This is a genomic window from Arthrobacter psychrolactophilus (genome assembly GCF_003219795.1).
GTDB lineage: Bacteria > Actinomycetota > Actinomycetes > Actinomycetales > Micrococcaceae > Specibacter > Specibacter psychrolactophilus.
In genome coordinates, this window is record NZ_QJVC01000011.1 from 1 (window position 1) to 57,671 (window position 57,671).

51 protein-coding genes, 3 tRNA genes, 2 pseudogenes and 1 riboswitch (1 of these 57 running past the window's edge) are annotated in these 57,671 nt (G+C 61.6%); of the genes and pseudogenes, 12 read left to right on the plus strand and 44 right to left on the minus strand.

The features are described from left to right. The 3 genes and pseudogenes from CVS30_RS11330 to CVS30_RS11340 form a co-directional block, all read left to right on the plus strand. Positions 1-1,029, plus strand: a pseudogene (locus tag CVS30_RS11330) (asparagine synthetase B); the annotation flags it as partial. Between the two features lie 96 nt (positions 1,030-1,125). After that, entirely contained in the window at positions 1,126-3,150 is a 2,025-nt protein-coding gene (locus tag CVS30_RS11335) for a M3 family metallopeptidase (RefSeq protein WP_110485454.1), read from the plus strand. Positions 3,151-3,154: 4 nt separating this feature from the next. After that, positions 3,155-3,832 carry a GNAT family N-acetyltransferase gene (locus tag CVS30_RS11340; RefSeq protein WP_110485455.1) on the plus strand — a complete coding sequence of 226 codons (678 nt, stop codon included), beginning with the start codon at positions 3,155-3,157 and terminating at the stop codon, positions 3,830-3,832. Between the two features lie 73 nt (positions 3,833-3,905). On the opposite strand, the gene CVS30_RS11345 is transcribed toward CVS30_RS11340, so the two are convergent. From CVS30_RS11345 to CVS30_RS11375, 7 genes are all read right to left on the minus strand, one after another. Then, a complete protein-coding gene (locus CVS30_RS11345; RefSeq protein WP_181419781.1) occupies positions 3,906-4,805 on the minus strand; it encodes a dihydrodipicolinate synthase family protein in 900 nt (299 codons plus the stop codon). A gap of 145 nt (positions 4,806-4,950) precedes the next feature. Continuing rightward, entirely contained in the window at positions 4,951-5,853 is a 903-nt protein-coding gene (gene pdxS, locus CVS30_RS11350) for a pyridoxal 5'-phosphate synthase lyase subunit PdxS (protein ID WP_110485457.1), read from the minus strand. 105 nt (positions 5,854-5,958) lie between these two features. Then, positions 5,959-6,585: a phosphatidylinositol phosphate synthase gene (gene pgsA, locus CVS30_RS11355; protein WP_110485458.1), complete on the minus strand. Its 627-nt coding sequence runs from the start codon at positions 6,583-6,585 to the stop codon at positions 5,959-5,961. Positions 6,586-6,592: 7 nt separating this feature from the next. After that, positions 6,593-7,156 (minus strand): HIT family protein, encoded by a 564-nt coding sequence (locus tag CVS30_RS11360; RefSeq protein ID WP_110485459.1) that lies wholly within the window; start codon positions 7,154-7,156, stop codon positions 6,593-6,595. Between the two features lie 32 nt (positions 7,157-7,188). Further along, positions 7,189-9,228 carry a threonine--tRNA ligase gene (gene thrS, locus CVS30_RS11365; protein ID WP_110485460.1) on the minus strand — a complete coding sequence of 680 codons (2,040 nt, stop codon included), beginning with the start codon at positions 9,226-9,228 and terminating at the stop codon, positions 7,189-7,191. Between the two features lie 2 nt (positions 9,229-9,230). After that, entirely contained in the window at positions 9,231-12,764 is a 3,534-nt protein-coding gene (locus tag CVS30_RS11370; RefSeq protein WP_110485461.1) for a DNA polymerase III subunit alpha, read from the minus strand. Beyond that, positions 12,718-13,050, minus strand: coding sequence for a hypothetical protein (locus tag CVS30_RS11375; protein WP_110485462.1), 333 nt, complete (start codon positions 13,048-13,050; stop codon positions 12,718-12,720). The genes CVS30_RS11370 and CVS30_RS11375 overlap by 47 nt, the downstream gene beginning before the upstream one ends. Positions 13,051-13,337: 287 nt before the next feature. Between CVS30_RS11375 and CVS30_RS11380 the strand changes: the two genes are divergently transcribed. Further along, on the plus strand, positions 13,338-13,847 hold the full coding sequence (locus CVS30_RS11380) for a GNAT family N-acetyltransferase (RefSeq protein WP_110485463.1): 510 nt from the start codon (positions 13,338-13,340) through the stop codon (positions 13,845-13,847). 27 nt (positions 13,848-13,874) lie between these two features. Then, positions 13,875-14,312: a VOC family protein gene (locus tag CVS30_RS11385; protein ID WP_110485464.1), complete on the plus strand. Its 438-nt coding sequence runs from the start codon at positions 13,875-13,877 to the stop codon at positions 14,310-14,312. Here the strand turns inward: CVS30_RS11385 and CVS30_RS11390 are convergent. Continuing rightward, positions 14,302-15,027 carry an SOS response-associated peptidase gene (locus tag CVS30_RS11390; protein ID WP_110485465.1) on the minus strand — a complete coding sequence of 242 codons (726 nt, stop codon included), beginning with the start codon at positions 15,025-15,027 and terminating at the stop codon, positions 14,302-14,304. The genes CVS30_RS11385 and CVS30_RS11390 overlap by 11 nt on opposite strands. A gap of 98 nt (positions 15,028-15,125) precedes the next feature. On the opposite strand from CVS30_RS11390, the gene CVS30_RS11395 reads away from it, so the two are divergent. The 3 genes from CVS30_RS11395 (at position 15,126) to CVS30_RS11405 (ending at position 17,192) form a co-directional block, all read left to right on the plus strand. Next, entirely contained in the window at positions 15,126-15,383 is a 258-nt protein-coding gene (locus tag CVS30_RS11395; RefSeq protein WP_110485466.1) for a mycoredoxin, read from the plus strand. Positions 15,384-15,486: 103 nt separating this feature from the next. Continuing rightward, a complete protein-coding gene (locus tag CVS30_RS11400) occupies positions 15,487-16,572 on the plus strand; it encodes an S-(hydroxymethyl)mycothiol dehydrogenase (RefSeq protein ID WP_110485467.1) in 1,086 nt (361 codons plus the stop codon). After that, positions 16,572-17,192 (plus strand): MBL fold metallo-hydrolase, encoded by a 621-nt coding sequence (locus CVS30_RS11405; RefSeq protein WP_110485468.1) that lies wholly within the window; start codon positions 16,572-16,574, stop codon positions 17,190-17,192. The genes CVS30_RS11400 and CVS30_RS11405 overlap by 1 nt, the downstream gene beginning before the upstream one ends. 81 nt (positions 17,193-17,273) lie before the next feature. Here the strand turns inward: CVS30_RS11405 and CVS30_RS11410 are convergent, their stop codons facing one another. From CVS30_RS11410 to CVS30_RS11420, 3 genes are read right to left on the minus strand one after another with little or no spacing between them, the layout of a single operon-like run. Beyond that, the gene (locus CVS30_RS11410; protein WP_110485469.1) at positions 17,274-18,011 is read right to left on the minus strand and encodes a lipoate--protein ligase family protein; all 738 of its coding nucleotides are present in this window, start codon (positions 18,009-18,011) and stop codon (positions 17,274-17,276) included. Further along, positions 18,008-18,847, minus strand: a complete 840-nt coding sequence (locus CVS30_RS11415) for a thioesterase family protein (RefSeq protein WP_110485470.1) — start codon at positions 18,845-18,847, stop codon at positions 18,008-18,010. The genes CVS30_RS11410 and CVS30_RS11415 overlap by 4 nt, the downstream gene beginning before the upstream one ends. 38 nt (positions 18,848-18,885) lie before the next feature. Next, positions 18,886-19,425: a DedA family protein gene (locus CVS30_RS11420; protein ID WP_110485471.1), complete on the minus strand. Its 540-nt coding sequence runs from the start codon at positions 19,423-19,425 to the stop codon at positions 18,886-18,888. Between the two features lie 195 nt (positions 19,426-19,620). Between CVS30_RS11420 and CVS30_RS11425 the strand changes: the two genes are divergently transcribed. Continuing rightward, on the plus strand, positions 19,621-21,252 hold the full coding sequence (locus tag CVS30_RS11425; protein ID WP_110485472.1) for an AMP-binding protein: 1,632 nt from the start codon (positions 19,621-19,623) through the stop codon (positions 21,250-21,252). 109 nt (positions 21,253-21,361) lie between these two features. Here the strand turns inward: CVS30_RS11425 and CVS30_RS11430 are convergent, their stop codons facing one another. The 8 genes from CVS30_RS11430 to CVS30_RS11465 all read right to left on the minus strand — a co-directional run bounded on the left by CVS30_RS11430 (position 21,362) and on the right by CVS30_RS11465 (position 28,452). Further along, positions 21,362-21,922: an NUDIX domain-containing protein gene (locus tag CVS30_RS11430; RefSeq protein WP_110485473.1), complete on the minus strand. Its 561-nt coding sequence runs from the start codon at positions 21,920-21,922 to the stop codon at positions 21,362-21,364. 58 nt (positions 21,923-21,980) lie between these two features. Then, complete coding sequence (yiaA, locus tag CVS30_RS11435; RefSeq protein WP_110485474.1) at positions 21,981-22,439, minus strand: inner membrane protein YiaA; 459 nt, start codon at positions 22,437-22,439, stop codon at positions 21,981-21,983. A 386-nt stretch (positions 22,440-22,825) separates the two neighbouring features. Beyond that, positions 22,826-23,803, minus strand: coding sequence for a class 1b ribonucleoside-diphosphate reductase subunit beta (gene nrdF / locus CVS30_RS11440; RefSeq protein ID WP_110485475.1), 978 nt, complete (start codon positions 23,801-23,803; stop codon positions 22,826-22,828). Between the two features lie 117 nt (positions 23,804-23,920). Further along, positions 23,921-26,041 carry a class 1b ribonucleoside-diphosphate reductase subunit alpha gene (nrdE, locus tag CVS30_RS11445; RefSeq protein WP_110485528.1) on the minus strand — a complete coding sequence of 707 codons (2,121 nt, stop codon included), beginning with the start codon at positions 26,039-26,041 and terminating at the stop codon, positions 23,921-23,923. A 14-nt stretch (positions 26,042-26,055) separates the two neighbouring features. Beyond that, positions 26,056-26,532, minus strand: a complete 477-nt coding sequence (nrdI, locus tag CVS30_RS11450) for a class Ib ribonucleoside-diphosphate reductase assembly flavoprotein NrdI (RefSeq protein WP_110485476.1) — start codon at positions 26,530-26,532, stop codon at positions 26,056-26,058. Positions 26,533-26,661: 129 nt separating this feature from the next. Beyond that, positions 26,662-26,913: a glutaredoxin-like protein NrdH gene (gene nrdH / locus CVS30_RS11455; RefSeq protein ID WP_110485477.1), complete on the minus strand. Its 252-nt coding sequence runs from the start codon at positions 26,911-26,913 to the stop codon at positions 26,662-26,664. A gap of 397 nt (positions 26,914-27,310) precedes the next feature. Further along, entirely contained in the window at positions 27,311-27,868 is a 558-nt protein-coding gene (locus CVS30_RS11460; protein WP_110485478.1) for a TetR/AcrR family transcriptional regulator, read from the minus strand. 2 nt (positions 27,869-27,870) lie between these two features. Then, entirely contained in the window at positions 27,871-28,452 is a 582-nt protein-coding gene (locus CVS30_RS11465; protein WP_110485479.1) for a sugar O-acetyltransferase, read from the minus strand. 144 nt (positions 28,453-28,596) lie between these two features. Here CVS30_RS11465 and CVS30_RS11470 point away from each other — a divergent pair, with 144 nt between their 5' ends. Continuing rightward, a complete protein-coding gene (locus CVS30_RS11470; RefSeq protein WP_110485480.1) occupies positions 28,597-29,529 on the plus strand; it encodes a LysR family transcriptional regulator in 933 nt (310 codons plus the stop codon). Positions 29,530-29,547: 18 nt separating this feature from the next. Here the strand turns inward: CVS30_RS11470 and CVS30_RS11475 are convergent, their stop codons facing one another. Together CVS30_RS11475 and CVS30_RS11480 are read right to left on the minus strand one after the other, a co-directional pair. Further along, on the minus strand, positions 29,548-30,960 hold the full coding sequence (locus CVS30_RS11475) for an aldehyde dehydrogenase family protein (RefSeq protein ID WP_110485481.1): 1,413 nt from the start codon (positions 30,958-30,960) through the stop codon (positions 29,548-29,550). Between the two features lie 164 nt (positions 30,961-31,124). Beyond that, a pseudogene (locus tag CVS30_RS11480) lies at positions 31,125-31,640 on the minus strand (5-methyltetrahydropteroyltriglutamate--homocysteine S-methyltransferase); the annotation flags it as partial. A 297-nt stretch (positions 31,641-31,937) separates the two neighbouring features. On the opposite strand from CVS30_RS11480, the gene CVS30_RS11485 reads away from it, so the two are divergent. Next, on the plus strand, positions 31,938-32,135 hold the full coding sequence (locus CVS30_RS11485; RefSeq protein WP_110485529.1) for a hypothetical protein: 198 nt from the start codon (positions 31,938-31,940) through the stop codon (positions 32,133-32,135). Positions 32,136-32,156: 21 nt separating this feature from the next. On the opposite strand, the gene CVS30_RS11490 is transcribed toward CVS30_RS11485, so the two are convergent. From CVS30_RS11490 to CVS30_RS11580, 19 genes are all read right to left on the minus strand, one after another. Further along, positions 32,157-33,359, minus strand: a complete 1,203-nt coding sequence (locus CVS30_RS11490; protein WP_110485530.1) for an ROK family protein — start codon at positions 33,357-33,359, stop codon at positions 32,157-32,159. 179 nt (positions 33,360-33,538) lie between these two features. Next, positions 33,539-34,711 carry a class I SAM-dependent methyltransferase gene (locus tag CVS30_RS11495; protein ID WP_245934569.1) on the minus strand — a complete coding sequence of 391 codons (1,173 nt, stop codon included), beginning with the start codon at positions 34,709-34,711 and terminating at the stop codon, positions 33,539-33,541. A 78-nt stretch (positions 34,712-34,789) separates the two neighbouring features. Beyond that, positions 34,790-35,191, minus strand: coding sequence for a YchJ family protein (locus CVS30_RS11500; protein ID WP_110485482.1), 402 nt, complete (start codon positions 35,189-35,191; stop codon positions 34,790-34,792). After that, positions 35,188-35,991, minus strand: coding sequence for a FadR/GntR family transcriptional regulator (locus tag CVS30_RS11505; protein WP_245934570.1), 804 nt, complete (start codon positions 35,989-35,991; stop codon positions 35,188-35,190). The genes CVS30_RS11500 and CVS30_RS11505 overlap by 4 nt, the downstream gene beginning before the upstream one ends. Before the next feature lie 120 nt (positions 35,992-36,111). Further along, positions 36,112-36,187: transfer RNA gene (locus CVS30_RS11510), tRNA-Ala, on the minus strand. A 52-nt stretch (positions 36,188-36,239) separates the two neighbouring features. Then, positions 36,240-36,315 (minus strand) — tRNA-Ala (locus tag CVS30_RS11515). 52 nt (positions 36,316-36,367) lie between these two features. Continuing rightward, positions 36,368-36,443: transfer RNA gene (locus CVS30_RS11520), tRNA-Ala, on the minus strand. A gap of 112 nt (positions 36,444-36,555) precedes the next feature. Then, positions 36,556-37,290, minus strand: a complete 735-nt coding sequence (locus CVS30_RS11525; RefSeq protein ID WP_110485483.1) for a histidine phosphatase family protein — start codon at positions 37,288-37,290, stop codon at positions 36,556-36,558. Between the two features lie 39 nt (positions 37,291-37,329). Further along, positions 37,330-37,746 (minus strand): ribosome silencing factor, encoded by a 417-nt coding sequence (gene rsfS, locus CVS30_RS11530; protein WP_110485484.1) that lies wholly within the window; start codon positions 37,744-37,746, stop codon positions 37,330-37,332. Between the two features lie 27 nt (positions 37,747-37,773). Continuing rightward, positions 37,774-39,312, minus strand: a complete 1,539-nt coding sequence (locus CVS30_RS11535) for a hypothetical protein (RefSeq protein ID WP_110485485.1) — start codon at positions 39,310-39,312, stop codon at positions 37,774-37,776. After that, positions 39,312-39,974 (minus strand): nicotinate-nucleotide adenylyltransferase, encoded by a 663-nt coding sequence (nadD, locus tag CVS30_RS11540; RefSeq protein ID WP_281268084.1) that lies wholly within the window; start codon positions 39,972-39,974, stop codon positions 39,312-39,314. The genes CVS30_RS11535 and nadD overlap by 1 nt, the downstream gene beginning before the upstream one ends. Positions 39,975-39,987: 13 nt before the next feature. Next, a complete protein-coding gene (locus CVS30_RS11545) occupies positions 39,988-40,236 on the minus strand; it encodes a hypothetical protein (protein ID WP_110485487.1) in 249 nt (82 codons plus the stop codon). A 131-nt stretch (positions 40,237-40,367) separates the two neighbouring features. Beyond that, positions 40,368-41,648: a glutamate-5-semialdehyde dehydrogenase gene (locus CVS30_RS11550; protein WP_110485488.1), complete on the minus strand. Its 1,281-nt coding sequence runs from the start codon at positions 41,646-41,648 to the stop codon at positions 40,368-40,370. Positions 41,649-41,686: 38 nt separating this feature from the next. Then, a complete protein-coding gene (proB, locus tag CVS30_RS11555) occupies positions 41,687-42,853 on the minus strand; it encodes a glutamate 5-kinase (RefSeq protein ID WP_110485489.1) in 1,167 nt (388 codons plus the stop codon). Further along, complete coding sequence (gene obgE, locus CVS30_RS11560; protein WP_110485490.1) at positions 42,853-44,463, minus strand: GTPase ObgE; 1,611 nt, start codon at positions 44,461-44,463, stop codon at positions 42,853-42,855. The genes proB and obgE overlap by 1 nt, the downstream gene beginning before the upstream one ends. A gap of 158 nt (positions 44,464-44,621) precedes the next feature. Next, positions 44,622-44,879, minus strand: coding sequence for a 50S ribosomal protein L27 (gene rpmA / locus CVS30_RS11565; protein ID WP_044573643.1), 258 nt, complete (start codon positions 44,877-44,879; stop codon positions 44,622-44,624). A gap of 58 nt (positions 44,880-44,937) precedes the next feature. Continuing rightward, entirely contained in the window at positions 44,938-45,246 is a 309-nt protein-coding gene (rplU, locus tag CVS30_RS11570; RefSeq protein ID WP_044573640.1) for a 50S ribosomal protein L21, read from the minus strand. A 397-nt stretch (positions 45,247-45,643) separates the two neighbouring features. Continuing rightward, positions 45,644-47,191: a bifunctional hydroxymethylpyrimidine kinase/phosphomethylpyrimidine kinase gene (locus CVS30_RS11575; protein ID WP_245934571.1), complete on the minus strand. Its 1,548-nt coding sequence runs from the start codon at positions 47,189-47,191 to the stop codon at positions 45,644-45,646. Next, positions 47,182-47,280, minus strand: a riboswitch (TPP riboswitch). (Overlaps the previous gene by 10 nt.) Positions 47,281-47,404: 124 nt before the next feature. Further along, positions 47,405-50,890, minus strand: coding sequence for an Rne/Rng family ribonuclease (locus CVS30_RS11580; protein ID WP_110485491.1), 3,486 nt, complete (start codon positions 50,888-50,890; stop codon positions 47,405-47,407). A 375-nt stretch (positions 50,891-51,265) separates the two neighbouring features. Here CVS30_RS11580 and CVS30_RS11585 point away from each other — a divergent pair, with 375 nt between their 5' ends. Then, positions 51,266-51,901, plus strand: a complete 636-nt coding sequence (locus CVS30_RS11585) for a vitamin K epoxide reductase family protein (protein ID WP_110485492.1) — start codon at positions 51,266-51,268, stop codon at positions 51,899-51,901. 233 nt (positions 51,902-52,134) lie between these two features. Here CVS30_RS11585 and ndk read toward each other — a convergent pair whose 3' ends face one another. The 4 genes in view from ndk to ileS are tightly spaced (at most 41 nt apart) and all read right to left on the minus strand, a layout consistent with a single transcriptional unit that may run on beyond the window. After that, positions 52,135-52,551 (minus strand): nucleoside-diphosphate kinase, encoded by a 417-nt coding sequence (ndk, locus tag CVS30_RS11590; RefSeq protein ID WP_110485493.1) that lies wholly within the window; start codon positions 52,549-52,551, stop codon positions 52,135-52,137. Between the two features lie 41 nt (positions 52,552-52,592). Further along, complete coding sequence (locus tag CVS30_RS11595) at positions 52,593-53,039, minus strand: DUF4233 domain-containing protein (RefSeq protein WP_110485494.1); 447 nt, start codon at positions 53,037-53,039, stop codon at positions 52,593-52,595. A gap of 2 nt (positions 53,040-53,041) precedes the next feature. Beyond that, on the minus strand, positions 53,042-54,424 hold the full coding sequence (locus CVS30_RS11600; RefSeq protein WP_110485495.1) for a bifunctional folylpolyglutamate synthase/dihydrofolate synthase: 1,383 nt from the start codon (positions 54,422-54,424) through the stop codon (positions 53,042-53,044). Further along, a protein-coding gene (ileS, locus tag CVS30_RS11605) for an isoleucine--tRNA ligase (RefSeq protein WP_110485534.1) crosses the window boundary here: on the minus strand, positions 54,424-57,671 show its 3' portion. The gene runs 25 nt beyond the window's last position; 3,248 of the gene's 3,273 nt are visible here — the last part of the coding sequence; its start codon lies beyond the right edge, outside the window; the stop codon is at positions 54,424-54,426. The genes CVS30_RS11600 and ileS overlap by 1 nt, the downstream gene beginning before the upstream one ends.

Consider the following 57,671-nt stretch of genomic DNA (forward strand, 5'->3'; position numbering starts at 1 on the left):
AAAATCGGCTTCACCACCCCCGAAGCCGAGTGGTTCGGACACATGAAGGAAAAGATCTACGAGATCTTCCTCTCCTCCTCCTTCGGCTCCCGCCCGTACTGGAACCAAGACGCCGTGATCTACGCGTTCGAGGAACACCTCAGCGGCAAGTCCTCCGGATCCACCATGGTCTTCTGGCGCCTGATCAACACCGAACTCTGGCTACGCGAATTCTTCGACGAGCCCGAAGTTAAGGCCGGCATCGAGGGCAAGAGCGACTACATCCCCAACGCCGACAAGCAGCTCGATATCACGGTGCCGGACAACGCCGGAACCTTCCGTCGTTACCCGCTGCGCACCGAGGTTTTCTACAAGGAAACCGATTTCGACCCCACCGTCATGACCTACGTCAAGCGTTTCTTTGACGGACTGCCTGCCGCTGGCACGGAGCACGCTACGGCAACCACGGATGCCCCGTGGTACCTCTTCGTCTCGGAGAAGATTGTTGCCATGACTCAAGGCCGGTCCATCCCGGTCTGGGACATCAAGGTCAGCAATGCGGCGCGCATTTTCTCCAAGTTCGTCACCCGTAACCCGGGCGGCATCGGCTTGGCCAGCCCCTGGTCCATGCAGCTCGCCATCGACGAGGTAGGCCTGCCCAAGATCATGTACGCCTCGGCACGCTCTGTCATCGGCAAGCTCCAGGGCAAGTCCGGCGTGTTCTACGAGGTGGTGGGCCACAACATCAACGCGATCGACGGCGCTGCCGGCTACCAGGTGGGAACCTCCACCCACTCGGTCAAGTACGCACCGATTGACCCCGACGGCGTAGCTGCTCGCCTCAGTGCCTTGGTCCGCGCAACTGTTCCGGCCGAATACGCCGCTACCTTCGCCGGCACGGCCATCATGGACGCCAACGACCTCGGCGTTGTGGCTCTGGGACACGACACCGGCTTGTCCAAGACGGTCCTGCAGGACATCTTCCGCGACAACCCGCAGGGTCAGACCACCGAGACAACCCCCATGTCTCTCGTGTTTACCCAAAAGTAACCACCAGCACCGTAACCCAAGCGGCGCATACCAAGGACGACGGCGAAACTCTCGTTTCGCCGTCGTCCTTGTGTTAAGCCATGAGAGAGTCAAAGCATGACCGAGGAAAATTCAGCCAACCCGTTCTTCACGGCCAGCACACTGCCGTGCCAGCTGCCCGACTTTGCCGCCACCGAGGTGGCACACTATGTGCCTGCCTTTGAGCACGGCTTCGCGCAACAGCTAGCGGAGATTGCCACCATCACCGGACAGCCCGCGGCGGCGACGTTCGAGAACACCGTGGTGGCCATGGAGCGTAGCGGCGCCGTGCTAACGCGTGTGGCCAATGTGTTTTTCAATATCGCCAGCGCCGATGGCACCGCCGAAATTTTGGCCATCGAAGAGGCGATCGCGCCGCGGTTGGCCACACACAGCGACTCCGTGTTGCTCAACGCGGCACTGTACCAGCGCATGCTGGCCGTGCCCGAGGACGGCCTAGACGCCGAATCCCTGCGGCTGCTACAGGAGTACCGCACGTCCTTCACCCGGGCCGGTGTGGACCTTGATCCCGCCGGTCAGGAGCGGCTTCGCGAGCTCAATGCGCAGTTGTCCGCGCTCGGCACGCAGTTCTCGCATAAGGTCACGCAGGCTGGCAATGACGCCGCCGTCTACGTTGTGGATCCGGCCGAACTCGACGGGCTCAGCCCCGATGATCTCGCGACGGCGGCTGCCGCGGCTCGCACCGCCGGGCATGCCGAGGGCTACCTCCTGACCCTGATCCTGCCCACGGCGCAGCCTGCCCTCGAGGTACTCTCAAACCGTGAAACGCGCAAGAAACTGCACCTAGCGTCGGTCAACCGTGGCAGTGCCTCGGGGGACGCTCCCGAGTTGGCCTTGGCTGCGACCATGGCGTCGCTGCGGGCCGAGAAGGCTGCCTTGCTGGGCTTCGCCTCGGATGCCGAACGGGCGATCGAACCGCAAACAGCACCGTCCTTGGCCGCCGTACACACCATGCTCTCTCCTATCGCCGAGGCAGCCGTGCGCAATGCCCGCGCCGAAGAGCAGAAGCTTGCCACTGCTGCCGGACATGCTATTGAAGCGTGGGACTGGGCGTACTACTCCGAGCAGATCCGCAGGGATGAGTACGGGGTTGACCTGGCCGCACTGCGACCCTGGTTTGAACTCAACTCCGTGCTGGAACACGGCGTCTTTTATGCCGCCACGCAACTCTACGGTGTGACGTTTACCGAACGTCAGGATTTGCTGGGCTACCACCCCGACGTCCGCATCTGGGAAGTCAATAACGCCGATGGCTCGACCCTCGGTCTCTTTGTGGGCGACTACTTCACCCGCAGCACCAAACGCGGCGGTGCGTGGATGAACTCCTTTGTGGAGCAGTCGGCACTCGAGGGGACTCACGCCGTCGTGGTTAATAACCTCAACATCCCCCAGCCTCCCGAGGGTGAGCCAACCCTGCTGACTTTCGACGAGGTAGTCACCTGCTTCCACGAGTTTGGACACGCGCTCCATGGACTGTTCTCGTCCGTCAGCTACCCGAAATTCTCCGGTACCAACGTTCCCCGGGACTTTGTGGAATACCCCTCGCAGGTCAACGAGATGTGGATTTTGTGGCCCGAGGTGCTGGCTAACTATGCCAAGCATTACCGCACGGGCGAGGCCCTACCCGAGGGCACCGTCGATAAATTGCATGCCGCCTCCCTCTGGGGTCAGGGCTTTGCCACGACCGAGTACCTCGGCGCTGCCTTGCTGGATCTGGCCTGGCATGAGCTGGCCCCGGGCGAGCCGGTCAAGGACCCTCTGGCGTTCGAGGCCGCGGCTCTTACCGCCGCGGGCGTTGATCTCCCGGCCGTGCCGCCACGTTACCGCACCGGCTACTTCAACCACATCTTTGCCGGCGGCTACGCGGCGGGGTACTACTCCTATCTGTGGAGTGAGGTGCTCGACGCCGACACCGTCGCCTGGTTCAAGGCCCACGGCGGGCTGTCCCGAGAGAACGGCGAGCACTTCCGCAGGACACTGTTGAGCCGTGGTTTCGCGATCGACCCGCTTCAGGCGTTCCGTGACTTTGCGGGCCGCGATGCCGATCCGGCACCACTTTTGACCCGACGGGGGTTGGTTTAGTTTCATGGTGACACTTGCAGATTGCCAGCGCACCCAACACGCCTGGTTCCGTGCTCTTGCGGAGGCCACGGGCGGGCGCTCATTCTCGACACATCGCATGGACTGGGTCTGGCTGCCCGAGACGCGGCAGATGTTGTGTATGTTCCCCACCGAGGTCACCGACGCAGGGCTTCAGCCGGCCTTGGCTGAAGCCGAACGCCGCGGCGCTACCTCGGTAGGTATCTGGATGAATGCCGCCATGCGGGAGGGTATCTTGCCGGCATACCGTTTTGTGCGTGGTTGGCAGCCTTGGTGGATGACGCGCCCACTCGATGTCGAGACCGTCGTGGCCGGCAGCGAAGAGCAGGACGCCCGCGTCTCTCTGACATCTCTGGTGCCGCATCAGGTCTGGCTGGCCACGGGACGCAGCGACGATGAGTGGGCGGGTCGTTGCTACGCCTATCTCCCGCCCGATCAGGGCGCGAAGCACCTGGCCGGGATCTTTGATCTTGAGGTGGCGCCGGAACAACGTCGCACTGGGCTAGGCACGGCACTGCTCAATACCTTGTCCGAGGCCGCGTTTAACGCCGGAGCCGAGCACCTGCTGCTCAATGCCACCCCCGACGGGCAGCGGCTCTTCCGGCAACGCGGCTTTGAGCTGATCGGCAAAGGCCAGACCTGGTGGTTCCACCCTCCCCAGTAACTCCTCCCAACGCCGCACCACTTTCCGGCCGTTTTTGAGTGACGCCGCACCACTTTATGGTGTTTTCCTGACCTCAGACAGCGGCGCTGATCTTCCAGGTTTCTTCCATGGTGGCCGCGGCAAAGGGTCCCCGGGGCGGAGCCGTTTGAACCCCGATGATGTTGGAGAGGGCGTGGAGTGCGCCGATGGGGTGAGGCGTCGCCGCCAGTGCGTGTGCGATGCCTTGCAGCCTTGTCAGGCTGTCGCCCTGTAGCTCTCCTGCCTGGGCGAGCCGCCACACCTTGATGTATTCGCCCGGCAGCAGGCCAGCTAGGCCGGTGTGCCAGGCATCAACGTCAGGGAGCTGGGCCAGCAACTGGACGTCGGCGCTGAGCCCGATAGAAAAGTCCGGCCCCACGGCGTCCCTGAGCTCGCCGACGCGGCCTGCAACATTCTCGCGCCGCATGGTGTCCTTGACGGCGCGTACGTGGGTATGCGCGGCCAAATAGGCCAGGGTTGCCGGGCTGACATCATAGTGAGTCTGCGCGGGTTTGTTGTAGAAGCAGATCGGCAGCGCCGTGGCTTCGGAGACTGTCAGGAATAGCGCCCGGACTTCCTTATCGGACAGCGGCAAATACGAAAACGGGGCCAGCAGTACACCGGCGGCTCCTGCTCGCTCGGCATCCTGCGCTAGGCGCACCACTTCGCGTGTAGAGGGAGCGCTCACCGCCGCATAGACCGGCATGGCGGATTCCCGCAAGCCTTCCGAGGTACCCACCAGGACTGCCGACTCCACAGCAGTTTGCACCACGGCCTGCCGTTCACCCCGGTCGAAAGTCACCCCAGCACCGGAGGTGGCCAGCACGGTCACCCCGGATACGCCCGCGAAAGACACGTTGCGCACGAGGTGAGCGAGCGACGCTAAGTCGAGTTCGTCGTCGTTCACTAAAGGCGTGATGGGGTAGGCCAGGAGGCCGGTGAAGGGCTGCGTCATGGTGTCAATCTTGGTTGGGAGGTGCCGGGAACGCAGACGGTTGAGGGAGAAATGAATCTCCCTCAACCATTTGGCACACCAGCGGCGCCGTAAAATGATGCGGCGTCGCGAAAAACCCGCCGTAAAATGATGCGGCGTTGGGGTGTTACCAGCCGCGCTCGGCCAGGCGGTGCGGCTCGGGGATGTCGGCGACGTTGATGCCGACCATGGCCTCACCAAGTCCGCGCGAGACCTCGGCGATGACGGAGGGATCATCGAAGAACGTGGTGGCCTTCACGACGGCGGCCGCACGCTGGGCCGGGTTGCCGGACTTGAAGATGCCCGAGCCAACAAACACGCCGTCGGCGCCAAGCTGCATCATCATGGCAGCGTCGGCGGGGGTGGCGATACCGCCAGCGGTGAACAGCACCACGGGAAGCTTGCCAGCCTCGGCGACCTCCTTGACGAGTTCGTACGGGGCCTGGAGCTCCTTCGCGGCAACGTACAGCTCGTCCTTGGGCAGGGCAGCGAGCTGGGCGATCTGCGTGCGGATCTTACGCATGTGGCCCGTGGCGTTGGAGACATCGCCGGTGCCAGCCTCACCCTTGGAGCGAATCATGGCAGCACCTTCGTTGATGCGGCGCAGGGCTTCACCCAAGTTGGTGGCGCCACAGACGAAGGGAACCTTGAAGTTCCACTTGTCGATGTGGTGCTCGTAATCGGCCGGGGTCAGGACCTCAGACTCGTCCACGTAGTCAACGCCGAGGTGCTCCAAGACCTGTGCCTCGACGAAGTGGCCAATGCGGGCCTTGGCCATGACGGGGATGGAGACGGCGGCGATGATGGCGTCGATCATGTCCGGATCGCTGGCGCGGGAGACCCCGCCCTGGGCACGAATATCGGCGGGAACGCGCTCGAGGGCCATGACGGCTACGGCGCCGGCATCTTCGGCAATCTTGGCCTGCTCAACGTTGACAACGTCCATGATGACGCCGCCCTTGAGCATATCGGCCATGCCGCGCTTGACTCGGCTGCTGCCGGTTACCGGTGTTACATCGGGTGTAGACACAAAAAACCCCTCTGGGAAGGAACATTATTCTCAAACCCGACAATGTGATTCATCGCACGGGTAACGAAAGTCTATTCCTGGCCCAGTAGGGGATAAAAATGAGTGTTACTCCTCCACCTCGGCTAGGGCGGCGAGAGCCTGACGCCGCACCGTTGCGATCCTTTGGAAGACGGTGACGAGGCTGGCGATCGCGAGCAAAACAAGCACGACGGCGAGCACCACTTCCGGTAAACCGAGGCCTACCAGCCCGGTCGCCACGAGGACGACGACGAGCCGGTCTGAGCGTTCGGCGATGCCGACATTAGCGGTCATGCCCAGACCCTCGGCGCGAGCCTTGGCGTAGGAGACGATTGAACCCAACACGAGGCAGGTCAGCGCCATGGCAGCAATGAAGTGATTGTTTCCGCCCGTGTAGAACCAGATGACAATGCCGGCGAAGACCGCCCCATCGCCGACGCGGTCAAGAGTGGAATCCAGGAAGGCACCCCAGTTGCCCTTACGACCAATCATGCGAGCCATGAGCCCGTCCAGGATGTCGGAAAAGACAAAGACCGTGATGACCACGGTGCCCCAGAACAGTTCACCTAGGGGGTAGCCAATGAGCGCGCCGGCGGCGACACCGAGCGTGCCAATGATCGTGACCGCATCCGGGGAAACCTTCAAGCGCACCAGAAGCGCGGCGACGGGGGTGAAGATGGCTGCAAAAAGCGCACGGGCATACTTATTCAGCATGAAGACTCTATTCGACTGAGTCCCAAGCATTGGCTACTTGCTCGCGCACGTCGCCCAACGTCTGGGTTATGGCTTTAGTGCCGGCAATAATAGGCAGGAAATTTACATCGCCACCCCATCGCGGCACGATGTGTTGATGCAGGTGCGCGGCGATGCCCGCGCCTCCCGTGACGCCCTGGTTCATACCCAGGTTAAATCCTGAGGGGTTGGAGACGGCTCGCACAACACGCATGGCGCGCTGCGTCAAGGCGGCAAACTCCGCGGTTTCTTCCACGGTGAGATCCGTGTAATCAGGGATGTGCCGGTACGGGCACACGAGAAGGTGCCCCGGGTTGTACGGGAAGAGGTTCAAGATGACATAAGCCAGCTTGCCTCGGTGGACGATCAGCGATTCTTCGTCGCTGCGTCCGGGTGCGGCACAGAAGGGGCAGTCGTGCACGCCCTCAACCGGCTCACTTTTTTTGACGTAAGCGAGCCGGTGCGGAGTCCAGAGCCGCTGAAAAGCATCAGGAACTCCGGGGAGTTCAAAGTCATCCTCAACGGCGTTGCCCACCGCACCATGCTCACTCACGTTGTACTTCCTTGTTGCGCTGCTAGAAGGGCTTATGCTGTCCGGTTACGAACGGCTTCAACGATCCTGCGCACGGCCTCGTCCACGGCCACACCGTTGTCCTGGCTGCCATCACGGAAGCGGAAGGATACGGCGTTAGCATCAGCGTCGTCACCGCCGGCGATCAGCACGAACGGGATCTTGTCCTTGCTGGCCGTGCGGATCTTCTTCGGGAAGCGATCGCTGGAGATATCAACCTCGGCGCGAATGCCCTCCTTCTTCAGCTGGGCGACGACGTCGAACATGTAGTCATTGAAGGCCTCGGCGACCGGAATCGCCACAACCTGCACGGGGGCAAGCCAGGCCGGGAAGGCGCCGGCGTAGTGCTCGGTCAGCACGCCCATGAAGCGTTCCACCGAGCCGAAGAGGGCCCGGTGAATCATGACGGGGCGCTGGCGGGTGCCGTCGGCAGCCTGGTATTCCAGCTCGAAACGCTCGGGCAGGTTGAAGTCCAACTGGATCGTGGACATCTGCCAGGTGCGACCCAGCGCATCCTTAGCCTGCACGGAGATCTTGGGGCCGTAGAACGCGGCTCCACCGGGATCGGCAACGAGCTCAAGGCCAGATTCCTTGGCAACTTCGGCGAGCGTCTGGGTAGCTTCTTCCCAGATGTCATCCGAGCCGACAAACTTTTCCGGATCCTTGGTGGACAGTTCCAGGTAGAAGTCCTCCAAGCCGTAGTCCTTCAGGAGCGAGAGGACAAAGTTCAGGGTTTCGGTGAGCTCATCCTTCATCTGATCCTTGGTGCAGTAGATGTGAGCATCATCCTGTGTCATACCGCGCACGCGCGTCAGGCCGTGAATAACACCGGACTTCTCGTAGCGGTACACCGAACCAAATTCAAACAGACGCAGGGGCAATTCGCGGTAGGAGCGGCCGCGTGAACGGAAGATCAAGTTGTGCATGGGGCAGTTCATGGGCTTGAGGAAGTAATCCTGGCCAGGCTTGCGCACCGTGCCGTCTTCGTTCAGCTCAGCATCAACGTGCATGGGAGGGAACATGCCATCGCGGTACCAATCAAGGTGGCCGGAGACCTCGTAGAGGTGACCCTTGGTGATGTGCGGGGTGTAGACAAACTCGTAGCCAGCCTCAACATGACGCTTGCGTGAATAGTCTTCCATCTCCTTACGGATAATGCCGCCCTTGGGGTGGAACACGGGCAGACCCGAGCCCAACTCGTCGGGGAAGGAGAAGAGATCAAGTTCAACACCGAGCTTGCGGTGATCGCGACGCTCAGCCTCGGCAATGCGCTCCTGATAAGCCTTCAGGGCTTCCTTGGTGGGCCAAGCCGTGCCGTAGATGCGCTGCAGCTGCTGGTTGTTCTGGTTACCCAACCAGTAAGCAGCAGAGGTGCGGGTCAGTGCGAAGGCGTTGGAGATCAGCTTCGTATTGGGCAGGTGCGGGCCGCGGCACAAATCGCACCAAACGGTTTCGCCGCTCTTGCGGTCGATGTTGGAGTAGATCGTGATGTCGCCAGCGCCGACCTCGACGTTGACGCCTTCTGCGGAGTCGCCGTCGTTCTTCTTGCCCAAGAGTTCCAGCTTGTAGGGCTCGTTGGCCATGGCCACGCGAGCCTCGTCTTCGGAGACGACACTGCGGGCAAACTTTTGGTTCTGGTTGACGATCTTGAGCATCATCTTCTCAAGCTTCTTGAGATCTTCAGGAGTGAAGGGCTCGGCCACATCGAAGTCGAAGTAGAAACCGTCGGTGATGTACGGGCCGATGCCAAGCTTGGCGTCGGGGCGCAGCTGCTGCACGGCCTGAGCCATGACGTGGGCCGTTGAGTGGCGCAGGACGTCAAGGCCCTCGGGGGAATCGATCGTGACGGCTTCAACGGAAGAGTCTGCTGCCAGCTCTGTGGAAAGGTCCTTGAGGACTCCGTCTACGTGCATAACAACAACGTCGCGGCGTTCGAAGAACAATTCCGCGCCGGTGGTGCCTGTGGCCACCGTCGTCGTCTCGCCATCGACTGTGAGGGTGATCTGTGAATCCACTGGCACTGGTAACTCCTTGTTTGTTATGTATGGCTCCATGTTTAAGCAACATACGGTGGTTGCTGTGAGCCTCTTTGATGGTATCCGTTTGTCGCGGCGCCTTCCAACACGGCACCGCGTGGCAGAGAAGCGGTGTCGTGCAGATCCCAGGCCTGCAACGCCTGCACCGTGATCCCCCGCGGACCCGTGCGCCGAGTCAATCCCTTGATCAAGAGCATGCGGGTACCAAAGAGCAGCGGGCCCGACTTTTCTTGTGCCTCGCTAAAGAAGGACGCGTCAACGCATCCGGTACCATCGTCAATGCTGATGAAAACCACCCGTTTCCCGCCGCGCATTGGCGGGGTTTGCGTGGCAATCCGGACCCCTGCCACGAACACCTCGCTGTGGTTTCGTAGTCCTAAAAGCTCCTCAGCGTAGCTCACACCAAGGGTCTTCAGTAGTGGCGCGTAGCTGTCCATGAGGTGAGCGCTGACATCCAGCGACAATAAATCCAATTCGGTACGCACGGTTTCGGCCGGGCTGAGGTCAACATGGTGGGCGGCCAATGTGCCCAATTCCACATCCCCGAGGGGCAAGGCCAGTTGCCCCTCGAGCGGGGCAGTGCGCCGACCCGGCCGGTGCGCCGGGAGGCTGTTGACATGTGCCACCAGATCGGAACGGTTAGCCGTATTGCCGGTGAGGTGCTGGGCCTGGCGATGCAGCGAGTCCAGGGCCCCCAGTTGGGCCAGCCGTTTCAAGGTGGGGCGGCTGAGCTTGGCCCTGTCGCGCAGATCGGCCAAGGAGTCATAAGGCTGACCGGCGAGAATACGTTTAAGCTCCGTCCCTGAGAGCCCGTACACTCCCGCCAGGCTCAGGCGAATACCGGTCACGGCCTGCGGCGCGGTGCCACCTTCCATGCTTAAGGTCCGCTCGGCCCGATACTCCCCCGTGCTGAGATTGATGTCCAAGGGCAGAATCGGGATGCCCAAGCGCCTGGCCTCGGCCACCAAGAGCCGGCGTGGATACATGCCGGGGTCGTGTTCCCACAGACCTGCCAAAAACTCGGCCGGGTGATGGGCCTTCAGCCACGCCGATTGGTAGGTGGGCACAGCAAAGGCCGCCCCGTGTGCCTTGCAAAAGCCAAAGCTGCCAAAGGCCTTCACGGTCTCCCAGACCTCCTCAATCACGGCGGCCGAATAGCCCTTGACCGCGGCGTGCTCACGAAAATACTGCTCCACGGCAGGCTCCACCGCCGGGTCGCCGAGCCCTCGCCGGAACTCGTCCGCCCGGGACAGGGTGCATCCCGTCAAGGTGCTGAAGGTGTGCAATATTTGCTCATGAAAAACCGTCACCCCATGGGTTTCTTCCAAGACCGGAACCAGATCCGGATGGGCATAGTGCGGGCGCGCAAATCCCGCCCGACTCTCCAGATACGGCGTGACCATATTCGATTGCATGGGCCCGGGCCGGAACAAGGAGATATCCACGACCAGATCGCTGAACTCTGTGGGCGCCATCTTGCCCACGAGTTCTCGTTGTCCCGGTGATTCAATCTGGAAGCAGCCCAGCGTGTGGGTGCTGCGGATCAACTCAAAGGTGGGTTCGTCGTCGAGCGGGACGGCGTCAAGGTCGATCCCGCCCGCGTCATTAATATAAGGGGCGTTTTCCGCATGCCCCCCCTGGGCAATCACCTCCTGCTTTGATGGATGCAGCCGAATCACCTCGCGCACCGCATACGCCATGGCGCTTTGCATCCGCACACCCAGGACATCGAGCTTGAGCATGCCCATGGCGTCCATATCGTGTTTGTCGAATTGACTCATGGGCAACCCCATCCCGCTCGGCTGCACAGGGGTGCGGTTCAGAAGGGACGAATCCCCCAGGATCACCCCACAAGGGTGCATGGAAATATGCCGCGGCAGACTATCGAGCCGTTCGGTCAGATCCACGAGCAAGTCCAATTGCTGGCCTTCCCGCCCCTCGTGCGCTCCTTCTCCCCTTTCCTGGGCCAGCCGGGAGTGCTGAAGCTGGGCGGCAAGGTCTCGTAACTCCGGCTTTTCTGCCAGCGCCTCTCTAAAGGACGACGCCGAGAAGCGCCACAGCTGTTTGGCGATCTGATCGATCTCTCCCTTATCCATCCCCAGCGCCAGCCCCGCATCCCTGACGGCGCCTCTGGCCCGATACGAGTTCTGCATGCTCATCAAGGTCACGCGCTGGTCCCCGAACCGTTCAAAGATGCGCCGATACACCGCATGGCGTTGTGCGCTTTCCACGTCCAGGTCAATATCGGGCAGGGTCGATCGGTTATCGGAGAGGAAGCGTTCAAAGAGCAGGCCGTTGGCGATGGGGTCCACTGCGCTGATGCCCAGTAAATAATTAACCAACGACGACGCCCCGGAACCTCGTGCGGCTCGGCGCACCCCCATGGTGCGGATCATTTCGGAGACTTCGGCCACCGTCAAAAAGTACGATTCAAAACCCAGCTTGCCAATCGTGGCCAGCTCAGTCTCTAACCGGGTACGTATATCGCGTAGTTTTCCGTGGGAAACCCCAGCATATCGGCGGATCAGCCCGGCCTCGGTGCGCTGGCGTAATTCCAGCTGCGCGGGCTGCGTCAACCCCAAAACAGCAGCTTCAGGGGTTGAGGCTTTTTTCCAGCCCAGGTCGGCGACGGGGTCAAGGCGGCATTTATCGGCGAGCCTGGCCGTGTTGGCCCAGAGCTGCTTCACCTCGGCATCCCCGTCCCCGGCATAGAAAACAATTTCCTGCGCCAGAGCATGCATGGCGGACGCACCTTTAATCCACGCCTGCGCCGAGGTCTGCAGCTCCTCAATCTTGCCCAGCGAGGCAATATTGCGTGCCGCATCTAAAACGTCGGCCGTGGGCGCGTTACCTTCCTTGGCATACCGCGCGGCATTGCTCAAGATTGCCGGAACCTCAAACTCTTGGGCCAGCTTGAGTAGCCGCACCGCATAGGGCATGCTCATGGCTGTCCCCTGGGAACTCTGATGATTGACCAGTTCCACCACAAGAGATCCCGCCGGCATGGCCCGATGCCAGGTACGAAACTTCCGTCTCGGCAGAAGGTACTGCTGATTCCCACCCATGGCCCTACCGACCGGAGACATGGGTCCCAGCAGCACGGTCAAGGCCGGTGTTCCGCTGATCGGATCCAGGACTCCGGCCGCCATTTGCTCCAGCGTTACCCCCACCGTTGCGCTCCCTGCATGAGCGAGCGAGATCAAACGACATAGCGCCGCGTACCCTGTTCCAGGGGCCACGGCGGCTCCGCCATGGGCCAACACCACCACCCGTCCGCTCGCATAGAGTCCGTGGGGGCCTTCCTCGAGCACGGCCAAATCGACCCCAATGATGGGATCGATCCCGGCCGCCCTGCAGGCCTTGACGTGCTTAACCGCCCCATACAGCCCGTCGCGGTCGGTAATGGCCAGCGCATCACCATCCACGGAGGCCGCAGCGGCAAGATCCTCCGGCCACGACACGCCGAAGTGGGCGCTATAGGCCGAAGAACTATGCAAATGGACAAAGTTACGCACCGCCCAGCACCTCTTTAAAAATGTCCTCGACGGCTTCATGAATCTTTATGACGCGCCACCGATCGGCCGGCCGATACCTTGCCACATCCAGAGTTAATCCATCAGGAATACCCTCTCGATGCAGCTGAAAACGCCACATCTGAGTGTCCACAACGCCCACGCCCTCCCCCGGCGGGACGCGCGTTTCAAGCTCCCACCAGCGACGCCGCTCATACCAGCACAAGGGATGCGGGGCAATGGAATAGCTCACGCCACGCCATATCAACCGCACCAGCTCCCCCGAGGGCGAACGCTCCACCTCAACGGCTTCGCTGAAGATGCCCATACGCATCCTCCATCTCAGATCGGCGCCACAAACAAATAGCTATCTTCGGATATGTCTTTTGTATTAGTACATATATTCTAATAGATTTAAGTGTACGCTCAATCCCACACGGCAGCTACCTGTCCATCCGTGAATCACTTCTGCGGGCATTCGCCCGCTTTGATGGCTATCGGCGCGCACTGAGCGCACCAAGGGATAGCCGACAATGCAACTGACGTCTACCATGGCTTTAAGGCCTTTGCTTCAGCCGCGCTACTAGAGCTACAACAACTTTTAAGGAGCGTTCCATGACTGACCTGGTCACCCTCATCGCTAAAACCACCCCGTTGGAACGCGATCTCACTTTCCCTTACCGAACCGTAGAAGCTGCCGATGCAGCACGTCTCGGTGAGCTGTACTTCACCGCTTATGACACCAGCGTGGTGGGTGATTCCCTAGACGCCGCCCTGGCCGATATGAAGGAATCATTGGCCGGTAAATACGGTGCCCTGCTTCCCGCCGCCTCACATGTTGCCCTCGATGAGGCCGGCAAGATCATTGCCGCCGTCCTCGTGGTGGATCACGCCGTTGGCGACGACACCCCCGATACACCGTTCATCATCGAATTGATCACCGACCGCCAGCACCGTCGCCGCGGTCTGGCCGAAGACCTCGTGTTGGCCACCATGGACACCTTGTTCAACGAGGGAAAGAGCGATGTCGCCCTCCGCGTGGAAGCTGGCAACTCCGCTGCTCTGGCTCTCTACCTATCGCTTGACTTCCGCCGCTGGTCCCCTGAAGAAACCGACGACGTCTAAAAACTCCACACCGCGAAGGACAACATCATGGATCAACGGCTGAATTTTATTTCGCTGGGGGTCCGTGATGTTTCGCGTTCCCGCGACTTTTACCTCACCGGTCTAGGGTGGCAGGCCCACCACGAGGTGCCCGGAGAAGTCATCTTCCTCCAGGTCAATCACGGCCTCATCCTCTCCCTCTGGAACCGGGACGCCATGGCCGCAGAACTCGGGGTGGACGTTGGACAGCTGCAGTCACCCAGCGGGGTTCCGCCCATGACGCTGAGCCACAATGTTGGCAGTGCCGAGGAGGTTGACGCGGTGGTGCGGGACGCGCAAAAGGCCGGTGCCGTCGTCGTACATCCACCCAAGAAACAATCTTGGGGCGGGTACAGCGGTTACTTTGCCGATCCAGATGGCTTCCGCTGGGAGGTCGCCCATAATCCCACGTGGCTCGTGGACGACGCCGGACACGTCACGGTGTGATCGGAGCGATCAGTTCGGGCGTGTCGTTACGAACGTTACCGACAGCGGCCGAGACCGCATCCAACTCCCAGGTTCCCGCGAGCTCCCAGGCCTGAGCCAACGCCGCCTCTAGGAGCGTTCGGGTGTCTTTGTTCTCCGGGTTGAGCCAGTCGGTCAGGGCCTCCGGGCTCAGGGGAACGGGCAGGCGATCATGCAAGGTGGCCAGCTCACCCTCGGGCGGGGATGGCATGGTCAAAATGGTGCAGGACAAGAGCCACTGCTCCGGCGAACCGTCCGCCTGGGCCGGATCCTTCCACCACTCATACAGGCCGGCGAAGGTGATCAGGGCACCATCCGAGGAGTGCACAAAGTAAGGCTGCTTGCTCTTGCCGTCGGGCGACTTTTTCCATTCGTAGTAGCCCTGCACGGGGACGCCACACCGCCGCGACTTGAAGGCCGCGCGGAAGGTGGGCTTTTCCTGCACCGTCTCGCTGCGGGCGTTGAAGGCGCGGACACCGACAGCCGGGTCCTTGGCCCAGCCCGGAACCAGGCCCCAGGTGGCCACGTGGATCTGGCGGTGCGGGACGCCCTCGATGATCCGCTCCAGCACAATGGGCACATCCGTGGTGGGGGCAACGTTGTAGGAGGCACGCAATTCCAGAGAAGCCTCGGCCTCTGCTTCCAGCTCCGCGACTAGATCTCCAACGGCCCGGGCCATGACGTAACGTCCGCACATGCCATCCATCGTGGCACACAATGCGGAATATCTCAGCTACCAGATAGCGTTGTCACCAGTAGTACCAACAAATTTCTTTTCTCCTAAGGAGCACTTTCGTGGACTTTACCCCTGACGCTGGCACCATCACCATGTTCTCAACCACCTGGTGCGGTTACTGCAAGCGCCTCAAGAAGCAGCTGGACGCTTCGGGAATTGGCTACACCGAGATCAACATTGAGGATGTCGCCGGCACAGCCGAACTCGTCGAAAGCCTCAACGGTGGCAACCAGACCGTGCCCACCGTGCTCTTCCCTGACGGCTCCGCAGCAACCAACCCGTCACTGAATGATGTGAAGGTCAAGCTGGGCGTTTAGCGGCCCAGCAGGGCCTGCCCCACCTCTTTAGCGAAGCCGTGTAACCTGTCAGCAACCCCATTTGTTGTTCCGGACAGGGACACGGCTGCTAAGGAGCATTTTCATGGTTTACAAGGTCAAAGGCGTCGTCGCGCTGAGCAAGGGCGCGCCCGTCACACTCGAAACCATTCTGGTTCCAGATCCAGGACCGGGCGAGGCCCTCGTTGACATTCTCACGAGCGGCGTCTGCCACACGGATCTGCATTACAAGCTCGGCGGCATCAACGACGACTTCCCGTTCCTCCTGGGCCACGAGGCCACCGGCGTCGTCAGCGCCGTCGGCGAGGGCGTCACCAACGTGGTCCCCGGCGATCGCGTGATCTTAAACTGGCGTGCCGTCTGCGGCAACTGCCGCGCCTGCAACAAGGGCCAGGCACAGTACTGCTTTAACACTGCCAACGCCACCTCCAAAATGACGTTGGAAGATGGCACCGTCCTCTCCCCGGCACTGGGCATTGGTGCGTTCATCGAAAAGACCGTGGTGGCGGCCGGGCAGTGCACCAAGGTTGATCCCGACGTCGACCCCGCCGCCGTTGGCCTGTTGGGTTGTGGCGTCATGGCTGGCATCGGTGCGGCCATCAACACCGGCGGCGTGAAGCGCGGCGACACCGTGGCCGTCATCGGTTGTGGCGGCGTGGGTGCCGCTGCGATTGCCGGCGCAGCCCTGGCCGGCGCCACCACCGTGATCGCCGTTGACCGCGACCCCAAGAAGTTTGCCGCGGCGCTTGCCCTGGGTGCCACCCACACGGTGGACTCCTCCGTTGAGGACGCTGTCGTCGCTATCCAGAACCTCACGGGAGGTTTCGGAGCAGATGTGGTGATTGACGCCGTCGGACGTCCCGAGACATACAAGCAAGCCTTTTACGCGCGCGATCTGGCCGGAACCGTGGTTCTGGTGGGCGTGCCCACGCCGGAGATGACCCTGGATCTGCCGCTGCTGGATGTCTTTGGCCGCGGCGGCTCACTGAAGTCGTCCTGGTATGGCGATTGCCTGCCCTCGCGCGACTTCCCCATGCTCGTGGAGCTGTACAAGCAGGGCAAGCTGGATCTGGACGCCTTTGTCAGCGAACGCATCACGATCAACGACATCGAAGCCGCCTTCACCAAGATGGGCGAGGGCTCCGTGCTGCGTTCGGTGGTGGAATTCTGATGGGCGCCCGTATTGAACGCCTGATCACCTCGGGGACATTTTCGCTCGACGGCGGCACCTGGGATGTGGACAACAACGTCTGGATCATTGGTGACGACGCGCAGGTGTATGTGATCGATCCGGCCCACGACCCGGCGGCCATCAAGGTGGCTGTGGGCGAACGCACCGTTAAGGCGGTCCTGCTGACGCACGGCCATGACGACCACATCCGCTTTGCCCGGGCCTTCGCGGGCCTGGTGGGGGCTCCCGTGGCCATGAACCCGGCAGACCAGATGCTGTGGGAAAACATTTTCCCGGGCACCTCCCCGGATGCCCCCATCGCCGACGGAGACACCTTTGAGGTGGCCGGCACCGTGCTGACGGCCCTGCATACTCCCGGGCACTCCCCCGGTTCAGTGTGCTTCTATGCCGAATCCCTGGACACTGTTTTCACCGGGGACACGCTGTTCAAGGGCGGGCCCGGGGCAACAGGGCGTTCGTACAGCGATTTCCCGACCATCGTGAAGTCGATTTCGGAGCGGCTCATGACGTTGCCCGCCGAAACCGTGGTCAACACCGGTCACGGCGATTCCACGACCGTTGCGGCCGAGGCGCCCGGAATCGCGGCGGCTCAGCTCTAAGCGCCGCCTCTTCCCCGTTGACCCGCCACGTAATGCCCCTATTCCTGCTTTATACGGGCATTACATGGCGGGTCAACGAGGTTATGAGCGGATCAGCTCCGCGTGCGTGGCGTAAACGGCCAGAACTGCCTCTTCCACGGCGTCCACGGTGATGCCAGGGACAAGATCCTCCACCGCTCCAGCCGTGACCGGGTCCCAGTCCAGCCCGAGGGCACTGTAGGTATCCGTGAGAACCTGCCGGATGGGTGCGGAGTTCTCCACGACAATGACCGAACTAAAGAGCCAGGCCCCGGCCACGACGCGCTGCGCCGTTCCGATCAGTTTGATGCGTGCCCCAGCCGGCAAAGCCGGGCCATCTTGAGTATTACGGCCAAACACACTGAACTCTCCGGGGCAGTACTCCCCCGGGATTTCCCCCACACCGGCGTCGACCCCGAGTGATCTCAGGGCCTGCGTGAACAGCTCACCAAAGAATCCAAAGCGTTCCTTGGCACCGACGATGGCATCCTCGGCCGGTTGAATATGATCCACCACCAAGGTGCCCTGATGATAGGCCGCGGCTCGGCCACCGGCACGCCGAACCGCCGGAACAAATCCGTTCTCCCGCGATGCTTGTTCTGCCGCGGCGAAGCCGGTTAGCCGGGTGTCACGCTGCCCAAAAGCAACCGTTGGCTCGGGGCGATAAAAGCGCAACATGGCGTCCCGCTCCCCAGCTTTGACCTGGTTGAGGAGCTCGAGGGCGTGGTTGAGATCGGCCTCGGCTCCCTGATTGACAAGCTGCCGATCCACTCTCAGGCGTGGGGCCAACACAACACTCATGAGGCGCTCGGGAAGGGGCGGACCGTCAAGATCTGCTCGGAACGAGCGAAGGGACCCTTACGGTCATTGAGTACCGCCGAGGTCAGTCCAATGCCGTCCCCCGCCATGGTCACGTGCGTGTCCAGGCCCAGCCATTCGCCCTCGGGCTCCCGGTATATATGGAGTGAGAGGTCAACGTTGGGGAACATCCAACCGCCGCTCGAGGGGTCCATGCGCGCAGAGACACCATTGGCGCTATCGGCCAACCCGAGGAGCCGAACCAGGGCCGAGGAGGGGGCTCCGCCGTCGAGCATGGGAAAAGGGGTACGGAGCCAGACCCGGCCGCGACCGGCGCGGTGACCGGCGTTGACGCGAGCCTCGATGCTGCGGATGAAGCCGCCGGGCCACGTGTTCATGCCGTCCCAGGAATTGGCGCTCTCGAGGCTGGCCATGGGCTCGTCTTCGTAGGCCTGGACGGAGGAGGTGTCGCCCTTTTGCAGGCGCCAGGCGGTGGCTCGGACGGCGACGCGCCCGTTCGCGATCAGCTCCGCCTGCAGCAGTTCAATGGTTTTTCCGGGGCGCAGCATCATGGTTTCGATGGTGAACTCGCCGGCCGGAATGAGACCCAAAATATCAAAACTCAACCGGGCTAGGCGCATGTCCGCGCGCGGCTGATATTGCTCCAGCGCGTGCGTCATGATGCCCGTCACGGGAGCCATGTGCTGCTCGTGCGTGTTCCAGGCGCCCTGGCTATGGATCGTGGATTCGTAGCGATTCTCGCCGAGGTGGCGGTAGTACGAACGAGCATTTTCGGCAGCGACGGCGTCGGCGGCTGCGCATGAAGTTGTTTCCGGCATGCCTACGACCTTACCGGCCGCGGAGCCCCGGGCCGAGCTCAGAGCTGGGGCTGAGTGTTTCCGGCCGGCTCATGACCCATGACGGGGCAGGACTCCAGTGCCTCGCGGTCAAGCTTACGACGGCGCGAAACCTTCAGCAGGTGCACCCCAAGAGCAGCGGCCGCGACCATAAGAATCACGATCATCAGGGCCAGAGGTGAACCTGCTGCAGCGGCCAGGGCGGCCTCAAAAGCCGCCAGCCCGATGGTGGCATAAATGAAAGCCCAGGCGATGGCACCCACCACCGTGGCCGGAATGTAGCGCCGCAATGGCATCCGTCCTAGTCCAGCGGCTAGGTTGACGGCGGTCTGCACACCAATAGTCAAGAAGCTCACGCTGACGGCCGGCGCTCCCCACCGCGCAATGAAGATCTCGGCCCGAGCAAAGGAGGGTGACGTCAGGTATTTCTGGAGTTTACTTTTGCGCCCACCGGCGGAAATTCCACGCCCGGCCCAATATGTGGCATTGGAGCGCAGCATCACGATGACAAACAAACTCAGAAAAGCCCAAGCGAACGGGAGCGAGGTAACGGCATCCATTAGGGTCGTGCGACCTCCCGGCTCGAAAATAATTTGACAACTTTTGTTTGCCTTATTTACTTCCTCATACTAACCAATAAGGTATGGATACCCTAATTTGAGCAAGATCCCCCAGCCACAACCCAAAGGCGACGCATCAGAAATTTATACTGTGAGTTAGTTCACGCTAACTGTTGTGCGGGTTAGCATCGAAGCATGACCACTGATGTTCATACTTCCTACGCGTCCGGCACCTCCACGACCCCTCTTCTGGAGAGCACCATCGGCGCCAACTTCGCGCACACCGCCGCCCAATATCCGGACCATGAGGCGCTCATCGACAAGCCCTCCGGAAGGCGCTGGAACTATTCAGAGCTCAACCACGACGTCGACAACTTAGCGCGAGGGCTCCTCGCCGCCGGAATCGCCCAGGGCACGCGCGTGGGCATTTGGGCTCCTAATGTGCCCGAGTGGGTGCTGCTGCAGTTCGCCACGGCCAAGATCGGCGCCATCTTAGTCAACATCAATCCGTCCTACCGGATTCACGAGCTCAGGTACGCCATGCAGCAATCGGGGATGTCCTTGATCGTGGCCATGCCGAACTTCAAGGGCACCGATTATGCCGACATGATCGCTCAGGCCACCCCAGATTGCCCCGAGCTCCAGACGGCGGCCTTCATTGGCACCCCCTCTTGGGATGCACTCGTGGCGGGTGGCACGAAGCTGCCGGCAGACGCCGTCGAACATGCTCTGGCGCAGTTGCACCCCGAGGACCCCATCAACATCCAATACACCTCGGGCACCACGGGATATCCCAAGGGCGCCACACTCAGCCATCGCAACATCCTCAACAATGGCTACTTTGTGACCGAAACCATCGGCCTCACCGAGCGGGACAAGCTCTGCATTCCCGTGCCGTTCTACCACTGCTTCGGCATGGTCATGGGCACCCTGGGCGCCACAACCCACGGCGCGGCCATCGTCATTCCGGCCGCCAGCTTCGATCCCGCCGCCACCCTACGCGCCGTCCAGGAGGAGCGCTGCACCGCACTCTACGGCGTACCCACCATGTTCATCGCCGAGCAAAATCTCCCCGATTTCGCCAGTTACAACCTCAGCAGCCTGCGCACCGGAATCATGGCCGGCTCGCCCTGCCCCATCGAGGTCATGAAGCGCTGCATGAGCGAGATGCATATGGCGGGCGTGTCGATTGCCTATGGCATGACGGAAACCTCGCCCGTGTCGATGCAGACTTTAATGGACGACGACGTGACCCACCGGACCGAAACAGTAGGCCAGGTGCACCCTCACCTTGAGGTCAAAATCGTGGATCCCGGCACCGGGGACACCGTCCCACGCGGCGAGCCGGGCGAGTTTTGCACGCGCGGCTACTCGGTCATGCTCGGTTATTGGAATGACCCCGAGAAAACGGCGGCCGCGGTCGACCCCGAGGGCTGGATGCACACGGGCGATCTCGCCGTCATGCTCGAGGACGGCTACGTCAACATTGTGGGCCGCATCAAGGACATGGTGATTCGCGGCGGCGAGAACCTCTACCCCCGCGAGATCGAGGAGTTCCTGTACCGGCACCCGGACATTGCCGACGTGCAGGTCATCGGCGTGCCCGACGAGCGGTACGGCGAGGAATTATGCGCCTGGTTACTCATGAAACCGGGAGCCACACCCCTAGATGCCGCCGCCGTGGCCGCCTATTGCGAGGGGCATTTATCCCGCCACAAGGTGCCTCGTTATGTGCTCGTCGTGAACGAATTCCCCATGACCGTCACAGGCAAGGTGCGCAAGATGGATATGCGAGAACGGACCGTGGAGATCCTGGGACTGGGCTAGGCGTTAGCGGGCCGCATCAATCCCGCGCACCTGTTTCCCCCGCCCCCACATCTGAGTGGCAGTTATTACTGAAAATCCCCACTTTCGGGCCCTTTTTCTGCATCAAGTGCTACTCAGATCTACGCGGGACCAGACGACGACGGAGCTCGGGCCACGCGGCCCCGAAGCCCGGGTGCAAGGAAAGCTCGGCAACGGCGGAGAGCGGCACCCACTCAAGGGCGAGGCTCTCCGGATCGCTGATGACCGCTTCGAAGGATGTGACAGCCTCAACGGCCACGGTGGTGTAGCGCCAATAGCCCACGTCGTAGACGGAGGTGAAGAGCAACTCCACGTTCGCCCGAGGCACTCCTGCTTCTTCCCATGATTCCCGCAGGGCCCCGTCAACGGCGGATTCCCCCTCATGGAGGGCTCCCCCAGGAAGGCCCCACGTGCCGCCATGGTGAGACCAGATGGCCCGATGCTGCAGCAGGACTCCGCGTCCGGCGTCGAACACTAAGAGACCGGCCGAGCCAAACTTGCCCCAAAATTTACCGGACGGACCCTCAACCCAGGCATCGCCTGGATTGCGAGGACCGGCGAAACCTCCGGGCCTGGTCTGGGCGCGCGCGTCGCGGATGAAGGCGGCGGCCGTTGGCGTACCCGGCTGTTCTTGAGCGTTTGCATCATCCATGGACTCCACGGTATCAATTGCACGCCCCGAGCCGGCCGAGTACGACGAACGGTGACCCCTAAAAGTCGGGCTTGTCCAGGAAGTTGGGCCGGACGTGCTGATCAGGGTAGACGGCCCGGTGGGCCGCAAGGTCCCGAATGTTCTTCTGTACTGCAACGACCGCGAACAAGCTCATGGCGAAACCAATGCCATAGAAGCCCTTCTCGGAGAGCAACAGCTCAGCGTTCCAGAGACCGATGGCGAGCAGCAAAAGCGAGGCCAGCAGGGCAAACCAGGCGATCCCCAGATAGATGGGGGTCACGGGGATTTCCTCCGACTTATCGCGCACGGCCTTTTGGAGCGAGACGGCGGCAAAGAGTCCAAACAAGAAGACCGTGAGATAGAAACCCTTTTCATTGAGTTCCATTTTGGCGTTCCAGAGTCCGATGAAATAAACAGCCATACCCAGCCCTAAGGCAATCCAGGATGCCCCGATGAAGGCTCCCGTAGGCTTTCCCAATTGATTTGTCTCACTCATGATGCGTGTTCCCCTCTTGTTATGACCGCTAGAAACTGCCTTTCTGATACATCAGCATAAGTGAAGTATCGTCCTTCGCCGTTAATTTGTCCATCATATGGCCAAATTATTCTCGTGCGGCATCCAACAGGCCCTGTCACGGCCTCAACGGCCGCGCGCAAGCTAGGCATCACCAGGGCTAGGGACACCGTCACGTCTAGGGTCTTCGTACATTCTGGCGACCGTCAGGCTACGAGATTCTTAGTACGCCCGGCAATGGAACGGGCCGTCGCATTGTCTCCCCGGACAAGCCCGCAGGGAACGACACCCCTGGCCGCCATGACCTTAACAAAAAATGCGCGCAGCCCAACCGAATCGGTCAGACTACGCGCATCAAGAACTAGGAGTTAGAAGTCCCAGTCGTCGTCTTCGGTGTTGACTGCCTTACCGATGACGTAGGAGGAACCGGAGCCGGAGAAGAAGTCGTGGTTCTCATCGGCGTTCGGTGACAGCGCGGACAAGATCGCCGGGTTCACGTCGGTCACGGCGGCCGGGAACATGGCCTCGTAGCCCAGGTTCATGAGCGCCTTGTTGGCGTTGTAGTGCAGGAACTTCTTGACGTCCTCGGCCAGGCCAACGGAGTCGTAGAGGTCGTGCGTGTACTGAACTTCGTTTTCGTACAGCTCAAACATGAGCTCGAAGGTGTAGGCCTTCAGCTCTTCCTTGCGCTCATCGGACAGACCTTCCAGGCCCTTCTGGTACTTGTAGCCGATGTAGTAGCCGTGCACAGCCTCATCGCGGATGATCAAACGGATCAAGTCAGCGGTGTTTGTCAGCTTGGCGCGTGAGGACCAGTACATGGGCAGGTAGAAGCCCGAGTAGAACAGGAAGGACTCCAGCAAGGTGGAGGCAATCTTGCGCTTGAGCGGGTCGTCGCCGTAGTAGTAAGACTCAATGATCTGAGCCTTCTTCTGCAGGTTAGGGTTCTCGATCGACCAGCGGAAGGCCTCGTCGATTTCCTTCGTGGAGCACAAGGTGGAGAAGATCGAGGAGTAGCTCTTGGCATGCACCGATTCCATGAACGCAATGTTCGTGTAAACGGCTTCCTCATGCTGGGTAATCGCGTCCGGGATGAGCGAGACGGCGCCAACGGTGCCCTGCAGGGTGTCCAGCAAGGTCAGGCCGGTGAATACGCGCATGGTGAGCAGCTGCTCGTCCGGCGTCAGGGTGGCCCAGGACTGGACGTCGTTGGACAGCGGCACCTTCTCCGGCAGCCAGAAGTTATTGACTAGGCGATTCCAGACTTCTACGTCCTTATCGTCCTCAATACGGTTCCAGTTGATGGCCTTCACGTGGCTCGCCAACTTCAGCTTGTCCGGTGTCATGGGTACTTCTCTCCCTTTATAAAAATCTTTGGTAGCCGCGAAGGGCCAAGTCAATCTTAAAGCCTCAAAGTTCGACGGCGGGACCCGCCCGCCGTCGAACTCGTCAGTTTTGTTGTGCTACAGTGCGCATGAAACGCAACCCTCTACCTCGGTCCCTTCCAGCGCGAGCTGGCGGAGACGGATGTAGTAGATGGTCTTGATGCCCTTGCGCCATGCGTAGATCTGCGCCTTGTTGATGTCACGCGTGGTGGCGGTGTCCTTGAAGAACAACGTCAGGGACAGGCCCTGGTCCACGTGCTGCGTGGCAGCGGCGTAGGTGTCGATGATCTTCTCGAAACCGATCTCGTACGCGTCCTTGTAGTACTCGATGTTGTCGTTCGTCAGGAACGGAGCCGGGTAGTACACGCGGCCCAGCTTGCCTTCCTTACGGATCTCGATCATGGAGGCGATCGGGTGGATCGAGGAGGTCGAGTTGTTGATGTAGCTGATCGAGCCTGTGGGCGGGACAGCCTGCAGGTTCTGGTTGTAGATACCGTGCTCCATAACGGAGGCCTTCAGCGCGGTCCAGTCTTCCTGGGTAGGAATGTGAACGCCCTCGAACAATTCGGCAACCTTGGCGGTCTCCGGAACCCAGACGCCGTCGGTGTACTTATCGAAGAAGGTGCCGCTGGCGTAGGTGGACTTCTCGAAGCCGGCGAAGGTGCTGCCGGTTTCGATGGCCAACAGGTTCGAGGCGCGGATGCAGTGGTAAACAACCGTGTAGAAGTAGATGTTGGTGAAGTCCAGGCCCTCTTCGGAACCGTAGTGGACGCGCTCACGAGCAAGGTAACCGTGCAGGTTCATCTGGCCCAAGCCGATGGCGTGCGACTGGTCGTTACCCTTGGCAATCGAAGGGACGCTGGTGATGTTGGACATGTCGGAAACAGCCGTCAGGGTGCGGATGGCCGTTTCAATCGTGGCACCGAGGTCCGGTGAGTCCATGGCCTTGGCAATGTTCAGCGAGCCAAGGTTGCAGGAGATGTCCTTACCGGTCTCATCGTAAGAGAGGTCGGCGTTGTACGTGGTGGGCTGTGATACCTGCAGGATCTCGGAGCACAGGTTGCTCATGATGATCTTGCCGTCGATCGGGTTGGCGCGGTTCACCGTGTCTTCAAACATGATGTACGGATAGCCGGACTCGAACTGGATCTCGGCGAGGGTCTGGAAGAACTCGCGTGCCTTGATCTTGGTCTTCTTGATGCGGGCGTCGTCCACCATCTCGTAGTACTTCTCGGTGACCGAGATGTCGGAGAACGGCATGCCGTAGACCTTTTCGACGTCGTACGGGGAGAACAGGTACATGTCCTCGTCGCGCTTGGCCAGTTCGAAGGTGATGTCAGGAACCACAACACCCAAGGAGAGGGTCTTGATACGAACCTTCTCATCGGCGTTTTCGCGCTTGGTATCCAGGAAGCGGTTGATGTCGGGGTGGTGAGCGTGCAGGTACACGGCTCCGGCACCCTGACGTGCACCGAGCTGGTTAGCGTAGGAGAAGCTGTCCTCGAGAAGCTTCATCACGGGGATGACGCCGGAGGACTGGTTCTCGATCTGCTTGATGGGCGCGCCCACTTCGCGGATGTTCGTCAACGCAAAGGCCACACCGCCACCGCGCTTGGACAGCTGCAGAGCGGAGTTGATGGAACGGCCAATCGATTCCATGTTGTCTTCGATGCGCAGCAGGAAGCAGGAGACGAGCTCGCCGCGCTGTGCCTTGCCGGCATTCAGGAAGGTGGGGGTTGCAGGCTGGAAACGGCCGTCCATGATTTCATCGACGATGTTCTCGGCCAAGGCCTCGTTGCCACGGGCCAGGTGCAGGGCAACCATGCACACGCGATCTTCGTAGCGTTCCAGGTAACGGTTGCCGTCGAAGGTCTTCAGCGTGTACGACGTGTAGAACTTGAAGGCACCCAGGAAGGACTCGAAACGGAACTTCTTCTTGTACGCGCGCTGGTAGAGCGCACGGATGAAGTTCATCGAATACTGATCGAGTGTTTCGCGCTCGTAGTATTCGTTCTTGACCAGGTACTCCAGCTTTTCTTCCAGGTCATGGAAGAACACCGTGTTGTTATTCACGTGCTGGAGGAAGTACTGACGGGCGGCGGCGCGGTCAGCGTCAAACTGGATCTCACCCTGAGCGTTGTACAGGTTGAGCATGGCGTTGAGCTCGTGGTAACCCAAGCCCTCCCACGCCGCTGGCATGTCCTTGGACGCCTTCACAGCGGCGTCCGTTCCTGAGACAATCGTGTCCAAAATTCTTCCAATCCTTCGCGAACGCGGTCCACATCATCAGATGTGCCCATCAGTTCAAAACGGTATAAATGCTGTACTTTGCACTTCTCGGCGACAATGTCGCCAGCGAGGCAATAGGTGTCGCCAAAATTTGTATTCCCGGCGCCAATGACGCCGCGGATCAGTTGCCGATTCTCGGCCACATTAAGGAACTTAATGACCTGCTTCGGTACCGCCCCTAGCCGGTTTTCCCCGCCATAGGTTGGTAGTACCAACACGAAAGGCTCCTGAGCCAGAAGTGTCTCTTCATAGGTATGCAACGGCATCCGGGCTGTTTCTATGCCCAGTTTCACCATGAATCGGTGAGTGTTATCGGAGGCCGAGGAAAAGTAAATCAATCGGCTGCTGGTATACCGAGAGGCGCCCCGAGCTACAGCGGATTCTGCTGCTACAGCTGACATGACAATCGCTTTCCAACTACTTTACTTGCTGCTGTGGGGCCAACCATATGACTGGTTAGCCCCACTCGTGTGCGCCGAAACGCACGTGAAATTGTGGTGAGCCAGGCGGGCCAGCTGGCCCGCATCTCACTAAGCTACGCTTGCTTCGCTTTCGACGGCGGCAGCCAACTCGGCGATCTTGTCCGGGCGGAAGCCCGACCAGTGATCGGCGTCGGTGATGACAACCGGTGCCTGCTGGTAACCCAGGCTGAGCACATGCTCTAAAGCGGCCGGGTCGGCGGAGATATCTACACTCTTGTAGGTGATGCCCTTTTTATCCAAAGCGCGGTAGGTTGCGTTGCACTGAACGCATGCAGGTTTGGTGTAAACCGTGACGGTCATGATCGAGTTCCCCTCATTTATTACTACGTCTAGCTGCCTTTGTTGGCTAACTCGTTGTCGGTGGGACCAACGGTTCTTGCCACGGTCTCGCCAGCTTCTGAGCTGTTCAAAGCGGTTCTTTGGGATCCGCTCGAATTCTGTATTAGATACTACATGTAGTGCAGGCACTCGATGTTGACCCCTACATGATGTATTACAAGTATGTCATTCTTATGCACCGTTCGTCCACAGCCTAGGAGAATTAAAAGCCCGAGAACTCAAGGTTTAATCCCGACTGTCCACAGGGTGTGGACTATTTCCCCCCACATTTAATGTGTGGCGTGTCGCAGCAACGCGGCGTGTCGAGCCTCGTGTCGACCACTGGGGCAAACACATCATCTAGGGGTCGGCGCAGGAATCAGCCACACCGCACAATGCGCGCCACAGCCTCCTCGACGGTACTGCGCGGCATGGCACTCAAGGACAGCGCCCGATGTATCGCTAGCCCCTCGATCAGGGCATCGAGCATGATGGTGGTCTCCGGATCGAAGAAGTGCCCCAGGGCGGCCCTGCTACGCGCCATCCACGCATCCGTGACACGACGAATCTCCGGGCTACGCGTTGCGAGGGCGTAGAGCTCGTAGGACAGCGCCATGGTGCGCGGGTCACCGAGCAACTCCCCCATGATGAGACGGACGACGGCGGCCCTCGCCTCCTCCTCGTCCCGCGCCTTCCCCATGGCTACCTCAAAGCCATCGGCCGTGGCGTTGGCCAGCTTCGTGAATGCCTCACCCATGACCTCCTCCAGCGAGGCAAAGTGATAACTCACTGAACCCAGCGGCACCCCGGCGGCCTCGGCGATCTTCCGGTAAGTGGTTCCGGCCACCCCGTGCTCGGCAATGACCTCCAGGGTTGACTCGATGATGCGGGAACGCCGCTGTGGATCGTAGCGACGTGTGCGAGGCTGCGGGTCCATGCTCAGAGGTTTTTCGTGATGCGGGCCGGATTACCCACGGCCACCACATTGGCCGGCAGGTCCTTCGTGACGACAGATCCGGAACCCACCACAGTGTTCTCGCCAATGCTGACCCCGGGCAGGACGATGACGCCGCCACCGAGCCAGACGTTATCGCCGATCGTGATGGGCTTGGCCGCCTCCAGCTTGTCCCGGCGTAGCTCAGGCTCGAGCGGATGGGTGGGCGTGAGGAGCTGCACGCCCGGTCCGATCAGGACGTCGGCGCCGATCGTAATGGGCGCTACATCCAGAGCCGTGAAGTTGTAGTTGATGAAGGTGCGCGGGCCAATCGTGAGGTAGCTGCCATAGTCGACATACAGCGGTGGGCGGATCTCAACATCCTCCCCCACATCACCTAAGAGCTCCTCGAGGATCGCCTCCGCGGCGTCCCGATCCTCCGCCCAGAGTTGCCCGTAGCGATGCGCCAGCATGATGGCTCGCTGAGAGGCGCGCGCCAGCTCCACATCGGTGGCCAGGTAGTTCTCGCCGGCCTCCATGCGTTCACGCATGGAGCGCGGGTCGTTGCCGAAACTGGGGTGGGTCATAGTGGCTTCCAATCTTGAGAGAACTCTGCGTTATGTACAAATGTACATAACGTGGCGAGGATCGGCCGATTGAGACCCGATCTGCCACAAGAGCGCTCTATGCTTGCCTAGGAACCAGGTCCGCCCCCAACGAAAGAGCAAGCCGTGATCAACCCCGTGCACCTGCGGACCCTCTTAGAAGTGGTGCGCCGCGGATCCTTCGCCGCCGCCGCCACCCAACTGGGGTACACGGCGTCGGCCGTTTCACAACAAATGTCCGCACTGGAGCGCGATACGGGAGTGGAGCTCTTTCACCGCACTGCCCGCAGCATCGTGCCCAGTGACGCCGCGCTGGTCATGTCCCGGCATGCCGCCAAGGTGCTGACCGATATCGACGCCCTCCTAGCTGCGAGCGCGCGCACGGCGGAGGTAGCTAGTCATGAGCTACGGCTCGGGATTTTCCCCTCGTTGGCCAGCCATGTGTTGCCGCGGCTCTTGCGTAGTCCCCAGTGGCCGGAGTTGGGGATCAAGTTGCATGTCTCGGTTGGCGAACCGCAGCAAACCATTGGGGGCCTGCGTTCCGGCGGCGAGTTGGACGTGGCCTTGGTGTATCAGGTGGGTCAGTCCGGTCTAGCGTGGCCGCACACCTTGAACCGGCAATGGGTCGGCGATGATAATTTCCGTGTGGTGTTGCCGAAGGCGTGGGGTATCCGGCCCGGGTCCATCATGGAGGCCTCGCAGTTATCGGATATGCCGTGGATTATGCATCACCCGGGCACGAGCGATGCGACGGTGATTGAGCGGTTGTTTGCCGGGTGCAATCTGCATCCGCGCGTTGCCGCCTACAGCGATGACTTCAATGCGAGCCTGCAGCTGGTCAGCGTGGGTCTCGGGGCCGCGCTGGTGCCGGAGTTGGCGTTGCAGGCGCGGCCCGAGAACGTGGTGGTGCTGGATGTGCCGGAGATTCGTCTGGCGCGCAACATCTTTGCGCTCCTGATCAACGACACCCGCACGGCCCGTGTTGAGTTGTTTGTGGACAAGCTCGCGGGGATCTTGCAGGAGCTGACGGGCTCCAGTCACGTTGACGCTACCCCTTAGTGGCTGACCCCTGAGCACTTAGCTCTTGCGGAATTTCTTGGCCGGTGCCACGAAGCGCTTGATGAGCTGCTTCTTGACCGAGCCGAAGGGCGGGTAGATTAACGCGAGCGTGTCGGGCGAGAGCGGCTTGTCCAGGATCGCCTTGCGGTGCGAGAACGTCGCGATGGAGTCCTGGCCGTGATAGCGACCCATACCGCTCTGCCCTACCCCACCGAAAGGTAAGCCGGGCACGGAAAGGTGAGCCACCGGAACCCCAAAGGTGAGGGCGCCCGACGTCGTGCCTTCCGTGAAGTCTTTCCGCACGCCTTCGTCATCGCTAAAGACATACAGGGCTAGCGGCTTGTCGCGCTCATTGATGAAGTCGATGGCCTCCTGTGCCGAGGCGACCGTGACAAGGGGCAGGATGGGGCCGAAGATTTCATCCTGCATGAGCGCTGCATGAGCGTCGACGTGAATGACGGTGGGTTCGATGTAGCGGGTGGCGGCGTCCGTGGTCCCGCCACTAACGAGAGCCGATCCGGCGTCGTCCTGCAGGTCCTGCTCGAGGAGCCCCGTGAGCCGGGTAAAGGCCGCATCGTTGATGATGCGCCCATACGCCAGGCTATGAGCGGCGTCGGTTCCATAGAGCTCCTCGATAGCCAGGGGCAGCTCCTTGGCGAGCTTGGCGAGGGCCGCATCGGTGCCCAGGACATAGTCGGGGGCGACGCAGGTCTGCCCCGCATTCATGAACTTACCCCAGACGATCCTGCGGGCCGCCGTGATCATCTCCACGGATTCGTCGATGTAGACCGGGGATTTTCCACCCAGCTCAAGGGTGAGAGGCGTGAGGTGTTTGGCCGCGGCACTCATGACGATGCGGGCCACCTTGCCATTGCCCGTGTAGAAGATGTGGTCAAAGCGCTGTTCGAGCAGTTCGGTGGTTTCGGGGATGCCACCCTCCACGATCGTCACCGCATCGGCGAGGTAGTTCGGCACCAGGCGAGCTAGGAGCGCAGAGCTGGCCGGTGCCATCTCGCTGGGTTTACCCACCACGGTGTTCCCGGCTGCGAGCGCACCGATCATGGGCGCCAGCAGGAGCTGTACGGGATAGTTCCAGGGTGCGATGACGAGGACAACACCGAGCGGTTCTAAGCGCGTCGCGGCCCGGGCGGGCTGGAGGGCAAGAGGAACAGCTACCTTCTGGGGTTTGAGCCACACCGGCAGCTGTTTGATGGTGTGGGCGATCTCCGCTGTGAGAAAGCCGATCTCCGTCAGCCAGGCTTCGGAGGGGTGTTTGCCAAGGTCGGCGGCGAGCGCCTGCGTAAAGTCTTCGCGATGCTCAACCAACATGGCGTTCATCGCCTTGAGCTGCTGCAGCCGCCAGTCCAGGGGTTTTGTGACCCCACTGTTGAAGACTGTCCGCGCCGCCGTCACTGCCTCTTGTACGTTCATGCCTTCAATGTACCGCCAGCATCCCTGCGGAGAAAATACGATTTAGAACATACTTTCGAACCAAATACCATCGAGGACGTAGCTGGTGGACCGATTCCACCGATTTCCGGTGTTTTGATCCAACAACTTCGTCCTCGATGAAGGGAAAGAATCAGTGGTGCGAACTAGACGAGCTGAGCGCGAACTTCCTTCGTGGCGTTGACCAGGTTGCGCAGGGATTCTTCGGTCTCTGCGTAGCCGCGGGTCTTCAGGCCACAGTCCGGGTTGACCCAGAGCTGGCGGGCCGGAACATGCTTGACGGCAGTGCCCAGCAGTTCGGTGACCTCGGCCTGGCCGGGGACGCGAGGGCTGTGGATGTCATAGACACCCGGGCCGACACCGCGACCGAAGCCGTGAGCCTCCAGGTCGTTGACAACGTCCATGCGGGAGCGGGCAGCCTCGATGGAGGTCACGTCCGCATCCAGTCCGTCGATGGCGTCGATGATGACACCAAACTCGGAGTAGCACAGGTGGGTGTGGATCTGGGTGCCGTCAACAGCGCCTGCCGTGGAGAGGCGGAAGGAGTTGACCGACCAGTCCAGGTACGCAGCCTGATCGGCGCGACGCAGCGGGAGGAATTCGCGCAGGGCGGGCTCATCAACCTGAATGATCTTGATGCCGGCGGCTTCCAGATCCGCGATCCACCAGCAAATGTCAGGCCCACATGGGGGCACCCACACCCTCGAATCATTCGAAGGTCGCCGACACACGTTGAAGAAGTAACGTAGTAGCAATACTAGGCTTTTCATCACACAGCACAACGTGAGAATCGAATTATGGCGCTACGTAATGCAATATTTCATCCGATCCGTTCGATCAGAGAGTGGCAAGGTAACGGCTCGTCGAATATTCTACGGCGTTAGGCGTTTTTCGAAGGCAGGAAAATCTTCTGCAGCAACATCTGTTGGATGCTCGCACGCGGGGCTACAGTATGGTTCATGACCCAATTACCAGCCGTGTATTCAGAGTATCTGCAAGGCAAAAGTGAGTCGTTTATTGCAACGCTCATGCCGGTTCTGTTGCAATCGATCGCCGAGAAGACCCATGGCGTGCGTGTTGTGACCAGTACGCACGTTGTTCAGGCGCACACCGATGAGACCATTCCCTTCGGCCAGATCGTGGAAGACGTGGATTAGAAAAATTCCAGCAGGGAGGGTTTAGCCCTTCGAATCCAACAGCAGCCGTGCCGCGTTGGGGCTAAAGGTATTTTCCATGACGAGGCAGGCGGCGCCAAAAGCTTCCTCACCCGAGCTCACCATGGTGCCCACAACGTTGACCGAATGCACGCTCGTGGTGACGCTGTAGTGTTCTATCAATGCTGGAATCGTCGCGAGGTGTGTGGGAGCCAGCGGCGGCCAGAAAGGTCCACCAAAGACGACGCGTTCGACGTCGAGCAGATTTGTCAGCACCGAGGCGGCGCCGGCCAGTCGATGTGCCGATTGTGTCAAAATGTCGAGGGCTGCTGGGTTACCTTCCGCTGCGGCCTGGGCTAGGTCAGCCATGTCCTGCGGCAACGAGGCTTCGTCGGGAGAAGCCTCCGGCAGCACTCCGGCGGCGCGAGCCTGGGCCACCAGCGTTTCAGGCATACAGGTGACCTTGATGCAGCCGCGTCGGCCACAATCGCATTCGGGACCGTCGGGATCGGCGATGATATGTCCAATCTCGCCCACATTGCCCGAGGAGCCCCGGACTACCTCGTCGTTGAGGACCAGCCCGGCACCAATGCCCGTACCAATGTAGACAAAGACAAAGTCCCGAACGCTGCTCGTGGATCCGGCCCAGACCTCAGCCACGGCGGCCGCGGTGACGTCCTTGTCGACGATGACCGGCAGGCCCGTTATCTCGTGCAGGATGTCGCGCAAGGGAACGCGGGCCCAACCGGGCATATGCGGCGGGTTAACCACGGTGCCGCTGGCGGCATCGACGGGGCCGGGGGTGGCGACGCCAACACCAGCGATGCGCTGCTCGTCGACACCAGATTCGTCAATGATGTGCCGCACCTTGGCGCCCATTGCCGCGACAACCTCGAAGGGGTCTCCGGCTAGGTCGGTGGGTTCGTCGAGAGAAAGCAACACCGTGCCCACGGCATCCAGGAGGGCGTAGCTGGTCAGGGCCGGGTCAATGTGAATTCCGACGGCGTACATGCCCTTGGGGTTCAGGCGCAGCATGGTGCGTGGTTTGCCGGGGCCGGAGGCTTCCTTGCCGGCCTCGATGATGAGTCCGGTATCGAGAAGTCGGCGGCAAATATTGGACACCGTTTGCGCGGCAAGTCCGGCTGAGGCCGCTAGTTCCACCCGGCTGAGCCCTTCTTCGGCGCGACGAATGGAATCTAGAATAACCGACTGGTTGTAATCGCCCATCTTCGGCAGATTGGTACCTCGACGGCGCTGCGGTAAACCAGCCTCGGGAACACCCAAAATTTACTCCTTGACAGATGTCATACAAACGGTGGCGGACTCCCCTAATGTCCACCTGCAACATTACCTTTAGCTGCGCTCCTGCGCGTGAACGCCACGGCTCAGAACTCACACAGTGATTGCTACAAAAGGGGCCGCCGTGAAACGCTCACGGTGAACTTGCTATTGCGTCCCACGAGCTCGGTGGGGCCAACAAGTTTTTCTAGGGATCCACGGTACTGCAGGTGACTGTTATAAACACACCATAACTCCCCTCCCGGAGCGAGCACTCGCCCGGCCTCGGCAAAGAGTTTCAGCGCGATCCCCGCATGCACGGTGGCCCCCACATGGAAGGGCGGATTGAGCACGATCAGCCCGGCAGATCCTCCACCTTGGCTGCTCAGAGCGTCATCGCGCACCACCTCCACGCGCTCCCCCACACCATTGGCCGCCGCCGTGGCTCGTGTTGAGGCCACCGCGGCGGCGGATTGATCGCTGGCAATGACGCGCATCTGCCCTCTGGCCTTGGCGAGCGAGACGGCGATGGTGCCATTGCCGCAACCTAGGTCGATCGCGGTGTTGTCCTGGCGCATCTGCGGCACAAACTCGAGTAAGAAACGGGTCCCGACATCAACTTTGGTACCGCCAAAGGTCGCCCCGTGGGCGCACAGCCACAGGTCCAAGTCCGCGTGATATTCCTTTCGCGGGAAGCTCGACGTCGGAGCCTCCTTCCGCGGGCCACTGACCTTCAGCGGGCGAGACTTGCGCCAGGCCCGGCCGGCCGACACGTGGGAAAAGTAGTTTTCGAGGACGGTGTTCATGGCCACGGTCATGTGTTTGACCCGTCCGCCAGCAAAAATCTGAACCTCTGGGCTGGCGTGGGCGGCGATGAGTTCGGCCGTCTCACTGACCTCCTCGAGGCTGCGCGGGAGCTGCCATAGCACCACGGTTGCGCCACTAAACAGTTCGGCGCTCAGCGGCAGGGAGGTGTAGCTCTCCGAGCGGTTGAAATGCTCGGCGTTGTGGCTCAGTGCCAGCTCGCCAGATAGCCCATCTTGCTGGACCCGTAGTCCCGTCAACTCATGGACGGAGGCGGCGGCGAGCGTCAACGCCCCGTACCGCTCGCCCACGATGACCACGTCGCCGCTGCCAGCTAGCTTCAGCGCCTCGGCCGCCTCGTTGAGGAGCAGTTCATCCGTGGCGTCGTGCGCGAAGAGGTTAGCTGCTTCAATGTCGGGAAAGCGGCGCAGCTGCGCAAAGTCGAAGGGGGCTACCTCAGGGGTAGCCAGGTTCTCGCCGCTGCTATTTTGCTCCACTGGGCAACTCTACCGCCGCCCTTTTGTTCGGCAAGCAAGGCCGCCGCCTCAGGTGCGTAATGTCACACCAGGGTGAGGCTAACTGATTTCCAGCGCGTCCAGGTAGAGCCATTGCTTACCGTCACGGACGAAGCTGCTGGTTTCCGTCAGCGAATCTCGACGCTTCCGATTCGTGGCGGAACGGTAGCTGGCCCGGAAGCTGACGACGCCGGAGTCGTCAAAGTAGCCGCCTTGGCTCGTGCTCAGGATTTCTAGCAGGTACCACTGCTGATCAGGGTCCAGCTCCAACGTTGCCGGTCGCGTGTCGGGATGCCACGAGTGCAGCAGATACCGCACATCGCCCAGGGCAAACGCCGTGTACCGGGAACGCATGAGCGCCTCGGCTGTTGGCGGGTAAGCCACAAGGTCCGTGTCAAGACCGTTGAGGTATTTGGCGCAGCATCCCTCGTAGCTCTCTCCGCTGTTACAGGGGCATCTCATGACTGGGGCCTTTCCGGCGTTGACGCTGTGGCGGGAGCTGATTCACTGTGTTGGTGGAACCACTCGATATGGGATTTGAGGGCCGCGGCGGCCGCACCGCCGTCGTTGGCTATGACCGCGGCAACAATGTCTTCATGCTGCTGGCGCAGTGTCGGGACCATCGTCTCCCAGTGGTCATCGCTGGTAATAGCGGCGCCGACATACCCCTGGATGGCCGAGCGCAGGGATTCCATCATTGACGTGACAACGGCGTTGCCGGCGAGGGAGCTCAAGTAGACGTGGAAGGCGGCATCCAAGACGTGAAAAGCCTCGCGGCTCAGTCCCGGGGCCGCCATGGCCGTCAGTGCCCCACGTAGTTTGCTAACTTGTTCGGCACTGCGCGGGCTGGCCGCGGCCTCAACAGCCGCCCAGGTTTCCATCATGACGCGCGTCTGGACGATGTCGGCCACAGGGAAATGATTGGTGGCCATGTGCAGCCGCAGCGTCGAGGCGAGTCCGGCGCTTGGGTTGGCGATCACAACGGTTCCTGACTGCGGTCCGGATCCTACGCCTGTCCGCACGACACCCATGGCGTCGAGAACGCGAATGGCGTCACGGACCGAAGCCCGGGAAATGCCGTGCCGGAGGGCGAGGGCTCTCTCCCCGGGCAGCTGGTCCCCGACCTTGATTTTCCCTTGACGCAAATCAACCTCGATGCTGGCCAGGACGGCGTCATAACTACGGGCACCGTGGGCTGCTGATTCCCAGGGAGCCACGGGTGCGGGTGTGGGCTCTTCTCGAGCAAAATCTGGCGTGGACACTGCACCATTCTTCCATTGTTTGGCTACCGCGCGCGTTACCCTTTGTGACGATAAGGAACGCTACGAAGACGCGGAGACAAAAAGATCCGGCCATCGTAACGATGACCGGATCTTTTGTTTTGGTGGAGCTGAGGGGACTCGAACCCCTGACCCCCTGCATGCCATGCAGGTGCGCTACCAGCTGCGCCACAGCCCCAAAACTTATTTAGTTGTAAACCACCATGAGATCTTGCAATCCATGATGTGTTTGGTGGAGCTGAGGGGACTCGAACCCCTGACCCCCTGCATGCCATGCAGGTGCGCTACCAGCTGCGCCACAGCCCCAAAACTTATTTAGTTGTAAACCACCATGAGATCTTGCAATCCATGATGTGTTTGGTGGAGCTGAGGGGACTCGAACCCCTGACCCCCTGCATGCCATGCAGGTGCGCTACCAGCTGCGCCACAGCCCCAAACACTTACTTCTTGTTGTTCCTTTTCCTTGACCTTTCGGTCTTGGCCGGAGCAACCTGACTATATTAGAACAACTTTTGCCAAACTTACAAATCGGGGTTTCTCAGGCCGTTAATCCTCGACCGGTTCTGCCAGAACTTCAGGTATTTCATAGGGTTCCGGGAGCGTTCCAACGTTATGTTCCAGCAACCGCCAGTGACTGGAATCAGCATCCAGGATGTTTTCCTCAACAACAGACCAGTGGCAATTCGAGAGCCCCGACAAGGTCCGCCACAGTTCTTCGGGCAAACCCAAAAGTTTTGCGAGGGCCACACGCGTTGCCCCTCCATGGGTTGTCACCACTAGGGTCCCACCCTCGGGCAAGGCCCGGACGTGCTCAAGAATGGCGTCCACCATGCGCGTCGCCACGTCGCGGCGGGTTTCTCCCCCACCGGCGCGTACTCCCGGCTCGTCGAGCTGCCAGCGGTGGATCTCCTCCGGGTACCGCTCGATGATCTCCGCGAAGGTCAGCCCCTCCCAGCTTCCACCGAAAGTCTCCCGGAGCCTCGCATCAACCGTGACGTCCAGGGCGGTCAGGGCCGCCAGTGCCTTGGCTGTGGCATAGGCGCGGGAGAGGTCTGAGGAGACCAGCTGCACGGCGTCATCGAGGACCGGGCCCAGCTTGCTTGCCAAGAGTGCCGCGGCACGCCCCGCCTGCGTCTCCCCCACCGCATCCAGTGCGATATCGCTTTGTCCCTGAAAGCGACGTTCCGCATTCCAGGAGGTGCGTCCGTGACGCAAAAAAATAACCCGCCGGCGGGGGCCGGCGGGCTGCAAAACTGAGCGCTCGGGGCCATTGGAAGCCATGAAATGACCTATCTATAGTTCCTGAGCCCGTCTAAGGGGTTAGTTTTCGGTGTCTGCTTCTGCAACGGCCTCAGCAGGCTTCGCCGAAGGATCGGACTCTGCAAGCTGCAGGTCGATGACGGGGCAGTCACCGTAGAGGCGTTCCAGGGCGTAGAAGACGCGGTCTTCTTCATGCTGAATGTGGAAGACGATGTCGGCGTAGTCCAACAAGACCCAACGGCCGCTGGAGCGACCCTCGCGACGTACGGGACGCATGTCGAACTTGTGGAGCTCATCTTCGATGCCGTCTGCAATTGCGTTGACCTGGCGCTCGGTGGCACCTGATGCAATGAAGAAGAGATCCGTGATGGCCAGACGTTCGCTCACGTCGATGGCTGTTACGTTCTGAGCCAGCTTGTCCGAGGCCGCGCGGGCTGCTGCCCGTGCAAGGTTGATGGACTGTTCTGTTGCTGTCACTACTGTTTCCTTTGATTGGTAAAAAATTTAGCGTGCAAGTGCGGTGAAAAACATTATGGCCCCAACAACGATCGCGGCACCACCGGCAACCACGGATCCCCACTGAATCAGCAAGTTTCGCTGTGTTCTGCCCAGTCCTGCTGTCATGGCGTCCAGGGGTTCAAGCCCATGGGCGTAATCGGCAGGAATGGGTGGCATCTGTGAGCGTTGCACGGCCGCCGCTGCCTCAGCCTCGGCGGGGACGGCGGCCTGACTACCGGTAGCCATGGCCTCGGCCTGCTTGAGCGTGTTGCTGCGACCACCGCTGACCGGACGATCCGCGGTGGGGCGGGGCACGGTACGCGCCGTCAGAGCCGCGTCAAAACGGTCGGCGCGGACGTTCGGGACAGTCGCGGTGGTGTCTTGAACTGGCGTCGAAGCCGTGGGGGTCGGTGGAAGTTTCGGGGTTGCCGTCTGCTTCGTTGTTGTTCCGGGCCGTTTTGAGGCGCCCCGGATGGCAGCATTTGCCACGATCGGCACATGCGTCGTGGTGGGTTGACGCAGGATGGGACGATCGGCACCGGGAACCTCGATGAAGTCCAACGGAGTCACCATGGCGAGGTTGTTGGTCGCCGTAGGATCCGAGGCCGGACGTCGATTTTTCGCACTTTCCTGGGCCAGGCGTTCGCGAGCCTGCGCTCGCTCGGCCAAGATGGCGGCGCGTTCTGCCTCGGCACGCTGTGCCGCCAGGATCCGCAGTTCCTCGGTGCTCGGTGCCACAGCGGCCGCTGGCGGACCTGCCGACACGGGATAGTAGCTGCCACCGGCCACAAGGCCGGGCAGTGGCGGATGAGTTGCGGCCGGATCGGCAGCAACTTCCTCGGTAACCGCTGCTACCTCGGGAGCCGCCGGAGCTTCGGCATTCAAGATAGTGGCGGGAGCCTCAGGCTCAGCCGCGGCCGCCTCGTCTGCCGGGGCGAGCACGGCGGGAGCTTCCGCTGCGGGAACCGGAGTGGGTTCCGGCGTCGGGCGCGGGGCAGGTGAGGCGACAGGCTGGCTCGCCGGGAGACCCCGGTTGGCCCGTACTACTGCCGCACGACGACCCACGCGAGTGGGCTGTGCCGCGGCTGGGGCCGGGCTTGCCTCGACGGGCTGTTGGGCCACGACGGGCTCAGCCGCGATAGGAGTTTTGGGGGCCGGAGTCGGCGTCTTGGCCGGGACGACCGGGTTGACGGCGGTGACCGGGGCACGCTCGGCGTCGAGCTGTGACTGGCGAATGGTCCGTCGGGACGGGAGCGGGCTCAATCCCGGAGGGTCTATGAGTTCCTTGTAGGCGCGCAGGGCGGCACGATCGCGGGCCCTGGTCTGCGATTGCCGTTCGGCCCGGTGGGCGTGCGGCTCCGGGCGGGAGGCTGGAACGGGCGGCGCAACGGAGGCTGAGGCGTTCTCGCCCGGGGCAACGGCTTCCGCCGGCGCCTGGGCGGCAGGGCTGAGCGGCACCGGCGGCTTGGCCGCGGCGCTTGCTGCTTGTGCCGACTGTGCGCGCAGTTCCCTGCGGCTACGAATCGGCTCCGTTTCCTTACTCATCACTTACTCATTCGGTTCTCAGTGCTCAGCGACACAAGGCCTGCTCCGGCATCTGTTCCGGGCTGAACATACAGTCCATACTTGGCAATATATTGCACGACGCCGTCCGGAACCAGATACCAGACGGGATTCTGTTCGGCCACGCGCTTACGGCAATCCGTTGAAGAAATCGCCATGGCAGGGACCTCCAACAAACTTACATCGGTACGCCCGCGGTCATCGAGCACGTGACCGGGACGGGTAACACCCACAAAATGGGCTAGATCCCACAGTTCGTCGCTATCTTTCCATGACATGATCTGTGACATGGCGTCGGCGCCTGTGATGAAGAACAAGTCAGCCTCGGGCCGCGTACGATGCAGATCACGCAAGGTGTCGATCGTAAACGTGGGTCCGGGACGATCAATATCCACCCGGCTCACGGTAAAGCGCGGGTTCGCCGCCGTGGCAATGACCGTCATCAGGTACCGGTGCTCGGCGGCACTGACACGACTTTTCGCCTTCTGCCAGGGCTCGCCGGTAGGGACAAAAATAACTTCATCAAGTTCAAAAACACTCGCAACCTCACTGGCTGCGACAAGGTGACCATGGTGGATCGGATCAAACGTGCCACCCATGACTCCAACACGGAGACGGCTCCGGGTGCCCTCAGTCGACGGCACCCGGATGGTGTCCTTAGTGATGAGAGGACGCCGAATCGTTGCCGTGCATGTGCTTATTGGTGTGCTGACGGTGGGGATCTTCAGATTCCTCCACTGCCTCGTGACGGTTGCCCAAGTTCATGAAGGAGACCGTGACCAGCATGAGCAGCAGCAATGCGGCGAGCATGACGCCGCCGATAACCAACGGCGGTGCAATCAACGGTGCAAGTTCTTCATGTTCCTCTGCAGCGGCTAGTACGACGCCGGCAAGCTGGGTCAGCATTATTTCTCCCCTTGGGTGCGTGGCCGGGCAGCAGTATCGCCGCAGCCGGTCCAGTTATTGCGTGAATTCCTTCTAATGGTACGTGTAAACGACGTGCACTGGCACACCGGCACGCTGCATCGGGCCCCTGATCAGCCCCGGACCTGGCCCTCACCCTGTACGATCCACTTCGTGGTGGTGAGTTCTGTCAGGCCCATGGGCCCCCGGGCGTGCAGTTTTTGTGTGGAAATTCCCACTTCCGCACCCAGACCCAGTTCGCCACCATCGGTGAAACGTGTGCTGGCATTCACAATGACGGCCGCCGAATCAATCTCGGCAATAAAGGTCTCCGCATTGCCCAGATCGTTGGTCAGGATGGCCTCGGTGTGTCCCGTGCTCCAGGTGCGGATGTGCTTGATGGCCTCATCCATGGAGTCAACCATCTTCACGGCCAGGTCAAGGTCCATGTATTCGGTGCCCCAATCCTCATCCGTGGCTGCCGTTGCCGTGATCCCGGCGGGCAACATAGCCTGAACCCGCTCGTCAACATGGAGGCGAACGCCGGCCTTGTTCAGTGCGCGCAGCACGGCCGGAAGCACCGTGGCGTCTTTGTGGACCAGGAGTGTTTCCACCGTATTGCAGACGCTGGGGCGCTGCGTCTTGGCGTTCAACAAAATGTCGACGCTCATTTCTTCCTTGGCGCTGCTGTCAATGAAGATGTGGACGTTGCCCTCCCCGGTCTCGATGACGGGGACGGCTGAGTTGTTCACCACAGTTTGGATGAGTTCCCGGCCGCCGCGGGGAATCAGCACGTCGACCTGGCCGCGAGCCTTCATGATGAGGTTCGCGCCTTCGCGTCCGTACTGGTCAACAGATTGCACCGCGTCGGCCGGCAGCCCCACGCGATCAAGGGCATCGCGGAGCAGGCCCAGGAGCGCCTTGTTGGTGTGCGCGGCGGCCGTGCCACCGCGCAAGATCACGGCATTGCCACTCTTGAGTGCCAGCCCAGCGATGTCAACGGTCACGTTGGGGCGCGCCTCGTAAATGGCGGCGACAACACCCATGGGCACATTGATCTGTCGCATGCGCAAGCCATTGGGTAGGGTTTGTCCGCGCACCACATTGCCCACGGGATCGGGCAGGGTTGCCAAGTTTTCCAGGGCGTCAGCCAGTCCCTGCATGCGTGCCTTGGTCAGGGTCAGGCGGTCCAGCATCGAGGCGGAGGTGCCGTTTTCCTTGCCGGCGGCGACGTCTTTAGCGTTAGCGGCCAGCACCATGTCCTGGTTTTCCAGCAAGGATGCGGCCATGGCGCGCAGACCCTTGTCTTTCCAGGCCCGGTTGGCGCGGGCCATGCGACGCGCGGCCCTGCGGGCACGGTCGGTGATAGCGCGAACGTCGGCGGCTACGTTTTGTTCAACAATCTGCTCGGTCATGCCTCAAGTCTAAGGCACAACCCTCGATTGCGCCTGAGCTAAACGTTAAGAAGGACCAAATCGTCGACATGAACAACCACACGCTCAAATTGCCGTCCCAAATCCTTGGCCAGTTCCTTGGTGGAGCGGCCCAGCATCTGCGGCAGATCGGAGTGGCGGTAGTTGACCAGGCCATGGGCGAAGACGTTGCCGTGAGCATCACTGATTTCCACGGCGTCTCCGGCGTCAAAGTCACCGCTGACAGAGGTAATTCCGGCCGGGAGCAGGGACTTATGCCGTTCGCTGACGGCGCGTACGGCACCGTCGTCGAGGACCAGTCGGCCACGGATATCGGCCAGATGGGCCAGCCACAGCATGCGCACGGGACGCTTATTGCCGCTCATGCTGAACCAGGTGCCCACGTCTTCCCCGGCAAGTGCCGCCGCGGCCTGGGCCGTGGAGGTGACCAGCGCCGGGATTCCGGTTTCGGCCGCGATGAGGGCGGCCTGAACCTTGGTGGCCATGCCGCCTGTGCCGACTCCGGCCGCACCCGCTGAGCCGATCACGATGCCTTCGAGGTCCTCGGGTGAGTCCACCTGGCTGATGCGGCTTGCACCTTGCGAGGGCGGACCGTCGTACAGCGAGTCAACATCGGAGAGCAAGATCAAGGCGTCGGCCTTGATCAGGTGGGCCACCAAGGCGGCCAGGCGATCGTTGTCGCCAAAGCGAATCTCGTGCGTGGCCACCGTGTCATTTTCATTCACGATGGGCACCACACCCAGGTGCAAGAGACGTTCCAAGGCCCGGTGGGCGTTGACGTATTGATGCCGGCGCGTCAGGTCCTCAGCCGTCAACAACACCTGCGAGGACGTGACCCCGTGCGAGGCAAACGCCTGATTGTAATGAGCCATCAATAGGCCCTGACCCACACTCGCGGCAGCCTGCTGCGTTGCTAAATCCTTGGGACGCCGGGACAAGCCCAACGGCAAGAGTCCGGCAGAGATGGCGCCGGAGGAGACCAAAATGATCTCCGTACCGGCCAGCCGACGCTGCGCCAAGACATCCACCAGCTTTTTCAGTGCCTCTTCGGAAATACCGCCGGCCACAGAGGTCAAGGAGGAGGAACCCACCTTGACCACAATGCGTGAGGCCGTGGCAATGCCGCTGCGTGATTCAAGGGCGTTGATGAGCGCCGTCTCCTGAAGTCCCAAGGATTCTGCGCTCATTAGTTTGCGGTGGCGCTATCGTCGTCGTCACCTGCAGCAGCCCGATCGGCTTCGATGAACTGAGCCTTCGTGGCTGCACGGTCATGCGTTTCGGTCCAGATGCCGGCCTTACGCTCGGCTTCCATCTCGGCGCGCACGGCTGCCTTGGCGTCGCGACGATCCTGCTGCTCCTGACGCTTCTGTGAACGCGTGGGGCGGTCACCGAGGTCAAGGAGGCGCAAGTCGGTTCCACGCGGTGCGGCGAGGTGCTCGGCGCCACCCATCATGGTGGGCTCCCAGTCGAAGATCATGCCGTTCTCGCCACCGATGACCACGGTATCCCCGGGTGTGGCCCCGATCCTGAAGAGTTCCTTTTCGACGCCAGCCTTCGCCAGGCGGTCTGCCAGGTAGCCGATGGCTTCCTCGTTCTGGAAGTCTGTCTGCTCAACCCAGCGCTCAACCTTTTCGCCGCGAATACGGAACAACGGAGCGAGGTTGCGCTCTTCACGAACAATCGTAAAGACGGATTCGTTGATGGCACGGGGGCGCAAGATCACGGGGGTGGCCTTGGCAGGAGCCTCGGTGATGGCCTTGCGGGCCGCCGTGACGATCTCTGCCATGGCGAAGCCGAGAGCCTTCAGGCCCTCGTGGCTTGCGGCCGAGACTTCGAAGACGCGGTAGCCGCGCTGCTCAAGGTCACCACGGACGAATTCGGCCATGTCACGGCCGTCGGGTGAGTCCACCTTGTTCAAGGCGATCAGGCGGGGGCGGGCGTTCAGCGGAACAACATCGCCGTCGGATCCGGCGAAGCTCATGTCAACGTCGTAACGCTCGAGTTCGCGCTCGATGATGGCGAGGTCGTTGATGGGATCGCGGTCGGTTTCCAACGCTGCACAGTCAAGGACGTGCACGATGGCGGCGCACCGCTCGACGTGGCGCAGGAAGTTGTGCCCCAGGCCCTTGCCTTCGCTGGCACCTTCGATGAGTCCGGGGACATCGGCCATGGTGAAGCGGGTGTCGCCGGCCTGAACCACACCGAGGTTGGGGATCAAGGTGGTGAAGGGGTAGTCGGCAATCTTGGGCCGAGCCGCTGACATGGCGGCGATCAGGCTGGACTTGCCGGCGGACGGGAAGCCCACCAAGGCGATGTCGGCGATGGACTTCAGCTCAAGGACGATGTCCTGTTCTTCACCGGCGATACCCAACAGGGCGAAGCCCGGAGCCTTGCGCTTGAGTGAGGACAGGGCGTTGTTGCCGAGGCCACCCTGGCCACCAGCCGCGGCAACATATTCCGTGCCGATGCCCACCAGGTCGGCGAGGACATTGCCGTCACGGTCCTTAATGACCGTGCCGTCGGGAACGTCAAGGATCAGCGATTCGCCATCTTTGCCGTCTCGCCAGTCACCCATACCGGGCTGGCCATTGCCGCCGCGACGGTGAGGTGCGTGGTGGAAGTCAAGCAAGGTGGTGGTCTGGTCACTGACGCGGAAGGTGACGCTACCGCCGTCGCCGCCCTTACCGCCGTCGGGCCCACCCAAGGGCTTGAACTTTTCACTGTGAACGGAGACGCAGCCATGGCCCCCAGTCCCGCCGGATACGTGCAAAACAACCCGGTCAACAAAGCTGGCCACTGAAATCTCCTTGTATAGAACTTGCTATGCGTACTAATTCTAGTCCGCTACTAAAGCAACGCCCCGTGTCCGGTCGGCATTGCCGTTAAAAAATCATGCTGGTGTTAAAAGCCAGTGGAGCGAGCCATGCGGCCCGCTCCACTGGAAAAGCTTCGGTATTAGACCGTAGCTGCAACGATGTTCACAACGCGACGTCCACGACGCGTGCCGAACTCGACTGCGCCTGCGTCCAATGCGAACAGCGTGTCGTCCTTGCCACGGCCGACGCTAACGCCGGGGTGGAAGTGAGTGCCGCGCTGGCGAACGATGATTTCACCAGCCTTGACAACCTGACCGCCGAAGCGCTTTACGCCCAGGTACTGAGCGTTGGAGTCACGACCGTTGCGAGTGGAACTCGCACCCTTTTTATGTGCCATTTGAAAATGCCTGCCTTTTTACTAAAAGTATCTAAGTGGATCGAACCGTCAGCGCTTATTAAGCGATTGAGGTGATCTTGACCTTGGACAGTTCCTGACGGTGACCCTGGCGCTTCTTGTAGCCGGTCTTGTTCTTGAACTTCTGGATGACGATCTTCGGTCCACGAAGATCCTCCAACTTCTCAGCCGTAACCTTCACATTAGCCAGGTCCTTCGCGGCTGTGGTGAGCTTGTCACCATCAACCAAGAGCAAAGCGGGCAGCTCAAGCGTGCTGCCAACTCCACCGGGGACGCGGTTCATGGTCACGTGGTCTCCTACGGAAACCTTTTCTTGACGGCCGCCTGCGCGGACAATCGCGTACACCACTGGGGAACTCACTTCTCTCGACGTTTATTACAAAGTTTTTATGCTGACTCGGATCATATTTGATCTCTGCCAACCGCATGCTTCCGCAGTTCAAGATTGAACAAAACGGTCTGCACACTATGTGCCTCAACGCCGTGGACCTCAATGGAGTTCTACCATGGAGTGGTTGCCCTAGGTGTTGGCGTAAGCACCGAAGAACAAGAATACGCTAATTCTGGCTTCGGGGGCAAATGAGACTAGTTTCAACGTTCTGCGCTACTTTTCGAGTAAACATGGTTTATCTCGAGAACTTCTGTAGATCGTAGAAACCGTACTCAGCAACTTTAGCGCGCTTAGGGCCGTTTTGTGACATTTAGAGCTCCGACTGAGCAAAATAGTCTCAGATTAGCTGGTGTGGTTAATCACGCCGGGCCCCAAGATCCGCGTCAACACGGCGATGTGGGGCGGCAAAGAAGTCCACCTCATACTGGGCCGAGTGGGCAAAAGCCGCGCGCATCCGTTCGCGTTCTGGCGCGGATCCGTGCCGGGCGGCAGTGTCGGCGATCGCCACGGCCCGCTCGGTGGCTCGGGAAAAGTCTTCGTCGGCGTAACTTTCCAGCCAGGCCCCATAGGGGTGCTTGCCGGAATAGCTGAGGTAATCGCTATGGAGTACCCGCCCCACCTCGGCGTAGAGCCAGTAGCACGGCAGCACCGCGGCCACGACCTCCCCATAGCTGCCACTGCAGGCCACGGCTTGCAGATGGTCAAGGTAGTGCTTTGTGACCGGCCCCATGGGGGATTCCAGCGGGAACTGGCTGAGCCAATCCCGGTGCAGGCTCATTTCCACCTCGATGCAGTTTTGTGCCCCTTGAGCCCAGAACTTTTGTTCCTCTTCCGTGGGCGCCAGGGAGCTGGCCCGGGCCAGAACCCGTGAGTACGTCCCCAAATACAGGGCGTCCTGGGCCAGGTAGTAGGCAAAATGCTTACTCTCGAGGGTTCCTGCCGCCAACTCCTTGATGAAGTCCAGCTCAAAGATGGCTTGGCGCTGTGGGGCGCAGTCGGCCCAGAGCTCGTCGCTGAAGGTACCGGCGGCGGCTGGGGCATTTGCCCACAAGGCATGGAGGTGATTGATGGGGCCCGCGCCAGATCCCACGCCCAGATCATCGGCTGTGACCAGCGCCCCGCTGAGCCATTCCTTGGCCAGACGCACGCTCTCGACCCAGTCGCCGGTCTGAGCCCGCAGCGTCGCCACGGCCGAGGACAGGGAGCAGCCTGTGCCGTGCGTGTTCTTGGTGGCGATCCGGGGCGCGCGGAATTCCTGATGTGTACCGTCGGGCCAGACGAGCGCGTCGGGGCACTCCTCCCCCGGCAGATGCCCGCCCTTGACGAGCACCAGCACCTCATGCGCCGCGGCTAGTTGCTGGCCCTGCTCGAGCGCCTCTGCCCAGCTCCCAGCCTCTGCCTGGTTGAGCAGCACGGCCAGCTCGGGCAGATTGGGCGTCACCAGATGCGTGAACTTCAGCAGCTCCAGAAGCGCCTCGTGAGCCCCCTCCGCGACGAGCAGGTCGCCACTGGTCGCGACCATGACCGGATCGAGAACCACGACGGCGGGACGCGTCACAGCGAGCCAGTCCCCGACTGCTCTCATCACCTGGGCGTCTGCGAGCATGCCGATCTTGACGGCGTCGAGGCTAATATCTGCTGCCACGGCGTCCAGCTGCGAGCTCAAGAAGGCAACGGGTGGAATATGCACTCCTTGCACACCTTGGGTGTTCTGCGCCGTGAGGGCCGTCAGGACGGCCATGGCATATCCCCCATGGGCCGAGATGGATTTGATATCGGCCTGAATTCCGGCACCGCCGGAAGGGTCCGATCCGGCAATGCTCAAAACCCGTGGGTGCTTCACCCTTTGTGGGGCTCGATCCGAGGTGCTGGGAGCAGGGGTTAACAAGGTAGATGTAGTCAACAGGACATCCCTTCGCCGGTGCTAACCGGGCAGGTTCAACGGGTATTGTCTCAGCCGGCCCTTGTGGCCTGGCACCCCGTGTCGCCTTCTACCCTAGTGCGCCAAACGTTAGTTAAAGAAACAACCCGCACAAGATGAAGCGGCAAGGCATCGTGCGATGTCTTGCGCGTCATCCTGCGCGGGTTGTTGAGTCCCTGCGAAGGACCCGAGGCTTTAGAGCTCGGAGGCTGGAACGCCTACGCCGAGAATGATGGGCTCGGAAGCCTTCTTCACTACCGGTGCTGCAACCTTTTCTGCCACGTCACTGCTCTGCACGGTGAAACCCTGAGCGGCCGGAGCCTGCCCCGAGGTCTCTACGGCCGAATCGGTGGAACCCTGAGCGCTGCGTGCGGAGCGGTTACGCCGTCCACGGCGGGAACGGGAGCGGCTATTGCCGTTCGTCTCGCCTTCCTCGTCATGGGAGACCGAGGCTTCCGGAGCCGATGGTGTTCCCGGAGCGACGAGCTGATCCAGTGCCTGCGTCAGATCGGCCAAGGCAGCTGCCCGATCGGCCGTGTTGCTGCCAGCGAAATCGTTGCTTTCGCTGCGGTGGCCACGCGGCAATTCGATAGCCTCCCCACCCAAGGTGAGGGTGGCGGCGTCGTCCGAGGTAGTGGACTGTTCCGGAGCAGTCTCGGCGGCCACGCGTTCCTGATGCGAAGCGGCAGCCGCGGCGGCAATGTTCGCGAGAGCTGCGCGTGCCTCGTGAGCCTTCTGCGCCTTGGCAGCCTCGGAAACCTCGTCCGCGACAACCACGGGGGTCACCTCGGGCGCCGTCTCGGTCTCGGAGGGCTGGTTGCGGTTGCGGTTACGCTTGCGTTCGCTCCGCGTTGAGCGGTTCGCGGTGCGCTCGTTCTCACGCGGTTCCTGCTTGGGAGCCGGAACATGCGTGTGCATCTGGGCAACCTCCACAGCCGGGCTGTGTGAGCGGCGGTGTTCCACGGGGATCTCGTGGGTGACCATGCCGCGGCCGGCGCAGGAGGGGCACAGCTCGCCAAAGACTTCGAGCAAGCCGGTTCCCATGCGCTTACGCGTCATCTGCACCAGACCCAGCGAGGTGACCTCGGCAACCTGGTGCTTGGTCCGGTCACGGCCCAGGCACTCCACGAGGCGGCGCAAGACCAGATCGCGGTTGGATTCCAGCACCATGTCGATGAAGTCGATGACGATGATGCCGCCGATGTCGCGCAAGCGCAGCTGACGCACCACTTCCTCGGCAGCTTCGAGGTTGTTCTTGGTGACGGTCTCTTCCAGGTTGCCACCGGAGCCGGTGAACTTGCCGGTGTTGACGTCAACTACGGTCATGGCTTCGGTGCGGTCGATGACCAAGGAACCACCCGAGGGCAGGAAGACCTTGCGCTCGAGAGCCTTGTTGATCTGTTCGTCGATGCGGTGCGCGGCGAAGATGTCCTCGGACTTGCTCCACTTTTCCAAACGGTCCAGCAGATCCGGGGCCACGTACGTCACGTAAGCCTCGATGGTGTCCCAGGCGTCCTCACCGGAGACGACGAGCTTGGAGAAGTCCTCGTTGAAGACGTCACGAACTACCTTGATGGTCAGATCCGGTTCGCCGTAGAGCATCTCGGGAGCGAGAGTCTTGTGCGAGGTGGCGCGCTCGTTGATGCCGGCCCACTGGGCGCGCAGACGGTTGATATCGTTCGTGAGTTCTTCCTCGCTGGCACCCTCGGCCGCGGTGCGCACAATGACGCCGGCGTTCTCGGGCAGGTGGTCCTTGAGGACGCGCTTGAGGCGGTTACGTTCGACGTCGGGCAGCTTGCGTGAGATGCCTGTCATGGAGCCGCCGGGCACGAACACGAGGTAGCGCCCGGGGAGGGAGATCTGGCTGGTCAGGCGGGCACCCTTGTGACCGACGGGGTCCTTGGAGACCTGCACGAGCACCGAATCGCCGGACTTGAGTGCGTTCTCGATGCGGCGCGGCTGGCCGTTGAGGTTCGCGGCATCCCAGTCGACTTCACCGGCGTACAGCACGGCGTTGCGGCCGCGTCCAATGTCAACGAAGGCCGCTTCCATGCTGGGGAGCACGTTCTGGACCTTGCCCAGGTAGACGTTGCCAATGAGTGAATCCTGCTGCGTCTTGGAGACGAAATGCTCGGCCAGGATGCCGTCCTCGAGGACACCGATCTGGATCCGGTCATCGCTCTGGCGGACCACCATGACGCGGTCAACGGACTCGCGGCGGGCCAGGAACTCGGCCTCGGTGATGACGGTGCGGCGGCGGCCGGAATCGCGTGAGTCACGGCGACGCTGCTTCTTAGCTTCCAAACGAGTGGAGCCACGCAGACTCGTGACGCGGTCCGAGGCTCCCGCGCCGGCCTCTACAGCGGCGGGGGTGCGAGGGGCGCGAACACGGGTCACCGTGTTGGGCGGATCCTCATCGGTGCCACCCGTCAACTCCAGGTCCTGGTCGCCACGGCGACGACGACGGCGGCGACGTGAGGTCACGCCGTCGTCCGTTGCTTCCTCATCATCAAGCTCTGCCTCGGCAGGCTCGACGGCGTCAGCCTGCTCGGTTTCGTTGCGGCGGCGGTTGCGGTTGCGGCCACGACCGCGACGGTCACCGTCGTTGCCGTCCTTGGCGGAATCCTCGGAGGACTCCGTTGCCACGGGAACGGCCAGGCTCAGATCGGGGGCCAGGAACAGCGCGGACATGCCGGCGGCCGGTGAGAGGAACAAGGATTCGGATGCCTGCTCGGCGGCGGGGGCTGCGGCTTCTGCTGCCTGCTCGGCGACGGGCGCGGTGAGTTCCGGTGCCGGGGTGGCCGGTCCGGATGCGGCCGAGGAACGACGACGGTTACGTGTGGATCCGCTGCGGGCCGGGGCGGCCTCGGCGGGAGCTTCCACGGCGGCCGCAACGGCTTCCGGAGCTACAGGCTCAGTCACGGCGATGACGGCGGCCGGGGCGGAGACGGCAGACTGCGCGGGAGCGGCGGCGCGGCGTGAACGGCGGGCCGGACGCTTGGCGGCGGGAGCCTCAACCGTCTCGGTGACGACGGGTGCTTCGGGAGCGCTGGGCTCCTCGACAATAACGACGGCGGGGACTTCGGCAGCCTTTTCAACGGCCGGGGCCGCCGTGCTGGTCACGGGAGCCTTGGCACGACGGGTGCGCTTGGCTGGAGCTTTGATGGGCGCCTCGGCTTCGACCGGAGCAGCCTCGACGGCGGGTGCCTCTTGAGCCGAAAGGCTCAGTTCGCCCTGAACACCTTGATCGGACGCTGCGGCAGACGGTGCCGTGACGGGTGAGGTGGCGCGGCGGCGGGTGGTCCGCTTGGCCGGGGTCTTGGGCTCGGCGATGGCGTCCAGGAGCGAAGGCTCGCTGGTTGCCTCAACGTCGGGGGTGACCTTCTTGGCGCGGCTGCGACGGGTCGGAGCCTTCTTGGGAGCAGCGGCGGGCTCTGCCGCTGCCGTTTCAACCACGGGACTCTCGGTAACGACTGCGGCTGGAGCCGCGGCGGCCTTGGGGCTGCCCGAGGTGCTTGTGACAGCCGAGCTGGCACGGCGTGAACGGGTGGCCTTTACTTTAACCGGTTCGGAGGTGTCCGTTGCAGCCTTCACGGCAGCCGACTTAGTCGTGGCACGCTTAGCCGACGTCTTCGCAGGTGCAGCTTCTGTGCTTACAGTTGTGCGCTTTTCATTTTCCATTATGGGCGTTACTTTCGCGCCGAATTAGCGCCCCCACATCAGGCCCCAAATGCGGCAGATGTGTCAGCACCCGCAGGCGCTGACGGAAGTCGTCTAATGTACCTCTCAGGCGGCACCAACTCCTGGGTGCGCAAGCTCTGACAAGCCAATGGGGTACCTAACACCGGCCGGTGGATGGCTGCACGCGTTGGCAGCGTCGTCACCAGTTAGCCCGTGGGCGTCCCATTGGACTGAAGGGTGCATGTGGATCACCGGTCAGCCGTCACTATTGTCTCATACGCTCCCCCACACCACGCGTTTGTTCGCAGGGCGCGCCAAGAAACTCACGCTACAATCAGGACACCATTGCCCCCGTACCCTGTGAGTAAGGACGACATGCCCAGCCCCAACGTTTCCAGTAGCGCCCCAGCGGACATGAATCTTTCAGCCCTGACGCGCCCAAAGTTCTTTGGTTGGTTCCTAGTCATCGCCGGCAGCATCGCCTGGCTCGCCTCAGCAACCCTAGTTCTGGAACGCCTGCAGCTTTACACAAACCCGGACACCACCCTGAGTTGCGACTTCAACTCCTGGATCTCCTGCGGCGACGTGATGAAGACCCCCGAGGCGGCCATCTTTGGTTTCCCGAATCCCTTCATTGGCGTCGTGGCGTTCGCCGTGATCGTGACGACCGGCGTGGTCTTGTTAGCTGGCGCCCAGATGGCCCGCTGGTTCTGGATCTGCTTGCAGATTGGGATCACCGCGGGTATGGCGCTCGTGGGATGGTTCTGGTTTACCGCTGTTTATACGCTCGCGATCCTGTGCCCGTACTGCATGATCGTGTGGGCCATGATGTTCCCGCTCTTTATTTTCATCACGCTGCGCAACATCAATGACGGCGTCATTCCCACCAAGCCTGCCGTCGCGAGATTCCTCAACGACTGGGCCTGGATCATCGTCGCCCTCATGTACCTGGGCACCCTAGCGTCGATCTTCTTCAAGTTCATGGCCCTGATGATCCCCTCCAACGCCTAAACAACCCCCGGCCTACCTCACCACAATCGACCCCCACAAGCTCCCCCACAATCTAAGTGGCAGTAGATGCGATGGACAACGCTTTCCAAGGGTGTTTTTCGGTAGCAACTGCCACACAGATTTTGGGGATGGGTTTAGGGACGGGTTTGGGCGCTGCTCACGGGACGGCGATATGTACGACGAAGGGCACCTCCCAGCGGGAGGTGCCCTTCGTCGTACGTACTGGATGCTGTTTAGGCGAACCAGATCGCGATCTCGCGCTCGGCGGACTCAACAGAGTCGGAGCCGTGAACCAGGTTCTGCTGAACCTTCAGGCCCCAGTCGCGGCCGAAATCGCCACGGATCGTGCCGGGGGCAGCCGTGGTGGGATCGGTGGTGCCAGCCAATGCGCGGAAGCCTTCGATGACGCGGTGGCCTTCGAAGATCGCGGCAACAACCGGGCCGGAGAGCATGAACTCAACCAACGGCTCGTAGAACGGCTTGCCAAGGTGCTCGGCGTAGTGTGCTTCCAGCTGCTCGCGGGTTGCGGTAACCTTCTTCAGCTCGGCCAAGGTGTAACCCTTAGCCTCGATGCGAGCCAGGACGGCGCCGGACAGGTTGCGGGCCACGCCGTCGGGCTTGACCAGGACAAGAGTGCGCTCAATGCTCACAATAACTCCAATTAAATAGATAAAACAGGATCAGAAGTAGTTTACTTCGTGGACGATTCGGGGTGTTCCTCGGGGTGTTCGGCATCCCACTTGGCCTGCACCTTGGCCCGATTCACATTCTCGCGGTCGATCTTGGCACCGCCGGTGAGTGCGTACCACCAGGCAATGCTGAAGAGCACACCCACGATGAACATGGAGTATTCCCAGAAGCCACAGGCGATGAGCACGAGCTGCAGAATCCAGCCCACCGCGATGCCCCACGTCTTGCGAACGACGGCGCAGGCCAGGATCAACAGCACGGCCAGAACGCCCGCGGCGATGAGGTAGATCGGGTTCTTGCCATTGACGCCAAACAAGGCCAAACCGAGGAACATGGCCACGAAGGCTTCGAGCATGAGCACCACGGAGGCAAACATCATCTTCGTTGAACGCAGCTTTTTGGGCGTATTGGGCTTCCATTCACGCTGCGCTTTGGTCAGTTTTGCCATGGTTAGAGCCCTTCCTTTTCACCCGGGCGACCCAGCAAGATGCGTGCCTCACCGACAAGGGTGATGGATCCGGTGATGAGCACGCCACCGGCCAGGTCGTTGTTGGATTCGGCGCGCTCGACAGCCCACTCGATGGCGTCGTCGAGCTTCTCGGAGATGTGGACATCTTCCTCGGCCCAGCCCAGATCCACGGCCATTTCGGCCAGTTCGGCGGCCGGGATAGCGCGCGGGGAGTTCGACTGCGTCAGCGCGAGCTCCCCGGCCTCGTCGCCATAGGACTCCTTGAGCGTGGTCAAAATTTCCTCGGCGTCCTTCTCCTGCAGAATTCCCAGCACCACCACGAGCTTGCTGAAGGCAAAGGACTCCTGCAAGGCCTTGGCGCTGGCGGCGATACCGGCCGGGTTGTGCGCGGCATCGACCACAATGGTGGGCGAGGTGCGCATCACTTCCAGGCGGCCCGGAGAGGTGACGGCGCCGAAGCCTTCCTGCACGAGCTCCAGGTTCAGTTCCTTTTCCCCGCCACCGAGGAAGGCCTCCAGAGCGGCAAGTGCGACGGCGGCATTTTGGGCCTGGTGTTCACCGTGCAATGGGAGCAAAATCCCCGGGTAACGGCCGGCAAGTCCCTGCAGCTCAAGCAGCTGTCCGCCGACGGCGATGGTGCGTGATTCCACACCAAATTCCACGCCTTCGAATCGGAACTCGGCGTTTTTCTCACGGGCCTTTTCGAGGATGACTTGGGCTGCATCTTGCGGCTGAGCGGCGCTGATGAGGAACGCGCCTTCCTTGATGATGCCGGCCTTTTCCTCGGCGATGAGTCCGGTGGTGTCACCCAACAGCTCGGTGTGATCCAGGGAGATCGGGGTGATGACGGCTACCTGACCGTCGCCCACATTGGTCGCGTCGGTGATGCCGCCGAGGCCAACCTCCATGACGGCCACGTCTACCGGCTCATCGGCGAAGATCGCAAAGGCCAGAATCGTGAGGCACTCGAAGTACGTCAGACGTACCTCTCCGGCGGCGATCAGCTCGGCATCGACGATCTCCAGGTAAGGGTGAATCTCATCCCAGATCCGCACAAACGTCTCATCGCTGACGGGGGCACCGTCGATGCTGATGCGCTCGGTGACACTGCTCAGGTGCGGGCTCGTGTAACGCCCCGTGCGCAGATCGTGCGCCAACAAACCGCATTCGATCATGCGGGCCGTTGAGGTTTTACCGTTGGTGCCGGTGATGTGAATGATCGGGAAGGCCTTGTTAGGCTCCCCCAGGACATCCATGGCCCGGAACAAGGGCGCCAAGCGCGGCTCCATCTTGTTTTCCGGGGCCCGGCCCAGCAGCTCAGCGTAAACGCTCTCGACCGAGAATTCGTCGTGGTTAGCAGTCATTAAGACACGGTCCGTTCAACTGTGATGGTAGTTTCAACGTCACCGGGGATGAGCTCGAGCTTGAGCGTGAGCGTCTCGCTCTTGACCAGTTCGGCGTTAGCGTGCAGGGCATCAACGATGTCCTGAGGTGCGCTGACGATGGTGCGGATCCGGTCGCTGACCTGCAGGCCGTTGTCCTTACGTGCCTGCTGGATGGAGCGGATCATATCGCGGGCCGTTCCCTCTGCCTCAAGCTCTTCGGTCAGCTCGGTGTTGAGCACGACGAAGCCGCCGCCGGGCAGCATCGCTACCGCAGTGGAACCGCCGTCGTGTGCGTCAGCTACGACTGTCTCGAGCGTGTACTCGGAGGCTTCCAGCTCGAGGCCGCCGGCCGTGACTACGCCGTCGGTGACGGACCAGTCGCCGGACTTGGAGCCCTTGATGGCGAGCTGGACATTCTTACCCAAGCGCGGGCCTGCGGCGCGAGCGTTGACCACGAGCTTCTGCGAGATGCCGAACTCCTCCGGGGAGGCCTGCGCCGCATCAACGAAGCGCACGGAACGGATGTTCAATTCCTCGGCAACGATCGCGGCGCCGTCGTTGAGGGCGGCTGCGTTGTCGGCCACGACCGTGAGTTCCTGCAAGGGCAGGCGGACGCGGAGCTTGGCGGCCTTACGCAGGCTGGAACCGGTGGAGCAGATCTGCTGGATCTTATCCATCTGGTCCACGAGCTCGGCGTTGCCCAGGAACAGATCGGCGTTGGGCCAATCCGTCAGGTGCACGGAGCGTCCACCGGTGAGTCCGCGCCAGACTTCTTCCGTGACGAGCGGCAGCAGGGATGCGGCCACACGACACACGGTTTCCAGGGCTGTGTAGAGTGCGTCGAAGGCGTCAACGTTTTCATCGAAGAAGCGGCCACGGCTTCGGCGGACGTACCAGTTGGTGAGCATGTCGAAGTAGCTGCGCAGGGAGTCGCAGGCGCCGGAGACGTCGTACTCATTGAGCTTGGCTTCCACGTCGCGGATCAAATCACCAGTGTTGGCCAGCAGGTACTGATCCATGGGATCGGAGTAGCCGTCGTAGCGCAGCTTAGCGTCGTAGCCCTTACCCTCGTTGGCCGTGTTGGCGTAGAGGGTGAAGAAGCTGTACACGTTCCACAGCGGCAAGATCACCTGGCGGACACCCTCACGGATGCCTTGTTCGGTGACGATCAGGTTGCCACCACGCAGGATGGGGCTAGCCATCAGGAACCAGCGCATGGCGTCAGCGCCGTCGCGGTCAAGCACCTCGGACACATCCGGGTAGTTGCGCAGCGACTTGGACATCTTCTGTCCGTCAGAGCCTAGGACGATGCCGTGGCTGATGACGTTCTTGAACGCCGGACGGTCAAAGAGTGCCGTGGAGAGCACGTGCAGCATGTAGAACCAGCCACGGGTCTGACCGATGTACTCGACGATGAAGTCGGCCGGGTTGTGCGTGTCGAACCACTCTTCGCTCTCGAAGGGGTAGTGCACCTGGCCGTACGGCATGGAGCCGGAGTCGAACCACACATCGAGCACATCTTCCACGCGGCGCATGGTGGACTTGCCCGTGGGGTCGTTCGGGTTGGGGCGGGTCAGCTCGTCGATGAACGGGCGGTGCAGGTCAACCTCGCCCTCCTTGTTCAACGGCAGGCGGCCAAAGTCAGCCTGCATTTCGGCGAGGGAGCCGTACACGTCGGTGCGCGGGTATTCGGGGTCATCTGACTGCCAGACGGGGATGGGTGAACCCCAGTAGCGGTTACGGCTGATGGACCAGTCGCGGGCATTGGCCAGCCACTTGCCGAACTGGCCGTCCTTGACGTTGCCGGGGATCCAGTTGATGTCCTGATTCAGCTCGACGAGGCGATCCTTGAACGCGGTGACCTGAACGTACCAGGATGAAACGGCACGGTAGATCAGGGGTGTGCGGCAGCGCCAGCAATGCGGGTAGCTGTGCACGTAGCTGGCCTGGCGGACTAGACGGCCAGCCTCACGGACCACCTTCGTGATGGCCTTGCCTGCGTCAAAGACCTGAACGCCGGCGATTTCACTCAGCGGGCCCTTGGCGAAGAGCGGCAGGAACTTGGCGCCCTCATCGATGGAGAGCACCACGGGGATGCCATTCGCCTCGCAGACCTTCTGATCCTCTTCACCGTAGGCGGGTGCCTGGTGGACGATACCCGTACCGTCGGTCGTGGTGACGTAGTCGGCCACGAGGAACTGCCAGGAGCTGGCGGTGCCGTACTTTTCGTCGTCGGCGAAGTAGTCCCACAGGGGCTCGTATTTGATGCCCTCGAGCTCGGCACCCGGGTAGCTGGCGGTGACAGCGGCAGTCGCGGCAGCTCCGTCGTCGTACCCCAAATCCTTGGCGTAAGCACCCACGAGGTCAGCGGCGAGCAGGAACTTCTCGGCACCGGCGGAGGAACCATTCGGGCCAACCGGCACGACGGCGTAGCTGACCTTAGGCCCGACAGCGAGGGCCTGGTTGGTGGGCAGGGTCCAGGGCGTGGTGGTCCAGGCGATCGCGGCAACCCCGGCCAGCTCCTGCGAGAGCGCGGATTCGCCGGCCACGATGGGGAAGGTGACGGTGACGGTCTGGTCCTGGCGGTCCTTGTAGACGTCGTCATCCATGCGCAGCTCGTGGTTGGAGAGGGGGGTCTCATCCTTCCAGCAGTAGGGCAGCACGCGGTAGCCGTTGTAGGTCAGGCCCTTGGAGTGGAGCTGCTTGAAAGCCCAGAGCACGGACTCCATGTACTCGACGTTGAGGGTCTTGTAATCGTTGTCGAAGTCAACCCAGCGAGCCTGGCGGGTGACATATTCCTGCCATTCGCCGGCGTACTTCATGACGGAGGAGCGGCAGGCGTCGTTGAACTTGTCGATGCCCATGGCCTCGATCTGCGCCTTGTCGGTCATGCCCAGCTGCTTCATGGCTTCCAGCTCGGCGGGTAGGCCGTGCGTGTCCCAGCCGAAGCGCCGCTCAACACGGCGACCCAGCTGCGTCTGGTAGCGGGCCACGAGGTCCTTGACGTAACCGGTCAACAGGTGACCGTAGTGCGGCAGACCGTTGGCGAAGGGAGGGCCGTCGTAGAAGACGAATTCGTTGGACCCATCCGTGCCGGCGTCGCGCGCATCAATGCTGGCCTGGAATGTGCCGTCTTCGTCCCAGTACTTCAGGACGAGTTCTTCTACCTTCGGGAAATTCACGGAGGAGGGAACGTGCTTGGATTCGGCGTGGAGGCCGGCGGCGG

Coding starts and splice junctions, on each gene's coding strand:
- CVS30_RS11410 (WP_110485469.1), bottom strand. CDS start 18,011: ATGAGTGTTGTGTTGGCCCCACGCCTGAGAGTGGATCGGCAGCTTGTC.
- rpmA (WP_044573643.1), bottom strand. CDS start 44,879: ATGGCACATAAAAAGGGTGCGAGTTCCACTCGCAACGGTCGTGACTCC.
- CVS30_RS11545 (WP_110485487.1), bottom strand. CDS start 40,236: ATGCTGACCCAGCTTGCCGGCGTCGTACTAGCCGCTGCAGAGGAACAT.
- nrdF (WP_110485475.1), bottom strand. CDS start 23,803: ATGACACCGGACAAGCTGAAGTTGGCGAGCCACGTGAAGGCCATCAAC.
- CVS30_RS11525 (WP_110485483.1), bottom strand. CDS start 37,290: ATGGCTTCCAATGGCCCCGAGCGCTCAGTTTTGCAGCCCGCCGGCCCC.
- CVS30_RS11535 (WP_110485485.1), bottom strand. CDS start 39,312: ATGAGTAAGGAAACGGAGCCGATTCGTAGCCGCAGGGAACTGCGCGCA.
- CVS30_RS11345 (WP_181419781.1), bottom strand. CDS start 4,805: ATGACGCAGCCCTTCACCGGCCTCCTGGCCTACCCCATCACGCCTTTA.
- CVS30_RS11415 (WP_110485470.1), bottom strand. CDS start 18,847: ATGCCGGAAACAACTTCATGCGCAGCCGCCGACGCCGTCGCTGCCGAA.
- CVS30_RS11370 (WP_110485461.1), bottom strand. CDS start 12,764: ATGAAGCCGTCGAGGACATTTTTAAAGAGGTGCTGGGCGGTGCGTAAC.
- pgsA (WP_110485458.1), bottom strand. CDS start 6,585: ATGCTGAATAAGTATGCCCGTGCGCTTTTTGCAGCCATCTTCACCCCC.
- CVS30_RS11375 (WP_110485462.1), bottom strand. CDS start 13,050: ATGGGCATCTTCAGCGAAGCCGTTGAGGTGGAGCGTTCGCCCTCGGGG.
- CVS30_RS11460 (WP_110485478.1), bottom strand. CDS start 27,868: ATGGACCCGCAGCCTCGCACACGTCGCTACGATCCACAGCGGCGTTCC.
- nrdH (WP_110485477.1), bottom strand. CDS start 26,913: ATGACCGTCACGGTTTACACCAAACCTGCATGCGTTCAGTGCAACGCA.
- CVS30_RS11500 (WP_110485482.1), bottom strand. CDS start 35,191: ATGAGATGCCCCTGTAACAGCGGAGAGAGCTACGAGGGATGCTGCGCC.
- CVS30_RS11390 (WP_110485465.1), bottom strand. CDS start 15,027: ATGTGCGGACGTTACGTCATGGCCCGGGCCGTTGGAGATCTAGTCGCG.
- nrdE (WP_110485528.1), bottom strand. CDS start 26,041: ATGCCAGCGGCGTGGGAGGGCTTGGGTTACCACGAGCTCAACGCCATG.
- CVS30_RS11485 (WP_110485529.1), top strand. CDS start 31,938: ATGACCCAATTACCAGCCGTGTATTCAGAGTATCTGCAAGGCAAAAGT.
- CVS30_RS11425 (WP_110485472.1), top strand. CDS start 19,621: ATGACCACTGATGTTCATACTTCCTACGCGTCCGGCACCTCCACGACC.
- CVS30_RS11400 (WP_110485467.1), top strand. CDS start 15,487: ATGGTTTACAAGGTCAAAGGCGTCGTCGCGCTGAGCAAGGGCGCGCCC.
- CVS30_RS11585 (WP_110485492.1), top strand. CDS start 51,266: ATGCCCAGCCCCAACGTTTCCAGTAGCGCCCCAGCGGACATGAATCTT.
- CVS30_RS11405 (WP_110485468.1), top strand. CDS start 16,572: ATGGGCGCCCGTATTGAACGCCTGATCACCTCGGGGACATTTTCGCTC.
- CVS30_RS11580 (WP_110485491.1), bottom strand. CDS start 50,890: ATGGAAAATGAAAAGCGCACAACTGTAAGCACAGAAGCTGCACCTGCG.
- thrS (WP_110485460.1), bottom strand. CDS start 9,228: ATGGAGCCATACATAACAAACAAGGAGTTACCAGTGCCAGTGGATTCA.
- CVS30_RS11430 (WP_110485473.1), bottom strand. CDS start 21,922: ATGGATGATGCAAACGCTCAAGAACAGCCGGGTACGCCAACGGCCGCC.
- CVS30_RS11465 (WP_110485479.1), bottom strand. CDS start 28,452: ATGACCCACCCCAGTTTCGGCAACGACCCGCGCTCCATGCGTGAACGC.
- yiaA (WP_110485474.1), bottom strand. CDS start 22,439: ATGAGTGAGACAAATCAATTGGGAAAGCCTACGGGAGCCTTCATCGGG.
- CVS30_RS11475 (WP_110485481.1), bottom strand. CDS start 30,960: ATGAACGTACAAGAGGCAGTGACGGCGGCGCGGACAGTCTTCAACAGT.
- CVS30_RS11380 (WP_110485463.1), top strand. CDS start 13,338: ATGACTGACCTGGTCACCCTCATCGCTAAAACCACCCCGTTGGAACGC.
- CVS30_RS11420 (WP_110485471.1), bottom strand. CDS start 19,425: ATGGATGCCGTTACCTCGCTCCCGTTCGCTTGGGCTTTTCTGAGTTTG.
- CVS30_RS11490 (WP_110485530.1), bottom strand. CDS start 33,359: ATGGGCGATTACAACCAGTCGGTTATTCTAGATTCCATTCGTCGCGCC.
- nrdI (WP_110485476.1), bottom strand. CDS start 26,532: ATGTCAGCTGTAGCAGCAGAATCCGCTGTAGCTCGGGGCGCCTCTCGG.
- CVS30_RS11595 (WP_110485494.1), bottom strand. CDS start 53,039: ATGGCAAAACTGACCAAAGCGCAGCGTGAATGGAAGCCCAATACGCCC.
- CVS30_RS11335 (WP_110485454.1), top strand. CDS start 1,126: ATGACCGAGGAAAATTCAGCCAACCCGTTCTTCACGGCCAGCACACTG.
- CVS30_RS11600 (WP_110485495.1), bottom strand. CDS start 54,424: ATGACTGCTAACCACGACGAATTCTCGGTCGAGAGCGTTTACGCTGAG.
- CVS30_RS11385 (WP_110485464.1), top strand. CDS start 13,875: ATGGATCAACGGCTGAATTTTATTTCGCTGGGGGTCCGTGATGTTTCG.
- CVS30_RS11550 (WP_110485488.1), bottom strand. CDS start 41,648: ATGACCGAGCAGATTGTTGAACAAAACGTAGCCGCCGACGTTCGCGCT.
- proB (WP_110485489.1), bottom strand. CDS start 42,853: ATGAGCGCAGAATCCTTGGGACTTCAGGAGACGGCGCTCATCAACGCC.
- CVS30_RS11340 (WP_110485455.1), top strand. CDS start 3,155: ATGGTGACACTTGCAGATTGCCAGCGCACCCAACACGCCTGGTTCCGT.